This window comes from Acinetobacter sp. LoGeW2-3 (assembly GCF_002688565.1).
GTDB lineage: Bacteria > Pseudomonadota > Gammaproteobacteria > Pseudomonadales > Moraxellaceae > Acinetobacter.
In genome coordinates, this window is sequence record NZ_CP024011.1 from 1,441,788 (window position 1) to 1,499,458 (window position 57,671).

General features: G+C 42.4%; 53 protein-coding genes (2 of these 53 cut by a window edge). 39 read left to right on the forward strand and 14 right to left on the reverse strand.

Features of this window, described 5'->3' with window-relative positions:
* A protein-coding gene (gene gltX, locus BS636_RS06865) for a glutamate--tRNA ligase (protein ID WP_099338109.1) crosses the window boundary here: on the reverse strand, positions 1-1,054 show its 5' portion. It extends 455 nt beyond the left edge of the window; only the first 1,054 of its 1,509 coding nucleotides appear in the window; the start codon lies at positions 1,052-1,054; its stop codon lies beyond the left edge, outside the window.
* A gap of 135 nt (positions 1,055-1,189) precedes the next feature.
* Positions 1,190-1,528, reverse strand: a complete 339-nt coding sequence (locus BS636_RS06870) for a hypothetical protein (RefSeq protein ID WP_099338110.1) — start codon at positions 1,526-1,528, stop codon at positions 1,190-1,192.
* A 389-nt stretch (positions 1,529-1,917) separates the two neighbouring features.
* Between BS636_RS06870 and BS636_RS06875 the strand changes: the two genes are divergently transcribed.
* From BS636_RS06875 to BS636_RS06915, 9 genes are all read left to right on the forward strand, one after another.
* A complete protein-coding gene (locus tag BS636_RS06875; protein WP_099338111.1) occupies positions 1,918-2,919 on the forward strand; it encodes a sulfate ABC transporter substrate-binding protein in 1,002 nt (333 codons plus the stop codon).
* Positions 2,920-3,175: 256 nt separating this feature from the next.
* Positions 3,176-4,195 (forward strand): sulfate ABC transporter substrate-binding protein, encoded by a 1,020-nt coding sequence (locus BS636_RS06880; protein ID WP_099338112.1) that lies wholly within the window; start codon positions 3,176-3,178, stop codon positions 4,193-4,195.
* Positions 4,196-4,385: 190 nt separating this feature from the next.
* Complete coding sequence (gene rsmH, locus BS636_RS06885) at positions 4,386-5,297, forward strand: 16S rRNA (cytosine(1402)-N(4))-methyltransferase RsmH (protein ID WP_099338113.1); 912 nt, start codon at positions 4,386-4,388, stop codon at positions 5,295-5,297.
* A 10-nt stretch (positions 5,298-5,307) separates the two neighbouring features.
* Positions 5,308-5,640, forward strand: a complete 333-nt coding sequence (locus BS636_RS06890) for a cell division protein FtsL (protein ID WP_099338114.1) — start codon at positions 5,308-5,310, stop codon at positions 5,638-5,640.
* Between the two features lie 15 nt (positions 5,641-5,655).
* Entirely contained in the window at positions 5,656-7,479 is a 1,824-nt protein-coding gene (gene ftsI, locus BS636_RS06895) for a penicillin-binding protein PBP3 (RefSeq protein ID WP_099338115.1), read from the forward strand.
* An 11-nt stretch (positions 7,480-7,490) separates the two neighbouring features.
* Positions 7,491-8,987 carry a UDP-N-acetylmuramoyl-L-alanyl-D-glutamate--2,6-diaminopimelate ligase gene (locus BS636_RS06900; protein ID WP_099338116.1) on the forward strand — a complete coding sequence of 499 codons (1,497 nt, stop codon included), beginning with the start codon at positions 7,491-7,493 and terminating at the stop codon, positions 8,985-8,987.
* Between the two features lie 12 nt (positions 8,988-8,999).
* The gene (locus BS636_RS06905) at positions 9,000-10,403 is read left to right on the forward strand and encodes a UDP-N-acetylmuramoyl-tripeptide--D-alanyl-D-alanine ligase (RefSeq protein ID WP_099338117.1); all 1,404 of its coding nucleotides are present in this window, start codon (positions 9,000-9,002) and stop codon (positions 10,401-10,403) included.
* Entirely contained in the window at positions 10,404-11,522 is a 1,119-nt protein-coding gene (gene mraY / locus BS636_RS06910; RefSeq protein WP_099338118.1) for a phospho-N-acetylmuramoyl-pentapeptide-transferase, read from the forward strand.
* A gap of 57 nt (positions 11,523-11,579) precedes the next feature.
* Complete coding sequence (locus BS636_RS06915) at positions 11,580-12,383, forward strand: putative RNA methyltransferase (protein ID WP_099338119.1); 804 nt, start codon at positions 11,580-11,582, stop codon at positions 12,381-12,383.
* Positions 12,384-12,457: 74 nt separating this feature from the next.
* On the opposite strand, the gene ponA is transcribed toward BS636_RS06915, so the two are convergent.
* Positions 12,458-14,983, reverse strand: coding sequence for a penicillin-binding protein PBP1a (gene ponA / locus BS636_RS06920; RefSeq protein WP_099338120.1), 2,526 nt, complete (start codon positions 14,981-14,983; stop codon positions 12,458-12,460).
* Positions 14,984-15,152: 169 nt separating this feature from the next.
* Between ponA and BS636_RS06925 the strand changes: the two genes are divergently transcribed.
* From BS636_RS06925 to BS636_RS06995, 15 genes are all read left to right on the forward strand, one after another.
* Complete coding sequence (locus BS636_RS06925) at positions 15,153-16,211, forward strand: pilus assembly protein PilM (protein ID WP_099338121.1); 1,059 nt, start codon at positions 15,153-15,155, stop codon at positions 16,209-16,211.
* Positions 16,211-16,852: a PilN domain-containing protein gene (locus BS636_RS06930; RefSeq protein WP_099338122.1), complete on the forward strand. Its 642-nt coding sequence runs from the start codon at positions 16,211-16,213 to the stop codon at positions 16,850-16,852. The genes BS636_RS06925 and BS636_RS06930 overlap by 1 nt, the downstream gene beginning before the upstream one ends.
* A complete protein-coding gene (locus BS636_RS06935; protein ID WP_171266066.1) occupies positions 16,846-17,613 on the forward strand; it encodes a type 4a pilus biogenesis protein PilO in 768 nt (255 codons plus the stop codon). The genes BS636_RS06930 and BS636_RS06935 overlap by 7 nt, the downstream gene beginning before the upstream one ends.
* Complete coding sequence (locus BS636_RS06940; protein WP_099338124.1) at positions 17,613-18,140, forward strand: pilus assembly protein PilP; 528 nt, start codon at positions 17,613-17,615, stop codon at positions 18,138-18,140. Before BS636_RS06935 ends, BS636_RS06940 begins: the two co-directional genes overlap by 1 nt.
* A gap of 61 nt (positions 18,141-18,201) precedes the next feature.
* The gene (gene pilQ, locus BS636_RS06945) at positions 18,202-20,337 is read left to right on the forward strand and encodes a type IV pilus secretin PilQ (protein ID WP_416202907.1); all 2,136 of its coding nucleotides are present in this window, start codon (positions 18,202-18,204) and stop codon (positions 20,335-20,337) included.
* Positions 20,338-20,373: 36 nt separating this feature from the next.
* A complete protein-coding gene (gene aroK, locus BS636_RS06950) occupies positions 20,374-20,910 on the forward strand; it encodes a shikimate kinase AroK (RefSeq protein ID WP_099338126.1) in 537 nt (178 codons plus the stop codon).
* A gap of 27 nt (positions 20,911-20,937) precedes the next feature.
* Positions 20,938-22,017 carry a 3-dehydroquinate synthase gene (aroB, locus tag BS636_RS06955; protein ID WP_099338127.1) on the forward strand — a complete coding sequence of 360 codons (1,080 nt, stop codon included), beginning with the start codon at positions 20,938-20,940 and terminating at the stop codon, positions 22,015-22,017.
* A 13-nt stretch (positions 22,018-22,030) separates the two neighbouring features.
* The gene (locus BS636_RS06960; RefSeq protein ID WP_099338128.1) at positions 22,031-22,873 is read left to right on the forward strand and encodes a hypothetical protein; all 843 of its coding nucleotides are present in this window, start codon (positions 22,031-22,033) and stop codon (positions 22,871-22,873) included.
* A 461-nt stretch (positions 22,874-23,334) separates the two neighbouring features.
* Entirely contained in the window at positions 23,335-27,810 is a 4,476-nt protein-coding gene (gene gltB, locus BS636_RS06965; RefSeq protein ID WP_099339618.1) for a glutamate synthase large subunit, read from the forward strand.
* Positions 27,811-27,882: 72 nt separating this feature from the next.
* Entirely contained in the window at positions 27,883-29,304 is a 1,422-nt protein-coding gene (locus BS636_RS06970; protein ID WP_099338129.1) for an FAD-dependent oxidoreductase, read from the forward strand.
* Positions 29,305-29,492: 188 nt separating this feature from the next.
* Positions 29,493-30,083, forward strand: coding sequence for a LemA family protein (locus BS636_RS06975; RefSeq protein ID WP_099338130.1), 591 nt, complete (start codon positions 29,493-29,495; stop codon positions 30,081-30,083).
* 30 nt (positions 30,084-30,113) lie between these two features.
* Positions 30,114-31,175, forward strand: a complete 1,062-nt coding sequence (locus BS636_RS06980; protein ID WP_099338131.1) for a TPM domain-containing protein — start codon at positions 30,114-30,116, stop codon at positions 31,173-31,175.
* Entirely contained in the window at positions 31,169-31,729 is a 561-nt protein-coding gene (locus BS636_RS06985; RefSeq protein WP_099338132.1) for a TPM domain-containing protein, read from the forward strand. The genes BS636_RS06980 and BS636_RS06985 overlap by 7 nt, the downstream gene beginning before the upstream one ends.
* 198 nt (positions 31,730-31,927) lie before the next feature.
* Positions 31,928-32,293, forward strand: a complete 366-nt coding sequence (locus BS636_RS16585; RefSeq protein ID WP_099338133.1) for a prepilin-type N-terminal cleavage/methylation domain-containing protein — start codon at positions 31,928-31,930, stop codon at positions 32,291-32,293.
* 323 nt (positions 32,294-32,616) lie between these two features.
* Positions 32,617-34,254: a PglL family O-oligosaccharyltransferase gene (locus BS636_RS06995; protein ID WP_099338134.1), complete on the forward strand. Its 1,638-nt coding sequence runs from the start codon at positions 32,617-32,619 to the stop codon at positions 34,252-34,254.
* 54 nt (positions 34,255-34,308) lie between these two features.
* Here BS636_RS06995 and bfr read toward each other — a convergent pair whose 3' ends face one another.
* The 6 genes from bfr to gmk all read right to left on the reverse strand — a co-directional run bounded on the left by bfr (position 34,309) and on the right by gmk (position 39,194).
* Entirely contained in the window at positions 34,309-34,773 is a 465-nt protein-coding gene (gene bfr / locus BS636_RS07000; protein WP_099338135.1) for a heteropolymeric bacterioferritin subunit Bfr, read from the reverse strand.
* Positions 34,774-35,019: 246 nt separating this feature from the next.
* On the reverse strand, positions 35,020-35,214 hold the full coding sequence (locus tag BS636_RS07005) for a bacterioferritin-associated ferredoxin (protein ID WP_005223443.1): 195 nt from the start codon (positions 35,212-35,214) through the stop codon (positions 35,020-35,022).
* 220 nt (positions 35,215-35,434) lie between these two features.
* Positions 35,435-35,818: a RidA family protein gene (locus tag BS636_RS07010; protein WP_099338136.1), complete on the reverse strand. Its 384-nt coding sequence runs from the start codon at positions 35,816-35,818 to the stop codon at positions 35,435-35,437.
* A 75-nt stretch (positions 35,819-35,893) separates the two neighbouring features.
* On the reverse strand, positions 35,894-37,999 hold the full coding sequence (locus BS636_RS07015; RefSeq protein ID WP_099338137.1) for a RelA/SpoT family protein: 2,106 nt from the start codon (positions 37,997-37,999) through the stop codon (positions 35,894-35,896).
* A gap of 215 nt (positions 38,000-38,214) precedes the next feature.
* Entirely contained in the window at positions 38,215-38,496 is a 282-nt protein-coding gene (gene rpoZ / locus BS636_RS07020) for a DNA-directed RNA polymerase subunit omega (protein ID WP_004896248.1), read from the reverse strand.
* Positions 38,497-38,570: 74 nt separating this feature from the next.
* Positions 38,571-39,194: a guanylate kinase gene (gmk, locus tag BS636_RS07025; RefSeq protein ID WP_099338138.1), complete on the reverse strand. Its 624-nt coding sequence runs from the start codon at positions 39,192-39,194 to the stop codon at positions 38,571-38,573.
* 134 nt (positions 39,195-39,328) lie between these two features.
* On the opposite strand from gmk, the gene ispH reads away from it, so the two are divergent.
* The 12 genes from ispH (at position 39,329) to rplS (ending at position 49,795) form a co-directional block, all read left to right on the forward strand.
* Entirely contained in the window at positions 39,329-40,279 is a 951-nt protein-coding gene (gene ispH, locus BS636_RS07030; protein WP_099338139.1) for a 4-hydroxy-3-methylbut-2-enyl diphosphate reductase, read from the forward strand.
* Between the two features lie 163 nt (positions 40,280-40,442).
* The gene (locus tag BS636_RS16465; RefSeq protein ID WP_228206938.1) at positions 40,443-40,877 is read left to right on the forward strand and encodes a pilus assembly FimT family protein; all 435 of its coding nucleotides are present in this window, start codon (positions 40,443-40,445) and stop codon (positions 40,875-40,877) included.
* Complete coding sequence (locus BS636_RS07040) at positions 40,878-41,321, forward strand: prepilin-type N-terminal cleavage/methylation domain-containing protein (RefSeq protein ID WP_099338140.1); 444 nt, start codon at positions 40,878-40,880, stop codon at positions 41,319-41,321. It begins immediately after the preceding gene.
* Positions 41,318-42,163, forward strand: coding sequence for a prepilin-type N-terminal cleavage/methylation domain-containing protein (locus BS636_RS07045; RefSeq protein ID WP_099339619.1), 846 nt, complete (start codon positions 41,318-41,320; stop codon positions 42,161-42,163). Before BS636_RS07040 ends, BS636_RS07045 begins: the two co-directional genes overlap by 4 nt.
* Positions 42,160-42,933, forward strand: coding sequence for a PilX N-terminal domain-containing pilus assembly protein (locus BS636_RS07050; protein WP_099338141.1), 774 nt, complete (start codon positions 42,160-42,162; stop codon positions 42,931-42,933). The genes BS636_RS07045 and BS636_RS07050 overlap by 4 nt, the downstream gene beginning before the upstream one ends.
* 11 nt (positions 42,934-42,944) lie before the next feature.
* Positions 42,945-46,649 (forward strand): pilus assembly protein, encoded by a 3,705-nt coding sequence (locus tag BS636_RS07055; protein WP_099338142.1) that lies wholly within the window; start codon positions 42,945-42,947, stop codon positions 46,647-46,649.
* Between the two features lie 8 nt (positions 46,650-46,657).
* On the forward strand, positions 46,658-47,056 hold the full coding sequence (locus BS636_RS16590; RefSeq protein ID WP_416202912.1) for a prepilin-type N-terminal cleavage/methylation domain-containing protein: 399 nt from the start codon (positions 46,658-46,660) through the stop codon (positions 47,054-47,056).
* 9 nt (positions 47,057-47,065) lie between these two features.
* Positions 47,066-47,482 carry a type IV pilin protein gene (locus BS636_RS07065; protein ID WP_099338144.1) on the forward strand — a complete coding sequence of 139 codons (417 nt, stop codon included), beginning with the start codon at positions 47,066-47,068 and terminating at the stop codon, positions 47,480-47,482.
* A gap of 143 nt (positions 47,483-47,625) precedes the next feature.
* On the forward strand, positions 47,626-47,883 hold the full coding sequence (gene rpsP / locus BS636_RS07070) for a 30S ribosomal protein S16 (RefSeq protein WP_099338145.1): 258 nt from the start codon (positions 47,626-47,628) through the stop codon (positions 47,881-47,883).
* A gap of 29 nt (positions 47,884-47,912) precedes the next feature.
* Positions 47,913-48,461, forward strand: coding sequence for a ribosome maturation factor RimM (rimM, locus tag BS636_RS07075; protein WP_004787070.1), 549 nt, complete (start codon positions 47,913-47,915; stop codon positions 48,459-48,461).
* 42 nt (positions 48,462-48,503) lie between these two features.
* A complete protein-coding gene (gene trmD / locus BS636_RS07080) occupies positions 48,504-49,253 on the forward strand; it encodes a tRNA (guanosine(37)-N1)-methyltransferase TrmD (protein ID WP_099338146.1) in 750 nt (249 codons plus the stop codon).
* A gap of 170 nt (positions 49,254-49,423) precedes the next feature.
* Positions 49,424-49,795, forward strand: a complete 372-nt coding sequence (rplS, locus tag BS636_RS07085; protein ID WP_004787066.1) for a 50S ribosomal protein L19 — start codon at positions 49,424-49,426, stop codon at positions 49,793-49,795.
* 61 nt (positions 49,796-49,856) lie between these two features.
* Here the strand turns inward: rplS and BS636_RS07090 are convergent, their stop codons facing one another.
* Complete coding sequence (locus tag BS636_RS07090) at positions 49,857-50,843, reverse strand: esterase/lipase family protein (RefSeq protein WP_099339620.1); 987 nt, start codon at positions 50,841-50,843, stop codon at positions 49,857-49,859.
* A 525-nt stretch (positions 50,844-51,368) separates the two neighbouring features.
* Positions 51,369-52,400: a lipase secretion chaperone gene (locus BS636_RS07095; protein WP_099338147.1), complete on the reverse strand. Its 1,032-nt coding sequence runs from the start codon at positions 52,398-52,400 to the stop codon at positions 51,369-51,371.
* A gap of 155 nt (positions 52,401-52,555) precedes the next feature.
* On the opposite strand from BS636_RS07095, the gene truB reads away from it, so the two are divergent.
* The 3 genes from truB to BS636_RS07110 all read left to right on the forward strand — a co-directional run bounded on the left by truB (position 52,556) and on the right by BS636_RS07110 (position 54,845).
* On the forward strand, positions 52,556-53,461 hold the full coding sequence (gene truB, locus BS636_RS07100) for a tRNA pseudouridine(55) synthase TruB (protein WP_099338148.1): 906 nt from the start codon (positions 52,556-52,558) through the stop codon (positions 53,459-53,461).
* Positions 53,462-53,483: 22 nt separating this feature from the next.
* Positions 53,484-54,251, forward strand: a complete 768-nt coding sequence (locus BS636_RS07105) for a sulfite exporter TauE/SafE family protein (RefSeq protein WP_099338149.1) — start codon at positions 53,484-53,486, stop codon at positions 54,249-54,251.
* 126 nt (positions 54,252-54,377) lie between these two features.
* Positions 54,378-54,845, forward strand: coding sequence for a hemerythrin domain-containing protein (locus BS636_RS07110; RefSeq protein WP_099338150.1), 468 nt, complete (start codon positions 54,378-54,380; stop codon positions 54,843-54,845).
* A gap of 65 nt (positions 54,846-54,910) precedes the next feature.
* Here BS636_RS07110 and BS636_RS07115 read toward each other — a convergent pair whose 3' ends face one another.
* The 3 genes from BS636_RS07115 to serA form a co-directional block, all read right to left on the reverse strand.
* Complete coding sequence (locus tag BS636_RS07115) at positions 54,911-55,789, reverse strand: EamA family transporter (RefSeq protein WP_099338151.1); 879 nt, start codon at positions 55,787-55,789, stop codon at positions 54,911-54,913.
* 252 nt (positions 55,790-56,041) lie between these two features.
* Complete coding sequence (locus tag BS636_RS07120; RefSeq protein ID WP_099338152.1) at positions 56,042-56,917, reverse strand: EamA family transporter; 876 nt, start codon at positions 56,915-56,917, stop codon at positions 56,042-56,044.
* Between the two features lie 134 nt (positions 56,918-57,051).
* Positions 57,052-57,671 carry the 3' portion of a phosphoglycerate dehydrogenase gene (serA, locus tag BS636_RS07125; RefSeq protein ID WP_099338153.1) on the reverse strand. Its footprint extends 613 nt past the window's final position, so the window shows 620 of its 1,233 coding nt (coding positions 614-1,233); its start codon lies beyond the right edge, outside the window — the gene reads right to left on this strand; it ends in the stop codon at positions 57,052-57,054.

A 57,671-nucleotide genomic window follows, 5' to 3' on the forward strand; every position in this document is an offset into this window, starting at 1 on the left:
CAGCGATTTCTTCCAGTTTGGCACGGTCAGCTTTCCAAGCCATTAGGGTATCAAGTAGCTCAGCAGGAGAAAGCGCTTTGATCCACTGACCATTCAGCCAGTTCAATTTCTCTACATCAAAAATTGGACCACCCAAAGAGACACGGTTAATGTCAAAGTGCTCAATCATCTCAGCAAGTGTGAATTTTTCACGCTCATCTGGCATTGACCAGCCCATACGACCCAAGTAATTCAACAATGCTTCTGGCAATACACCGATGTCTTTATAGTAATTAATTGAAGTTGGGTTTTTACGTTTAGATAGTTTAGATTTGTCCGGGTTACGCAGCAGTGGCATATGGCATAGGAGTGGCATGTCCCAACCAAAGTATTTGTACAGCAACTGATGCTTCGGTGCAGATGGAATCCATTCTTCACCACGAATGACGTGGGTAATTTGCATCAGGTGGTCATCGACTACATTTGCCAAGTGATAAGTTGGCAATCCATCAGTTTTCAACAGAATTTGCATGTCGACTTGCGCCCATGGAATTTCCACTTCACCACGAAGCATGTCGTTAAAGGTACATACACCTTCAGCTGGCACTTTCATACGGATCACGTGCGGTTCACCGGCTGCCAGACGACGTGCAACTTCTTCTTTAGAAAGCTTCAAGCCACGACCGTCATAACGTGGTGATTCACCACGTGCCTGCTGTTCAGCACGCATTTCATCAAGTTCTTGTGCAGTTGCAAAGCAGTAGAAGGCATGACCTTTATCTACCAGTTCTTCTGCATATTTTTTATAGATGCTCATACGCTCTGACTGGCGGTATGGCGCATGCGGACCACCCACATCTGGACCTTCAGACCAGTTTAGGCCTAACCAGCGCAATGAATCCAGAATCATTTTCTCAGATTCAGGCGTAGAGCGTAGCTGATCTGTGTCTTCAATACGAAGAATAAATTCACCGCCGTGTTGCTTGGCAAAACACAGGTTGAACAGGGCAATATAGGCAGTTCCTACATGGGGAAAGCCTGTAGGAGAAGGGGCAATACGAGTACGAACAGTCATAGTCGGATGGAATCTAAATATAAATTTCTGGCTATTATAACGAAAAAGCCACATCACTTAATGCTTAATTCAACATTGAATGATATGGCTTTAGATCAAGAGCAAATTTGAACGTTGCGAGCAGTCAGCTATAAATTAAGAATTGCTGCTAAAGAAGAAACTTTGCAGAAAACGGCTAAAACTCTGGTTTTGTTCAGCAAAGAAGTTTTGTGATGGACGTACTTTAATTGCAGTCAAAACTTTTAGGTTTTCTTCAGGATGCAGTTTTTTTTCAGTTTTTTGCTGCTGAATTGCTTTTTCAATTGGGGATGACTTAGTCACAGTAGTCACTGTTACTGCTGGTTTAGACACAGTAGTGGTTAACGGAGCGGTAGTATTTACAAGCTCAGGGTGCGCAACAACAGCGTGGCTGAATTGTGCGATAAATAAAATGGATAGGCTCAGGATGCCGGTCTTGAACGTTGCAAATTTCATGTCCAAACTCCCTCTCTTGTTGTGGTGCTGGATTTATAGTCTTAAGGGTTTTTGTTGTGTTGAACACAATTCAATCACATTTAACCCTTAAAAAGTAGAACCAAGTCACAAAATTTACAAAAAAATTAAATATGACAATGGAAAATCGAAAAAAATCAGAGATCACTTCATAAGGGCGCTATTTTTAGCACAGGACTATGAAGAGACTATGAAGATTATATCCTAAAGTAATCGCTTGATAGGCGATAAGTATAAAAAATGCAGAGATTTGTCATTTCCAAGATATCTAAAAATCAGAAAAACTTTGGAAGTATTGATATAAGCAGCTGATTGTTAAAAATTTTTTAAGTTTATATATTGTTTGTTAGATAAACAAAAGAGCTATTGTAATGAAAAAAATAATTGTATCTGCAATTTTCGCAGTACTTTCGGGGACCACGGCACAGCTGGCAACAGCCAAAGATTTCCTGAATGTCTCCTATGATCCAACGCGTGAGTTCTATCAGGAATATAATGAAGAATTCGGTAAATTCTGGAAGCAGAAAACTGGTCAAGCGGTTAACTTTAAACAGTCGCATGGTGGTTCAGGTAAGCAGGCCCGTTCTGTGGTGGATGGTTTGCAAGCCGATGTAGTCACACTGGCATTGGCTAATGATATTGAAGAAATCGTTAATGCAGGTCTGATTAATAAAGGCTGGCAAAAAGAGTTTCCGAATAACTCTGCACCTTATACTTCTACTATCGTGTTTTTAGTACGTAAGGGTAATCCAAAGCAGATCAAAGACTGGAATGACCTGACCAAACCAGGTGTCGAAATCATTACCCCGAATCCAAAAACTGGTGGTGCGCCACGTTGGATTTATCTGTCGGCTTGGGGTTATGCGCTGAAACAGCCAGGTGGGAATGATGCCAAAGCTAAAGAGCTGGTGAAAAAGTTATACGGCAATGTCAAAGTACTGGATTCAGGTGCGCGTGGCTCTTTAACCACTTTTGCTGAACGTGGCATTGGGGATGTGTTGTTGTCTTGGGAAAATGAAGCCCTGTTGGCAACTCAAGGTTTAGGCAAAGAAAAATACGAAATCGTTTATCCATCGATTTCGATTCTGGCTGAACCATCGGTAGCGATTGTCGATAAAACGGTTGCGAAAAATGGCAATGCCAATCTGGCAAAAGGTTATTTGAACTATTTATATTCACCAAAAGGGCAAGAGCTGGCAGCGAAATACTATTTCCGTCCACGTGATCAAAAGGCTGCTGTGAAATATGCAGCACAGTTCCCGAAAATCCAGACCTTTACCATTGATAAAGTTTTTGGTGGTTGGGCGAAGGCACAGAAAACCCATTTCGTGAATGGTGCAATCTACGATCAGATTTCTGCTGAAAACCGCTGATTTGTTAGTGATTCGCTAAATACTGGATAAACCAAGAAAAACGGATAAGTTTCTTATCCGTTTTTTTCATATATAAAGAATAAAATGCTATAAAAGCTGCAAAGATCTATATTATTGAAATTTTTATTATATAAAACATGAAATTAAAACAAAAAATAACAAGATATTACCCTGTATACACTTTGTTTGCTGAATTGCGAAAAATAACTTTATTTCATATAGTTATATGTATACCAGATAATCTCCCTGTGCTCTCATGAAAACTCAGTTAAAATCAATATTTAGCGCTGCCTTATTGGCAACAGGTTTGACATTTACCGCGACTGCAACTCAAGCAGCTGACCGTGAATTTTTGAACGTATCGTATGATGCAACCCGCGAATTCTATGACGAATTCAACAAATCCTTTGGTGCTTACTGGAAAAACCGTACTGGCATTAATGTGAATTTCAAACAGTCACATGGTGGTTCAGGCAAACAGGCACGTTCAGTGGTTGATGGTCTGAAAGGCGATGTTGTGACTTTGGCTTTGGCAAATGACATCGAAGAAATCGTCAAATCAGGTCAGATCAAAGCGGGCTGGCAAAAAGAGTTCCCATACAACTCTGCACCTTATACCTCAACCATCGTATTTATGGTACGTAAGGGTAACCCTAAAAAAATCAAAGACTGGGCTGATTTGACTAAACCAGGTGTTGAAATCATTACGCCAAACCCGAAAACTGGTGGTCTGCCACGTTGGGTATACTTATCAGCTTGGGGTTATGCAGAAAAACAACCAGGCGGCAGCAAAGCGAAAGCACAAGAATTTGTCGGTAAGCTTTATAAAAACGTAAAAGTAATGGACTCAGCTGCACGTGCATCAATGACCACATTTGCTGAACGTAATATTGGTGATGTATTGCTGACTTGGGAAAATGAAGCTCTAGTAACGCAAAAAACCTTGGGTAAAGACAAGTTTGACATTGTCTATCCATCTTTGACTATTTTAACTGAACCTTCAGTGGCGATTGTCGATCGTACTGTCGAGAAAAATGGTAATAAATGGTTAGCTAAGGGCTATATCAACTATCTATATTCTCCGCTCGGTCAGGAAATGGCAGCTAGACATTACTACCGTCCACGTAATCCGCAAGTTTTAGCGAAATATTCAAAACAGTTCCCGAAAATCAAAACCTTTACGATTGATGAAGTATTCGGTGGCTGGGCCAATGCGCAGAAAACTCACTTCGTGAATGGTGCGATCTTTGATCAGATTTATAACTCAAAACGTTAATTTATTGATTTAAGATTTAATCCTATAAATAAAAAAGCTTCCTCTAAGGAGGCTTTTTTATCGTCTGAGCAAAAATAAAAACGGTTTTCTCTATGGAAAATAATATTTATCTACAAAAAGTCGTTTGGAGCTTTGACCAAACGGAGTGATAATGTGCAGTTAAATTTTTCGCCCTATTGATTGAGTTTTTATGTCCCATATTTCTGTATTGCTTCACGAAACCGTTGATGCCCTAGTGGCTGATCGAAATACGGGAATTTATGTGGATGGAACCTTTGGGCGTGGTGGTCATACCCGTTTGTTATTGTCTAAGTTAGATGAAAATGCCCGTGTTTATGCTTTTGATAAAGACCCACAGGCACTCGAAACAGCCGCGATCCTCGAGCAGGAAGATCCACGTTTTAAAATCATTCATGCCAGCTTTGCTGATTTGAAAGAAGCACTTGCTGAGCACGGGATCGAAAGCGTGGATGGCGTGATGGCGGATTTAGGCGTGTCATCTCCACAGCTGGACCAGGCAGAGCGTGGTTTTAGCTTTATGAAAGATGGTCCACTGGATATGCGTATGGACAATTCACAAGGTCCAACAGCAGCTGAATGGTTGGTAAACATCGAAGAAGAAGCTTTAGCCAATGTCATTTTCCAGTATGGTGAAGAGCGTTATAGCCGCCGTATTGCCAAAGCAATCAAAGCTGCTGGTTATATTGATACCACTGCCAAGCTGGCAGAAATTGTGAAAGTCGCCCATCCAAAATGGGAAAAAAATAAACACGCAGCAACCCGAACTTTCCAGGCCATTCGTATTGCTATTAATAAAGAATTAGAAGATATTGAAGTTTTCCTGCCACAAGCCGTTGAAGTGCTGAAACCTCATGGTCGTTTGGCAGTAATTAGCTTCCATTCTTTGGAAGACCGTTTAATTAAACAATTTATTCAAAAAGAATCTACCTTAGAGGAAGACTCGGGCTGGGGCATGCCGCAACAACGCAAGGATACACGTCGACTGAAAAAAGTATCCCGTATCAAGGCCAGTGATGAGGAAGTCAAAGCCAATCCTCGTTCACGCAGTGCATGGCTCCGAGTTGCAGAACGTTTAGCTTAATAGGCAAATAATGAAAACTGAAGTGGTCGAAAGGAAGTTGAATCAGTCAGGGATGAAGAAAGCCATTACTTACGGCATTCTGTTGCTGATGGTTTTCATCAGCGCTGTATTTGTGGTATTTCAAGTCTTTGAATATCGTCAGGATTATCGGAAAATGAGCAGCTATCTGCGTGAGCGTGATGATCTCAATGCAGAGTGGGGGCGCTTGCTGATTGAGCAGCAAACTTTTGGTGCAACCGCACAAATCGGCACACGTGCCGTGACCCAGCTCAGAATGTATTCTCCTCCTGTTTCACAGACCGTGGTGATTTCATTGCCACAAACTTCAGATGTAAAAAAATAAGGCTAGCGCTCAGACATGGTAGACAAGAAAACCAAGCAAGTGGCACGTAAAAAACAGTCCGTGACTACGAAAAATGCTTTAAGCGTTGATATTAGCCGTTTTTATATTATGTGGGCCGTGGTGCTCATATGCTTCCTAGCGCTGATTGGGCGTGCTTTCTATGTGCAGGTGATTAATAAAGAATTCCTGCAGAACAAAGCCAATGCCAAGATTTTAAGAACTGATAAAATCAAGGCCATGCGTGGTGTGATCTATGACCGCAATGGCGTGCCACTGGCAATCAGTACGCCAATTATGCGCGTGGTGATTGATCCACGTGATTATTTTGATAATAAAAAACTTTATGATGAAACCATTCAGGCTTTGGAAAAAGAGCCGAATAACCGCAAGCTGAAGCGCCAGTTACCAGATAAAAACCTGAACCTGGATGAGCTGGCCGATGCTGTCGGTATGGATCGTGCTGACCTACGCAAAAAAATGGAAGCACGTCCACGTTCCCGTTATCTGATTTTGAAAAAAGAAGTTCCGCCACAACAGGCTGAACTGATCATGAAGCGTAATTTCCAAGGTGTATATACCGAGAAAAACTATAAGCGTTACTATCCGCAGCCTCAGCCAAACTCGCAGATTATTGGCTTGACCAACAGTGAGAGCATGGGTATTGAAGGTCTGGAAATGCAGCTGAATACCCGTCTGTCAGGTGTGGATGGCGAGCAGCAGATCGTGCGTGATAAGAAGGGTAACCGTGTTAAAGACCCGGAAATTATTAAAGAAGTAGAAGCAGGGGAAAATATTACCCTGAGCATTGACTCACGTTTGCAATACATCATGTACCGTGAACTGACTGCTGCTGGTGTTGCCAATAATGCCCGTTCAGCGACAGCGATTGCAGTCGATGTGAAGACGGGTGAAATTCTGGCGATGACTTCATGGCCATCGTATAACCCGAACGACAAAAACAGCATGCTGAATAAGGATGCCATGCGTAACCGCGGTGCAATTGACTCTTTTGAGCCAGGTTCGACCATGAAGCCGATGACAGTAGCGATGGCACTAGAAAGTGGTAAATATAATGCCAATTCTGTAATTAACACTACACCGGGCAGCATGCGTGTTGGTAACCATACTATCCGTGATACGCATAACTATGGTCCACTGACGCTGGGTGGCATTATCCAGAAATCCTCAAACGTGGGTGTGGCCAAAATTGCCCTGTCATTACCGTATGAAACCTTGCCAACCTTTTATAAGCGTTTAGGTTTTGGTCAGCGTTCAGCGGTAAAATTCCCAGGTGAAAGTGGAGGTTTGATCCTGCCACCAAGCAAGTGGAATGTGTCAGAAGTGGCCACCATGTCTTATGGTTATGGTTTGAATGCCACCGTACTTCAGCTTGCAGATGCTTATGCCATGATTGCCAATAAAGGTGTCAAGGTACCGCTGAGTCTGTACAAGCTGGAAGAGCAACCACAGGGTGAGCAAGTAATTGATTCAAAAATTGCAGATCAAGTCTTATTGATGATGGAAGCAGTGACGATGCCAGGTGGTACGGCACGTCAGGCCAATATTCCAGGTTATCGTGTAGCAGGTAAAACCGGTACTGCGCATAAACTGCGTGCCGATCGTAAAGGCTATTCACAAAATGAGTACCGTGCTCTGTTCGCGGGTATTGCACCAGTCAGTGATCCTCGTCTAGCGATGGTGGTTGTGGTGGAAAATCCACAAGGGGCTTATTATGGTGGTACGGTGTCAGCGCCTGTTTTTGCTCGTGTAATGCAAGAATCTTTACGTTTATTAAATGTCCCATTGGACAAACCTTTAGAATCTCCCCAAGTCCAGTAAACAGGTGATCAATGTCGATAACATTTCAAGATCTCTACGCCGTTCAAGATAGCGCTGAATGGATGCGACAATCCTTTCAAGGCTTTGAGCTGGACAGCCGAAAAGTAAAATTAGGACAAATTTTTATTGCCCTGACTAGTCTTTCTCATCCAGAGAAAACTGCGGACTATGCGAACAAAGCACTCTCTCTAGGTGCACTCGCAGTCATTTCTGAACAGGATCTCGGAATTTCTCCTGCAGTGGTAGTCCCAAATGTACGACACTTGATGGGCGAGTGGCAGAAACGATATTTGCAAGCGACCCAGCCAGTACAGGCTGCACGTATTCTGGCGGTTACCGGGACCAATGGCAAAACTACGATTTCTCGTCTGGTTGCTGAACTCTTAATGCTGCAAGGCAAGTCATGTGCGGTAATGGGTACGACGGGTAACGGCATTCTTCCAAATCTGGAAGCCTCTTCACATACCACATTGGATGCGCTGCAACTACAAAATGCGCTACATGGGTATGCGCAAGCAGGTGCTGAGTTCGCTTCGATTGAAGCGAGTTCACATGGTTTGGAACAAGGTCGCTTAAATGGCTGTGATATTGAAATTGCCGCTTATAGCAACCTGAGCCGTGACCATCTGGACTATCACAAAACGCTGGAAGCTTATGCTGAAGCCAAGTCGCGTTTATTCAAGTTTGAATCTCTGAAAGTTGCTGTCATCAATCTGGATGATGCACATGCTCAGGTGATGATGGATGCAGCGAAAGCCAATCCAGCGCAGCCCAAAATTTTAACCTATTCACTGTCACAAGCTGCTGACTATCAGGTACAGGATATTCAATACCGGATCTCTGGCGCAGAATTTAAACTGATCACTGCGCAGGGTATCTTTACGGTACACAGTCCATTATTAGGTCATTTCAATATTGAAAACCTGGTCGCGAGTCTGGTTGTTGCGGAACAGGCAGGTCTGGACTTGCAGCAACTGATCGGAACTGTGCCACAGCTGAAAGGCGCACCGGGCCGTATGCAGGTGATTCGTGATGATGAGCGCCTATTTGTCGTAGATTATGCACATACCCCAGATGCATTAACTCAAGTATTGGTGACTTTAAGACGTCATGTGAATAACAAGATCTGGGCTGTGTTTGGTTGTGGCGGTGACCGTGACCGTGGTAAGCGTCCTTTGATGACACAAGCTGCACTGAATGGTTCAGATATTGCCATTCTGACTTCGGATAATCCACGTACTGAAGATCCGAACCAGATTTTTGCCGACATGAAGCAGGGGATCGATTTCTCGGGTAAGACCTATCAGGAAATTCATGACCGTCGTGAAGCGATCAAGTTTGCAGTGAAACATGCGCAAGCTGGTGATATTGTAGTGATTGCCGGTAAAGGACATGAAAACTATCAGGAAATTGATGGCGTACGTCATTGGTTTGATGATGTTGTCGAAGTACAGGCAGCCATTGATGCGCAGCACTGTAATCCTGATTCCGCATATCCAGCGCAGTAATAGGACAAAATTATGCATACTTCAACTACCAGTACTGTGCCTTTGGTACCTTGGACTGCAGTACAATTACAACAAGCAACTCAAGGTTACTGGCTGAATGACAAACAGCCTGAAGGTACAATCAAGCGTATCCTGATGGACTCACGTGATGCGGAAGCGGGTGATGCTTTTCTGGCACTGAAAGGCGAACGCTTTGATGCACATGATTTTGTAGCTCAAGTCGCTGAAAATGGTTGCCAGATTGTAATTGTTGATCATCCGATTGATGCTGAAATCTGCCAATTGGTTGTGGAAGATACTCGTCAGGCGCTGGGTCGTTTGGGTTCTTTTCGCCGTCAGCAGAATCCACAACTGCAAGTGATTGCGCTGACTGGCAGTAGTGGTAAAACCACCACCAAGGAAATGTTGGGCAGTATCCTGTCGCGTTTGGCTCCGACTCTAGTAACCCGCGGTAACCTGAATAATGATCTGGGTGTGCCGGTGATGTTGCTGGAGCTGCGTCCAGATCATCAGTATGCAGTGATGGAGTTGGGTGCAAGCCATCAGGGTGAAATTGATTACACCTCGGGTCTGGTACAGCCGCATGTGGCAGGTATTATTAATATCGGTACTGCACACCTGGGTGAATTTGGTGGTCGTGATGGTATCTGCCGTGCCAAGTCAGAAATTTATCCCCATATTTCCGAAACATCGATTATCCCTGCTGCAGATGATTATGCTGAGCAGATTCGTGCAGCAGTGAAAACCAAAAAGACCTTAAGTTTTGGTCAGGGTGGTGACGTCTACGCCACTGATGTAGAGCTACATCCACAGTCTGCCACTTTCACCCTGAATACGCCACAAGGCAGCAAGGTAGTGAATCTACCATTTGCTGGTGAGCATAATGTACAGAATGCCACTGCGGCAGCAGCTTTCTCTTTAGCTATCGGTATTAGCTTAGATGATATCGTTGCTGGTTTAGAGCAGGCAGTCGGTGCCAAAGGTCGTTTAAATTTCATCAAGCACAAAGACTTTTTGTTCATTGATGACACCTACAATGCCAATCCAAACTCGATGCGCGCTGCCGCTGATGTTTTAGCACAGCAGGAAGGCATTCGTGTCATGGTGACTGGCGATATTGGTGAGCTAGGTTCATCTGCCGCGATTGAGCATTATAAGCTGGGTCGTGATCTGGTTTCGGTAAAAGGCCTGAACTTTGTGGTGGCAGTGGGTGAGTTTGCCCCAGCTGCACAAGAAGGCGCTCGTAGTACACAATATGGTAAGAAAATGCAGGCTTTCCTGAATCAGGAGCAGGCTTTGCCGTTCTTAATTCGTTTGATTGAAACACATCAACCTCAGCCGATGTCATTCCTGTTTAAAGGGTCGCGTTTTACCCATATGGAAACATTGATGGCTGCATTGATGGAGAAACTTTAAATGCTGTTATGGCTATTTGAACAACTGGCGGGCTATGACAGCACGTTCCAGGTGGTTCGTTATTTAACATTACGTGCTTTGCTCAGTGTCCTGACGGCATTGACCATTGGTCTGGTGCTTGGTCCTGTGATGATTCGCAAATTACAGGCACTGAAGTATGGTCAGGCAGTAAGTTCATTCGCTCCTGAAAACCATGCCAAGAAAATGGGTACACCGACCATGGGGGGTGTACTGATTTTACTCTCTATTGGCATCTCTACCTTACTCTGGGCAGATCTGTCTAATCCTTATGTCTGGATTGTGCTTGCAGTGATGGTGATCTTTGGTGCCGTCGGTTGGGCCGATGACTGGATCAAGATCCGATATAAAGATAACGCCGGTTTACCTGCACGTAAAAAGTTCTTCTGGACTTCTGTGGGTTCAATCGGTGCGGGTATTGCGCTGTATGTCATTGCGCAGCAGCAACCCAATCCGGTGGTGACAGCCAATATGTTGGATGTACTGATTCCTTTCTTTAAGGATCACACAATTCCACTCTCAATTATTCCCCTCGGTATTGGCTTTATCATCTTTACCTATTTCGTGATTAATGGAGCATCAAATGCCGTGAACCTGACGGATGGTCTGGATGGTCTGGCGATTATGCCGATCGTACTGGTCGCTGCGGGTCTTGGTGTATTTGCTTATCTTGCTGGTGATGTACGTTTTGCGACTTACCTGCATATTCCATATGTTAAGTATTCATCAGAACTGGTGGTGATCTGTGCTGCGATGATTGGTGCTGGTTTGGCCTTCCTTTGGTTCAATGCACATCCAGCCCAAGTCTTTATGGGTGATGTTGGTGCTTTATCATTGGGTGCAATGCTCGGTACGATTGCCGTGATGGTTCGTCAAGAAATTGTATTCGCCATTATGGCAGGTGTATTCCTGGTTGAAGCGATTTCAGTATTCCTGCAAATTGGTTCTTTACGGATGCGTAATAAGCGTGTGTTCTTAATGGCACCGCTTCATCACCATTATGAAAAGAAAGGCTGGCGTGAAACTCAGGTGGTAATCCGTTTCTGGATTATTACGATTATGCTGGTAGTTTTGGGGCTAATGACCTTAAAATTGCGTTAAGAAATGCATTTGAAAAAGTCGGCGCATGCCGGCTTTTTTGTTTTGGAGAAATTAATAATGAACCTACTGATGTGTCCTGTTTGTCGTGAGCAGCTCAGATTAAACGAACGCACGTGGCGCTGTGACAATCAGCATAGCTATGATGTAGCAAAACAAGGCTATGTGAATCTGCATGTGGTTCAGCATAAACATAGTAAAAATCCAGGCGATACGCCTGAATCAGTACAGGCCCGCCGTGCATTTTTAAGTGCAGGGCACTACGCACCGTTACAACAAGCAGTGGTTCAAAAGATTCGTGAACTGCGTATTGAGAATCTACTGGATATTGGTTGTGGAGAGGGCTATTACACTAATGCCATGCAACAAGAAGTGCTGCAGTGTGTAGGCGTAGATATTGCCAAAAATGCGATTCAAGTGGCAGCAAAGCTGAATAAAGATGTCACCTGGGTCGTGGGTACGGGGGCAACTTTACCAGTCTTAGATAACTCAATTGATTTATGTACCAGTCTATTTAGTCCGATTCCGAAACAAGAAATCCTGCGTGTGCTGAAGCCAAAATCTTATTTGTTGATTGTGACGCCTGCACCACAGCATTTATATGCAATGCGTGAAGCTTTATTTGAGGAAGTTAAACCGCATGAACCACAGAAATTCGTCGAGCAGTTGCAGGATGCTTTTGATTTAGTGAGCGAACAAGTTGTAGAAGCACCGATGAATTTGCCACAGACGGACCTAAAAAATCTAATTGCCATGACGCCGTATGCTTATAAGGCGAAGCCGGAACGCCGTCTGGCACTCGAGCAGCAGGAACAATTTGAACTGATGGCGCAATATCAGATTTATCTGTTCCAAAAGAAATGATGTATACCATTGCCTAAATAATAAAAAAGCCCCCAATTGAGGGCTTTTTTATTTGGCTATCTAATCACTATAAATTACTGAACCTGTTCAATCAGATTATCAAGAGAATCTGTTTTCTTGGGTTGAAGTGGCTGCTCCTGGCTTCTTGGTGTTTCACCAGGTACATTCAGTTCTTCACCAGGTAGATCTTCAAAATCATTTTGTTCGCGTCTCGGTTTAACGACCGGTGCTGGACGATAGAGTGGTGTAGCCATTGGAGGTGAAGAATGATCATCATGGACTTCTACATCTTGGTTGATCACTTTGGTGCGGTTTACTGGCGCTTTGGCTTTGCGATCTAGACGTACCCAAGCTTCTGGAGTGCCTTTGAGTGCGTTGGCCATAAAGTCAGTCCAGATTGGTAAGGCAGCGACACCACCATACTCACGGCGTCCTAAGGTGGTTGGCTGGTCAAAACCGACCCATGCTACAGTGACTAGCTTGCCATTGAAGCCGGCAAACCAGGCATCTTTAGCATCGTTCGTTGTACCAGTTTTACCACCCAAGTCACTACGACCGATACGTAGCGCTGCACGACCAGTACCATGCTGAATGACATCACGCAGAATATTGGCCATGTCATAAGCCGAGCTGGATTTGAGAATACGCTGTGCCTGACGATAGTTGCTATGCTCAGCCGAAACTTTTGGTGCTGTCGCTTTAGTTTCTAAAGAGCGGTTGTGGATTTCGATCACTTCATCATCTGGCGTCACGACATCAGCAGAAGCGATAGTTTCTTCTTCCTGATCGATACAGGAAATGCAGGCATATTCAGGTTTGGCTTCAAAGATGGTTTTGCCATAAGCATCTTCAATACGGCTGATAAAATGCGGCTGAATACGGTAACCACCATTCGCGAACGTGGCATAACCAGTAGCCATCTGAACTGGCAGTACTTGCGGAGTACCAAGGGCGATGGTGTAGTTACGTGGGATCTGTTTATCTTCCAGACCAAAATCCATCAAAAGCTGACGGGTACGCTCAATGCCAACTGTTTGTAGTAAACGGACAGAAACCGTATTACGTGATAGATACAAGGCACGACGTAAAGGAATCATGCCTAGATAACGGCCATCTGAGTTTCTTGGCGTCCATTTACCAATGGTAATCGGTGCATCATTGACCATGGTATGGGGTGTCATGCCACGTTCCAATGCTAGTGCGTAAACAAAGGGCTTGATGGTAGAACCCGGTTGACGCCAGCCTTGAATAGCACGGTTAAATGTAGACTGATAAAAATTATAGCCACCTACTACGGCTTCAATTGCACCGTTATTAGGATTTAACGCAATAAGTTGACCTTGTGCTTTAGGAATTTGTACTAGTGCCCACGAAGTTTTCTGTTCATTAGGACGTAAGCGCACAATATCTTTAAGCTTAACAATATCCGCCGCACGGTTTGGTGCAGCACCCACACTATTGGCATTGCGATAGCGTCGTGCCCAAGACATGCCAGACCAAGGAACGGTGACTGTCGTGCCATCCTGCATTAAGGCTTCAAAGCTATTTGAGCTTATCTTAGTAACTTGGGCAGGGTAGGTATTGGCAAAAGGCTGGAAATTTTGTAAGGGTTGATCATTTGCTTCAGCACCGCGCCAACCATGACGTCGATCATAGGCTTCCAGACCTTCTTGTACGGACTGCTCAGCATAAGCTTGGCGTTGACTATTAATCGTGGTGTAGACCTTATAGCCTGAGTCGATTGCCTGTTCCCCAAAGTTCTGGATGAGCTCAGCGCGAACCATTTCACCGACATAGGGAAATTTATTACGGGTACTACGATCAGGCATATCCAGATTGACTGGTTCAGCAATTGCCTGCTGATATTGACCCTGATTGATATAGCCCAGTTGTAGCATACGTCCCAGAATCCAGTTACGACGTTCAAGTGCACGTTTAGGATTAGCGACCGGGTTATATTTAGAAGGCGCTTTAGGCAGACCTGAAATCATTGCCATTTGGGCAAGAGATAGCTCTTCTAAGCTTTTATTATAATAAATTTTAGCTGCTGCCGCGATGCCATAGGCATTTTTACCCAAGAAGATTTTATTGACATATAAGGTCAGGATTTCTTCTTTTGTCAGGTTTTGCTCAATTTTACGTGCCAGGAAAATCTCGGTCAGTTTACGCTTCAGTGTGCGTTCTGGACTGAGATAATAGTTTTTTGCTACCTGCATGGTAATAGTCGAGCCGCCGGTCTGCACATCGGAACCAGTCACGCTTTCACTTAATGCACGTCCCAAGCCTTTAAAACTGATGCCGCTATGTTCGAAAAAGCTGGAATCTTCAGCAGCGAGGAAGGCATGGATGAATTCCGGTGGAATTTGATCATATTCCACAGGTACAGAAAGTTTACCGCCATATTCTGCAATCAGCTCTTGATCAGAACTAAATACCTGTAAAGGCTTGAGTAAAGGTGCCTTTTTAAGGATGGACATTTCAGGCAAAGATGGGGCAATATAGAGGTACATGCCGTAAAAACCCATCGGAATTGAGATCATAATTATGATAATGATCAAAAAAAATGGATGAACAAGGCCTGAACTGGATAGCTTTTTCATAACAAGTAAGTTTTAATAAGAGCTAATGGCAAACTAAGTGAGCGGTCAGTATATCCTTTAGATATACATAATGTTAGATGAGTTATTGTATCTAGATAAAATTATTAGACTGATTATACCTAGTAAGCTACTTTATTTTTGGGGATAAAAAAATAATAGGAATGATATTGTGCGCAGGTTATATCGTAAGCCAAACAAGGGGTTAATAGGCGTCGACATCAGTTCGACCTCTGTTAAAGTTTTGGAACTCTCTATGAAAAGCGGACGGTACTGGGTAGAAAGCTATGCTTTGGTCCCATTACCAGAAGGTAGTGTTGTTGAAAAAAACATCTTAAATCCAGAAGCCGTCGGTGATGCTTTGGCTCGTGCTATTAACTTAGCCAATACCCAATCCAACCAGGCTGCATTTGCGATTCCTACTTCTATGGCGATCACCAAAACGATCGAAATGGATGCAGATATGACGAGTGATGAACGGGAAGTTCAGATTCGTGAAGATGCCGAACAATACATTCCATTCCCGCTCGATGAAGCAAGCATTGACTTTGAAGTCTTGCCGGACCGTTTATCTAATCCGAACCATGTCAACGTTCTGTTGGTCGCAACCCGTATTGAAAATGTCGAAGCACGTTCTGAAGTGCTGCAAATTGCAGGGGTTACACCTAAGATTGCAGATGTAGAAAGCTTTGCGTTGGAAAATGCGTTCAGGGTTTTTGCGGACACATTGCCAATGGGTGTAAATACGGTTGGTATTCTGGATATTGGTCATAGCATGACGACTTTATCGGTTATGCAGAATAATAAGATTATCTATACTCGTGAGCAGGTGTTTGGGGGGAAACAGCTGACTCAGGAAATCCAGAATCGTTATGGTCTGTCTTTTGAGGAAGCGGGTCGTGCTAAGAAAACACGTGCACTACCAGATGACTATGATATTGAAGTGCTTGAGCCGTTCCTGGATGCAGTCGTGCAACAGGCAGCTCGCTCATTACAGTTCTTCTTTTCATCGTCTCAATTTAATGAAATTGACCATATCTTATTGGCAGGGGGGAATGCCAATATCCCGGGCTTAGCAAAACTATTGCAGCAAAAACTCGGTTACCGTGTCACGATCGCGAATCCATTTTTACAGATGGGCTTTTCTCCTCAAATTGATATTAAAAAAATTGAAAATGACGCGTCCTCACTCATGGTTGCATGTGGTTTGGCATTGAGGAGTTTTGATTAATGGCAAAAATTAACTTACTCCCTTGGCGTGATGAGCTCAGGGTTAAAAGAAATAACGAATTTGTCGCATATTGTGTTGGGGCGTTGTTGCTAGGGGTAACAGCAGCTGGGGGAAGCTGGTTCTATTACGATCAAAAATTACAAGATCAGGAACAAGCTAACCAACTCATCATCAGTACCAATCAGAATCTGGATGTACAGCTAAAATCTTTAGAAGGTTTACAGGAACAGCGTGATGCAATTGTTGAGCGCATGAAGCTGATTCAAGGCCTGCAAACCCAGCGTCCAATTGCCGTACATCTCATTGATGAAATTGTACGTGTTACACCAAGCGATATGTATATCACCAGGTTTGTCCGTAGCGGTGATAAGTTCATTATCGAAGGTAAAGCAGCAAGTCCAAATACGGTTGCGGAGTTACTGCGTAATCTGGAGGCTTCTTCCTGGTATCGAAATGCCTTCATGAATGCATTCTTGGTTGCAGAAGAGAAAAAGGATAAAGCACCAAGCTCTGTAATTCCACGTGTTGAAGAATCTTATGGCACATTCACAGTTACCGTGGATCTCGACCAGATTGCTCAACCGGTGCTTTCAGAACAACAGTCCCAAGCGGCTGCAACAACAGGAGGGGCGACATCATGAACGAACAATTCGATGAATTAGGTCAGGAAGCTGTTGTTGCACCGAAAAATAAAATGACGGTAGAAAAATTCTTTCAACAGTTTAATACCTTGGATCCAAATAACTACGGTAGTTGGCCACTGGCTGTAAAGATTACCTGCTGGATCTTTATTGTGTTCCTGGTTTTAATGCTGGCTTACTTTGGTTTGATTCGAGGAAAAATTGAATCGATTACTCAAGCCAATGCTCAAGAACAGAATCTGTTAAATGAATTTCGTGAGAAAGATTCCAAGTTGCGTAATTTGCAACAGTACCAACAACAACTTCAGGATATGGAAGCAAGCTTTAACCAACAGCTTGAACAGTTGCCGAAGGAAACTGAAATTCCGGGTCTGGTTGAAGATATTAACTTGAGTGGTGTCAATGCAGGACTGAAGTTCAAGAATATTCGTCTTGAACCTGAGGTGAAGCAAGAGTTCTTTATTGAACAGCCCATCTCTATTGAAGCAACCGGTGATTATCATGCCTTTGGTTCATTTGTCAGCGGGATTGCGGGATTGTCTCGTATTGTGACGCTACACGACTTTACAATTACGGGTACTGAAAATAAAGAGAAGAAAACAGATATTCCAGTTATTGATTACACCTTGAAGGCGAAAACCTATCGTTATGTGGGAGCTCAAGACAGATCTCAGATGGATCAACAATCTGATGTAGATAAAAGCGGTGATAAGAAAAATAGTAAAAAAGTAAGTAAAGCTAAAAATGGAGGGAAAAAGTAATGAAGAAATTAAAAATTACTTTAACTGTCCTGGCTGTTACAGTGCTAGTAGGCTGTGAATCACGCATTGATGTTGTAAATCAGGAAATGGCAAATATCCGGAATCAGCCAGCTTTACCAATTGAACCAGCTCCCGATTTTACTCAGGTTGAAACTTTTAGTTATGCTGCGCATCAGTTAAAAAGTCCATTCTTGCCAAGCTCATTGGCAGCAGAACTGAAAATTATGGCAGGTAAGCGGGTATATCCTAACCTGTCACGACAGCTACAGCCACTAGAAAGCTACCCGCTTGAGACTTTGACCATGAAAGGAAGTCTTAAAAATCAGGCCGGACAGATTATGGCTTTGATTAATACACCGGATGGGGAAATTGAGCGTGTACAGCGCGGCAGTTATATGGGACTCAATCATGGTCGAGTGGTCAATATTACACCGACACAAATTGATTTAATCGAGATTATTCCAGATGGACGTGAAGGTTATGTGGAGCGCCCTCGCAGCATGGTCTTGATTGGGCCTGCGCCATAAGTTAAAGGGAATAACAATGAATAAAAGTTTTAAAGAATTTATTTTTGGGGATGCTAATACAATGAATCATGTGTTTCGTCAGTTTTCAATGGGGGCAGTTGCCATCGCAGTTATGCAGGCGGCAAGTGCACAGGTTTCGATGACCAATGTGGTACCAATGCAAATTCCAGGGCAAGGGACTGAAATTCGCGTGATGTTTAATGGCTTGCCACCTCAGCCACAGGCTTATCAGTTAGAATCGCCCTCACGCCTGATTCTGGATTTTGATAAAGCTCAGCAAAATTTAAAACAAAATAATATTGCTGTGGCAACAAAAGAAGCGAGTTCTGTAGATGTGACTTCAGATGCGCAGCGTGCACGTTTAACGGTGAATCTTGCAGATGCGGGTGCATTTACCACGCGTGTTGAAGGCAATACCTTTATTCTCAAGATTAACCCTACTAATCCTGTTGTCCCTGTACAGCCAATCGTGCAACAAAATACCCAAGGCATTACCAATATCGGGTTCCAGCGCGGGGCTAAAGGTGAAGGTCAGGTTGTGATTGATCTGGCGAGTGGTAATACACCAGTTGATGTTCAACAACAGGGAACTAAAGTTATTGTACGAGCTTTAGGTTCTAAGATTTCGACACATCTGACTCGTCGTTTGAATGTTAATGACTTTGCTACGCCAGTCTCGACAGTAGATGCAGTGAACCAGAATGGTTCAGGCGTGATTACCATTCAAACTTCAGATAGCTATGAGTACATGGCTTATCAAACCGATAACAAACTGACAATTAGCTTAAAACGTCCAGAAGAGAAAAATCCGCTAAAACCTAAAGCAGCACATCATTATACCGGCAAGAAAATTTCTTTGGATTTCCAAGATATTGAAGTACGTAGAGTATTGCAGTTACTAGCAGATTTTACTGATATTAATATGGTTGCGGCAGATAGCGTACAAGGAAATATTACTTTACGCTTGAAAGAGGTACCTTGGGATCAGGCCTTAGATATCGTTCTAAAAACCAAGAATCTAGATAAGCGCCGTAATGGAAATGTCATCTGGATTGCCCCTGTTTCTGAGCTAATTAAAGCTGAAGAAGAAGAAGCAAAAGCTTTAAAACAAAGTACTAAATTAGCTCCAATCCAAACAGAATATATGCAACTCAGTTATGCAAAAGCTGCAGATATTGAAAAACTGATTACACAAAATAAATCAGCCCAAAATTCTACTAACTCCTCTAATACTTCTTCCAATAATTCTAATGATGAAGATAAAGAGAGTTTATTGAGTAACCGAGGTTCAGTATCAATTGATGTGCGTACCAATACTCTGATTGTTAATGATACTCAACCATTTATTGATAAAATCCGTAATATGGTGGATTTGCTTGATGTACAGGTAAAACAGGTGATGGTTGAGGCCCGGATTGTTCGAGCATCCACAGAGTTTACTAAAGAAATGGGTGTTAAATGGGGGATTTTATCTCAGGGTGTTACTAATAATAATCACCTGTTAGTCGGTGGAAGTGATACAACCCTTTGGGATCTTAGAACGCCAGAGCTTGATGAGGAACTTGGTGGTTGGAAATATGAAATTGAACGTCCGCAAAACTTAAACGTCGACCTAGGTGTAGCCAATGCGGCAGGTAAAATTGCCTTTGGTTTAATCAGCCTTTCTGATTTTATGTTAGATCTAGAACTCTCTGCATTACAGGCAGATGGATATGGTGAGGTGATTTCTACGCCAAAAGTACTGACCGCAGATAAGCAAAAGGCAACAGTAGAATCGGGTGTCGAGGTTCCATATCAATCAACTGAGGGGAGTGGGGCAAGTGCAACGGCGACTACGGAGTTTAAGGATGTGGTACTTAAACTTGATGTAACCCCAAGTATTACACCAGATGGTAAAGTGCAAATGGCGTTAGATATTTCTAGTGACAGTATTGCTGGGACAACCCCAATGGGTGAGTATTACTTAAACAAAAATCGATTAAATACGAATGTACTTGTTGAAAATGGCGAGACTGTAGTGCTCGGTGGGATTTTTGAGCAAGAGACACTGAATGGTCAAACTAAAGTACCATTCTTAGGTGATATTCCATATTTAGGCCGTTTGTTCCGTAAGGATACAAAAACTGACAATAAACGTGAGCTCCTGATTTTTGTTACACCTCGAATTGTTAATGACAGTGTTTCAAGAAATCATTAATATATTTTGAAATTAACAAAATGAATAGGTGACTCCTTGCCAAGCAAAGAGTTTGAATCCCTACCAAATATCTATTTGGTAGGGCCGATGGGGGCGGGAAAGACAACAGTAGGACGACATTTAGCAGAATTGTTAGGACGAGAATTTCTGGACAGTGATCATGAAATTGAGCGTAAAACAGGTGCGACGATTCCCTGGATCTTTGAAAAAGAGGGTGAACAGGGCTTTCGTAGTCGTGAAACGGTTGTCATCAATGAGTTAACCTCACGACCACAGTTGGTTCTAGCCACAGGTGGTGGTGCGGTGACTCAGGCACCCAATCGTGAATATCTTAAAAACCGCGGTATCGTGGTTTATCTTTATACTCCTGTTGAAATACAGCTTCAGCGAACCTATCGCGACAAAAACCGTCCTTTATTACAAGTTGAAAACCCTGAGCAGAAACTCAAAGAGCTGCTAGCAATTCGGGATCCATTGTATCGGGAAGTCGCCCATCATATTATTGAGACCAATCAGGGGGCTGCACGGGATCTGGCGCAGCGTATTCTGAATCTCATCCTTCCGAAGAATTAAGCTCAGTTGAAAAGTGGTTACCCCATCATGCAAACCTTACATGTCGAACTCGGTGAACGTCGTTACCCAATTTTTATTGGCAGTGGCTTAAATCCTCAAGAACTGCTTGAGCCTTATATTCATGGCAAACAAGTGATGATTGTCAGTAATGACACGGTGGCACCACTATATCTAGAACATTATAAAACGGCTTTAGAAGACCTAGGTAAAACAGTTGAGACCTGTATTCTGCCTGATGGTGAGAAATTCAAAAATGTCGAACATCTGAATCTGATTTTTGATGCATTACTTGAAGCCGGTTTTAATCGTGATTGTACGGTTTTGGCACTGGGCGGCGGTGTGATTGGTGATATGGCTGGCTTTGCCTCAGCCTGTTTTCAGCGTGGGGTTTACTTTATACAAGTACCTACGACCTTACTTTCACAAGTGGATTCCAGTGTTGGCGGTAAAACTGGGATTAACCATCCACTGGGAAAAAACATGATTGGTGCTTTCCAGCAGCCACAAGTGGTGCTGGCAGATATGTCTCAGTTATCAACCTTGCCTGACCGTGAACTATCAGCTGGTCTTGCGGAAGTCATTAAATATGCCTTACTTGGTGATGAAGATTTTCTGGTTTGGCTGGAAGCCAATATGAAAGGTTTGATTGGACGGAGTGAGCAGTTACTTGCTGAAGCCGTCTATCGTTCATGTGCACATAAAGCCCGTATTGTAGCGAATGATGAGAAAGAGCAGGGTGAGCGTGCGTTATTGAATCTCGGTCATACTTTTGGTCATGCCATCGAATCTTATCTGGGCTATGGTGAATGGCTGCATGGTGAAGCAGTTGCGACCGGTATGGTCATGGCAGCCGATCTGTCACAACGCATGGGCTGGATTTTGGAAGCCGATGTTGAGCGTACAAAAAAAATCATTTCTCGTGCCAAACTCCCGATAGTTTGTCCTAAAATTCCTCTGGATGATTTCCTGGGCTATATGGCGCATGATAAAAAAGTCCTGAATGGACAGTTGCGTCTGGTTTTATTAAAGAAATTAGGCCAGGCCATTATCACCCGAGACTTTGATGTAGAATTGATGAAACAGGCCATTTTGGCCAATCAGGTATAGGTAATTTTAGAAAATGACAGCACTCCACACGCCATGGCAAAAGATTCAGCATTATTTTTGGCTGGTCAGTGCGGTAGGCTGTCTTTTTATTGCGCTCATTTTTTGGGCAATTACCGATAAAGATGAAGTCATTCCAGTAGAAAAAAAACCTGAAACTGAGGTTGAACTACTGATCCAACCTGAAAAAGTGGCTTCAATGACCCATCTTGGTGCATTAAATGATGAGGTTCATCCGCTTGATATGACGACACGCACCATTGTGAATGCAAACCATGAAGCTGAATTTCGTGGTACCAAGTATGTCACTCAGTTTAAAAATCAGTATGCGATTGAGCTATTTCGGGTTTCTGATGAAATCATCATCAAAAATTTCTTAAGAAAACAGGTAGACCGTAATAAATTCATTTATTTACGTCTATCTGGCGAAAATATGCCAGAGCAATATGTATTGCTCTATGGTGCTTATAAATCAGCGAATGAAGCGAAGCAGGCACTGGATCATCTGAATATGGGTTTACCAAAATCAGTTAAACCAGCGGTGCAGCAAATTCAGGATTATCAACCTTATGTGAATAACATGGGTTCTGATGAACTGACCTCTAATCAGAAGCTATATGAGGTACGCTTGAAAAATGTGCCTTTACCTAAAGTGGAAGAATCAGTTGCTCCTAAACCACAGACCCAGTCATCCTTGAATACGCAAAGTACCACCAGTACCACCATTGTTCGTCGTGATTCGGAAGGGAATGTGGTAGATGTGCAGAAGTCTGAAAGTGCCTTACCATCAGCACCACGTAATCCACAGAATGGTCAGCAACGCACTGAAGAACAAGAGATCAGTGATCCTTTTAACTAAGGCAAATTTGGGTGCGGGCTAAAATAGCGCACCCTTTATAAGAAAATGCCATAAATGAGCGCTTTTGGTGCAAAAAATACACAATAAAAAAGATGCCTCTGTTTCTAAAATTTGCTAAATCTTTGTCATTGGTATTGTTTTTGTCTTGGTGCATCAAGTTGGCATGTTATTTGCTTAATTGGTGCATGAATTGAATTAATCTCCCTGTTTTGGCGCGAAAATGATTCGATGATTATGCGTAAGTGTCACATTTAGTCGTTATTTTTATGTGATTTCTGAGTCTCTTAAACTTTATTTTTCATGCATATCAACCTGAAAAGGTTTATCTTCAAAGTGTGAAGAAGAGTTTTGCTCTGCTGATAGAAATTTCCTCGAAAGTGAATTGGACGCCATCGCAAAGACGGATTTAGATTGTTTAACAGCCCGCCAGGGCTTTGTGATAAGAAGGGTACGCTATGCACATGCCATCGCCTAATAATGTAGCTCCCGCTCAAGGTTTATACCAACCGGATGAGTTTAAAGATAACTGTGGTTTCGGTTTGATCGCCCATATGCAGGGTGATGCAAGCCATGATCTCGTCAAGACCGCAATTCATAGTTTAAGTTGTATGACCCACCGTGGTGGTATTGCCGCAGATGGTAAGACCGGTGATGGATGTGGTTTGCTACTGGCTATGCCAAAAGAATTCTTCCGCGAAGAAGCAAAACGTTTAAGTGATATTACCTTAAGCGAAATTTTTGCTGTGGGTACAATCTTCCTGAATCTGGATCCAGCACTTGCGGCACATGCAAAACAAGTATTGACCAAAGAAATTGAAGAAGAAGGTTGCCGTGTTATTGCATGGCGTGTGGTACCTACTAATAATGATGCACTGGGTGAGATTGCAATGCAGTCTCTGCCTGCTTTTGAGCAGATCATCGTGAACTGCCCAATTGGTGTAACTGAAGTTGAATTCAACCGTAAGTTATTCCTAGCGCGTCGTCGTGCCGAGCAGAAACTGACAAACGATCCATACTTCTATGTGACAACTTTATGCTCAACTGTGATTAGCTATAAAGGTTTGATGATGCCAGCAGCGATTGCTGACTTCTATACGGATCTGGCTGATGAGCGTCTGGCTTCACATATTGTGGTCTTCCACCAACGTTTCTCTACCAATACATTGCCACGCTGGCCATTGGCGCAGCCATTCCGTTACCTGGCACACAATGGTGAAATTAATACCATTACGGCTAACCGTAACTGGGCGATGGCGCGTACACCTAAATTTGAAAACCCGTTACTGCCAGGTTTGACTGAGCTGAATCCAATCGTGAACCGTACAGGTTCGGATTCTTCTAGTCTCGACAATATGCTGGAAATCCTGGTAGGTGGTGGTATGGACCTGTTCCGTGCGCTACGTATGTTGGTTCCACCCGCTTGGCAAAACGTTGAAACTTTAGATGCTGACTTACGTGCTTTCTACGAGTTCAACTCAAAACACATGGAAGCATGGGATGGCCCTGCAGGCTTGGTAATTCAGGATGGTCGTCATGCGATCTGTATGCTGGATCGTAATGGTCTGCGTCCAGCGCGTTGGGTAGTCACTAAAAATGGTTACATCACTCTTGCATCTGAAATCGGTGTATGGGGCTATGAACCTGAAGATGTCGTATCTAAAGGTCGTGTTGGTCCAGGTCAGATTCTGGTTGTAGATACCTTAACTGGTAAAGTGCTGGATACTCAGGATGTGAACCATCACCTGAAACGTATGCGTCCATACCGTGAATGGCTGCGTGAAAACTCAGTACGTCTACAAGGTAGCCCTGAACTTGAAGAATATCTGTGCGATCAAGGCTTGAAAGGCGATAACCTGAAAGCAGCACAGAAAATGTTCATGGTGACTTTTGAAGAACGTGACCAATTATTGCGTCCAATCGCAGAAAGCGGCCAGGAAGCTGTTGGTTCAATGGGTGATGATACGCCAATGGCTGTGCTATCACGTCAGGTACGTCACGTATCCGATTACTTCCGTCAACAGTTTGCGCAGGTAACTAATCCGCCAATCGATCCATTACGTGAATCGATCGTGATGTCACTGGAAACCTGTTTTGGTCGTGAACAGAATGTATTTGAGCAAAGCCCAGAACATGCAGACCGCTTGATTGTATCAAGTCCTGTATTGTCTAACTCAAAAATGCATCAGATCCGTACCATCGGCCGTAAAGGCTACGAAATTGCGGACATTGACCTGAACTACCCAGAATCTGAAGGTCTTGAGGCAGCGATTGCACGTATCTGTGAAGAATCGGCACAAGCAATCCGTGAAGGTAAAACTTTATTGGTGCTTTCAGACAAGAAAATCCGTGAAGGTTATCTGCCAGCAAATGCCGTGATGGTCACTGGTGCTGTACACCATCATCTGATCAATACTGGTCTGCGTACAGATGCCAACCTGATTATCGAAACTGGTTTTGCTCGTGATCCCCACCAATTTGCAGTACTTCTTGGCTTTGGCGCGACAGCGATCTATCCATACCTAGCGTATGACGTGATCAGTGACCTGGTAGCGAAAGGTGAATTACTGGGTGATCCGGTCTATGCACAAAACAATTTCCGTAAGGGTATTGAAAAAGGCTTGTTGAAAGTCCTGTCTAAGATGGGTATTTCAACGGTTGCTTCTTATCGTGGCGGTCAGCTGTTTGAAGCTGTCGGTTTATCTAATGAAGTGGTAAATAAATGCTTCGTTGGCGTACCAAGCCGTATTCAAGGTGCAACATTTGTAGATCTGGAAAATGACCAGAAACAATTGGCAGATATTGCGTGGAAAAACCGTAAGCCGATTGATCAAGGTGGCTTGCTGAAATTCGTATTCGGCAAGGAATATCATGCATTTAATCCGGACGTGATCAACTCGCTGCACAAAGCGGTTCGTTCTGGTAATTATGCTGACTTTAAAGAATATGCAGAACTTGTGAATAATCGTCCGATCGCCACCATCCGTGACTTATTCAAACTGAAAACAGACAATTCGATTGCACTGGATCAAGTGGAATCTGTGGAAGAGATCCTGCCTCGCTTTGACTCTGCGGGTATGTCTTTAGGTGCATTGTCACCTGAAGCACACGAAGCGATTGCGATTGCCATGAACACCATTGGCGGTCGTTCAAACTCAGGTGAGGGCGGTGAAGATCCAGCGCGTTACGGTACCATCCGTAACTCGAAAATCAAACAAATTGCATCGGGCCGTTTTGGTGTGACTCCTGCTTATTTAACTTCAGCAGAAGTCCTTCAAATTAAAGTCGCGCAAGGTGCAAAACCAGGTGAAGGTGGCCAGTTGCCGGGCGGTAAAGTAAACGGTCTGATTGCTCGTTTACGTTACTCTGTACCAGGTGTAACCCTCATTTCGCCACCACCGCATCATGACATCTATTCAATTGAAGATTTATCACAGTTGATCTTCGATTTAAAACAAGTTAACCCACAGGCGATGGTGTCAGTTAAGCTTGTTTCTGAACCAGGTGTTGGTACGATTGCGGCAGGTGTAGCGAAAGCCTATGCTGACTTCATTACCATTTCTGGTTATGACGGCGGTACAGCGGCTTCTCCACTTTCCTCTATTCACCATGCAGGTTCACCTTGGGAACTTGGTCTAAGTGAAGCGCATCAAGCACTTCGTGTAAATGACCTGCGTGGCAAAGTGCGTGTACAGACAGATGGTGGTCTGAAAACTGGTCTGGACGTTGTGAAAGCAGCAATTCTAGGTGCAGAAAGCTTCGGCTTCGGTTCTACACCGATGATCGCTTTAGGTTGTAAATACCTGCGTATCTGTCACTTGAACAACTGTGCAACTGGTGTAGCAACTCAGCAAGATCACTTGCGTCAAGAACACTACATCGGCGAACCAGAAATGCTGATCAACTTCTTCACCTTCATTGCTGAAGAAACACGTGAATGGTTGGCAGCGTTGGGTGTATCAAGTCTGAAAGATTTGATTGGTCGTACCGACTTGCTTGAAGTTTTACCAGGCGAAACTGATAAGCACGCACATCTAGACTTAAGTAAATTATTTGAGTCACATCCAGCTGCTGAAGGTAAAGCGCAGTACTGTGAAGTTCAGGGTAATGCACCGTTTGACAAAGGTATCCTTGCTGAGAAAATGGTAGAAGAAATTCTGCCAGTGATTGAGGCAGGTACAGGCGGTGAATATAGCTATACCATTGGTAACTGTGACCGTTCGATTGGTGCGCGTCTGTCAGGTGAGATTGCTAAACGTTATGGCAACCTCAGCATGGAAGCACATCCAGTTAAAGTGAACTTGCTGGGTACAGCGGGTCAATCACTGGGTGTATGGAATGCCGGTGGTCTGCATATCAGCCTTGAAGGCGATGCGAATGACTACGTGGGTAAAGGTATGGCAGGTGGTCGTATCTCGATCTTCCCGCCAAAAGGTTCGCCATTCCAGACTCAAAACACTGCGATCATTGGTAACACCTGTCTGTATGGCGCAACTGGCGGTAAGCTGTTTGCAGCAGGTACAGCAGGTGAGCGTTTCGCAGTACGTAACTCAGGTGCCTTTGCAGTGATTGAAGGTGCGGGCGACCACTGCTGTGAATATATGACTGGCGGTATCGTGACTGTACTTGGTAAGGTAGGTCATAACTTCGGTGCAGGTATGACCGGTGGGTTTGCCTACGTACTTGATCTGGATAATGACTTCGTTGACCATTACAACCATGAACTGATTGAGCTGAATCGTATTTCTACTGAAGCGATGGAAGAGCACAAAGCGTTCTTGGGTCGTATCCTGGATGAACATATTAAAGAAACAGGTAGTGCTTGGGCGTACAAGATCCGCCACGAGTTTGACTTCTACAGCCGTAAGTTCTGGTTGGTAAAACCAAAAGCTGCCAACTTGCAAACGCTGTTGAAAACAACTCAAGCTGATCCACAATAATTCCACTACTGCAGAAATGAAGGCAGATGCAAGGCAACTGTGAACCCCTTGCATTTACCCACGGAGAGAGACATGGCAGAACGCCTAAGTAATGACTTTCAATTCCTGGATGTAGCACGCCAAGATCCAGAGAAAAAAGAGATTGACGTCCGCAAAGCAGAATTTGTGGAAATTTATAAACCGTTTACTGCAGAAGTTGCGGCAAACCAGGCCCATCGCTGTCTAGGCTGTGGTAACCCGTACTGTGAATGGAAATGTCCGGTACATAACTACATTCCGAACTGGTTGAAACTGGTGTCTGAAGGCCGTCTGTTCCAGGCAGCAGAATTGTGTCACCAGACCAATACCTTGCCAGAAGTTTGTGGTCGTGTATGTCCGCAAGACCGTCTATGTGAAGGGGCATGTACCCTGAATGATGGTTTCGGTGCGGTAACCATTGGTAATGCTGAAAAATATATCAATGACACTGCCTTTGCATTGGGCTGGCGTCCAGATATGTCTTCCGTGAAATGGACCGATAAAAAAGTTGCCATTATTGGTGCTGGTCCTGCCGGTCTAGGCTGTGCTGATATTCTGGTGCGTAATGGTGTGAAACCAGTTGTCTTTGATAAACGTCCTGAGATCGGTGGCTTGCTGACTTTCGGTATTCCAGAATTTAAAATGGAAAAAGACGTCATGAAACGCCGTCGTGAAATCTTCACAGGCATGGGTGTTGAATTCCGTCTGAATACTGAAATTGGTACAGATGTCACTATTGACCAGTTACTGGCTGACTACGATGCTGTATTCATGGGTATGGGTACATACACTTACATGAAAGGTGGCTTTGCGGGCGAAGATTTGGATGGTGTTTATGATGCGCTTGATTTCCTGATTGCCAACGTGAACCGTTGCCAAGGCTGGGAAAAAGATCCATCTGAATACATCAGCGTTGAAGGTAAGAAAGTGATTGTTCTTGGTGGTGGTGATACCGCGATGGACTGTAACCGTACCTCGATCCGCCAAGGTGCTGAGTCAGTGATCTGTGCTTACCGTCGTGACGAAGAAAACATGCCTGGTTCACGCCGTGAAGTAAAAAATGCGCGTGAAGAAGGTGTTGAATTCCAGTTTAACCGTCAGCCAATCGAAATCGTCGGTGAAAATGGCAAAGTAACTGGTGTGAAATTCGTGACTACTCAACTGAGTGAGCCAGATAGCCGTGGTCGTCGCAGTCCAGAACCAATTCCAGGGTCTGAAGAAATTTTGCCAGCAGATGCAGTACTACTTGCATTTGGTTTCCGTACCAGCCCAGCAGATTGGTTTGCTGATGTCAGTATCAACCTGGATGGTTCAGGTCGTGTGGTTGCAGCTGAACAGCAGCAATACAAGTTCCAGACTTCAAATCCGAAAATCTTTGCCGGTGGCGATATGGTTCGTGGTTCTGACCTGGTTGTGACTGCAATCTGGGAAGGTCGTCAGGCTGCTGAAGGCATCTTAGATTATCTGGATGTTTAATACCCTTTAGATAAACCTCTAAAAACCCGCATCATTGCGGGTTTTTTTATATCTGCATTTTTAAATAATTGAGCTGATTAGCCTAAAATCTGAATATATAAATTTATAAAAAATAACAAAACCGTTAGAAAATATGTTTAAAATCAAATTAATTATAGAAATAAAATCAAAGAATTGAGGAAGAAATGATGAATGCTTTACGAAAATCATTGTCAATTTTAATACTTGCCGGGAGTTTATCTTTAACAGGTTGTGGTTATAACACCTTACAGGTCAAGGATGAGGCGGTGACTGCGGCTTGGTCAGAAGTACAGAACCAGTATCAGCGCCGTGCTGATCTTGTGCCAAATCTAGTCAATGTGGTGAAAGGCTATGCCGCACATGAAGAGCAGGTACTGACTGAAGTGACTCAGGCACGTGCCAATGTGGCTGGTCTCAAAGTAGATAAAGAAGTGCTAGAAGATCCCGAATTGTTCCAGCGCTATCAGGAAGCTCAGTCTCAGATGACCAGTGCTTTGTCACGTTTATTAGCTGTAACTGAAAATTATCCAGACTTAAAAGCCAATGAACAGTTCCGTGATTTACAGGTACAGCTGGAAGGGACGGAAAACCGGATTGCTGTGGCACGTAACCGTTACATCACCACTGTTCAGGACTTTAACTCTTACGCACGTCAGTTCCCGCAAGTGATGACAGCAAAAGTCATTGGTATGGATACCAAGCCAAACTTTAGTGCCGAGCAAAGTGCCCAGACTGCACCTACCGTTTCTTTTGAATAAAGACTAGATTCTAAAAACAGGTAAAGAACGATGCTAAAAATACTGCTGAAATCTATGGCGCTGTTGGTGCTCATGCTGGGCATGGGCGTGACACTGCCTGTTTCAGCAGAAACCGCGACAGCGACAGATCAGGAAACTGAAGAGATCGTTGTTGCGCGGGAAGTTTTGCAAAGACAAAATCAGGCCAGTTCATCGTCATCTACATCTACATCTGCTGCTGAAACTGAGAATGAAGTTACTTCGCCACAGATTACCAATGATATGGCCGAAGGGCAGTTGCAGCGTGATTTGCCCAGTATGAATGAGCCTGTCATTGACCAGGCCAACTTGCTCAGTCCGGCGGAAAAGCAGCAGCTAAGCCAGCGTATCCTGAAGCTTTATAATGAAGGTAAAGGTCAGATTGGGGTGGTGATTGTACCGACTACCGACCAGGAAGATATCTTTAGCTATTCTATGCGTGTCGCTGAGGCCTGGCAGCTGGGTTCAGCCAAACGTGATAATGGTTTATTGATGACTATTGCCATTAATGACCGCCGTATTCAGATCCTAACGGGTTATGGTTTGGAAGGCGTGCTACCGGATATTGTGACTGGACGTATTATTAATGACAAAATCACGCCATATTTTAAGCAGGGACAGTATGCTCAGGGCATTGATGCCGGACTGGCAGAAATCGAGCGTATTTTAAATCTGGATCCTGAAATTGCAGCCCAAGCTGCAGATGAAATTAAAGAACGTCATGAACAGGCTTATAAAGCTCAGCAAGCTTCACAAGCAACTTTTGGTGCTGTCATCTTTATTATCATTGCCGGCGTGGTTGCTTCGATGATTTTTGGTAGAAAGTTAAGTGCTGCTACCGCTGCCGTAGCTGGTACTGCAGCTGGGCTAGTCAATGGTTTAGGATTGATCGCCAGTCTATTGATTGGTGTAGGTGTATTTTTTGTTTTGATCACTTCGCTTGCACAGCTGGTCTTACATGCCTTTATGGCAGGCGCAGGCCGTGGCGGTAGCGGCCGCGGTGGTTTTGGTGGTGGCGGCTTCGGCGGAGGCGGCGGTGGTTTTGGTGGGGGAGGTGCTTCAGGCTCATGGTAACAACTACAGATACAACAGACATCGTCACACAGCCTAAGCTGGAAGAGCATGCACAGCCAAGCTTTAAACGCTGGCTGAAACATTTCTTTTATATGCCGGCAACCAAGCGGTTTTTCTCCAGACAAGATCAGCATGCGATTGCACTCGCAGTCGAAGAGGCCGAGCATGGGCATGTGGGGGAAATACAGGTGGTGATCGAAGGCTGTTTACCTTCACGATCGGCCTATTATCAGGATACGCTTTGTCGTGCCCGCCAGTTGTTTGCTGAACTGGGCGTTTGGGATACCGAATATAATAGCGGTGTACTGCTATATTTAAACCTGTGTGAACATAAAGTTGAGATTGTGATTGATCGTGGAATTAAGCAAGCAACCACTCAAGATGTCTGGGATAAAATTTGTCAGCGTATCGTTCAATTATTAAGGCAAAAGCAGTTTAAGCAGGGTGTGATTGCAGGGGTTAAGCAGATTGGAGAGGTTTTGGATCAGTATTATGATCGTCAAATAGAGGATAAAGATAATGAATTGGGGAATAAGCCGATAATTTTGGGTTAAAATAAGATAGAAAGTGACATTTTTTGTCACTTACTTACACAAAAGTATACATAATAGATACAAATAAAAAAATATTTCCTTAAACTACTGTTTTTGATGTTAATTTTTATATAATAAAACTTGGCACACTTGCTGCTATATATAAACAAATGCTGATCTCAGCGTTATAAATAAACAAAAACATTTGTGGAGAATGTTATGAATACAGTACAAAAGGGTTTTACCCTTATTGAATTAATGATCGTTGTTGCAATTATCGGTATTTTGGCTGCGATTGCGATTCCTGCATATTCTAACTATACGGCTAAATCGCAGATTAATGCATGTAAAGGAGAAGCTAAGGGCTATGCGAATGCTATTTTGATTGCACTGAGTGAAAATCCAGATTTGACTGACGATGACGCACCTCAAGCTCCTGCTAACGGTGCTTGTTCTGATCTTACACCAGACCTAACTGCTGATGTGACAGATCAATCGGCTGTACTTGTTACTGCTAGTGCTAAAGATAAGGATACAACAGGGATCGAGTGTACGGTTGAGGGTATTTGTACTGCAACGGAATAATATCTAAAAATAAAAAAAATGCGCTCTTATGAGCGCATTTTTAACTTAAAATTCTCAAACAGTAGTCAACCCGTCTGTTCTAATAATTTTTTCTTTGCTGTGGGGCATTTTAAAAAAACTCTTTGATCCTTTACTTGTTGGATTTTGAATTTAGAAAGGCTATTTTATTTGCTGATTCCCTAGATAATTTTTATTTCTTTTGAGATAAAAATTATTGATTAATTTCACTTTATATGAAAACTTCAATTATAAGATAGAAGCAGATTACCCTTTAATCTGCTTTTTGTTTATCATGTGCCAAACTTCAACTGCCTGATATTTCCATGAAATTCACGCTCGTCCTGATCGCGGCAATTTTCATCTCCCTTGCATGGATGATTCCTGTGCACTATCGTCCATGGGTAACCTATACGGGCGAACTTTATGCATTTTTTGCATTATTTGCCCTTACAGCCATTTTTTTAAAAGAAAAACTCAAAATTCCAGCAATCAGTCTCCCGTTGCTGTTACTGGCCTGTATTCCTTTAGCCCAATTTCTTCTGGGACAAGTATTTTTCTTTAGTACTGCCATGATGGCAGCGATTTATGTGTTTAGTTTCTGGTTCGCCAGTGTCTTGGGCTATAACTTGTGTATAGGAAACAATAACCGAGAAGAAACCTTTACCCATTTAAGCTATGTATTCTTGGTGTCAGGCACCATTACAGGCTTAATTGCCTTGTGTCAGTGGACCAATCTGGATTCAGTCTTACCAGGTATGGTCAATATCAACGGTAATCAGCGTCCTTATGCCAATTTCGCCCAGCCAAATAATATGGCGACTTTTTTGGTCATGGCATTGATGAGTTGCCTATATCTTTACGAAAAGAAAAAAATCCCGACCAAATGGTTATTTGCCTGCGCTGCTGTGATTGTCATGGGGGTGGCTTTAAGTCAATCCCGTACTGCGTGGGTGACTGCAATCGCGATCATGTTGTATTTGGCGTTCTACCAATATAAAGGGATTATTCGCCTGAAATGGTATTGCAGCACAGCGTGGTTCATCCTTTTTATTTCTTGTATTGTCGCTTTTCCAATGCTGAGTCAACTGGCAACACAGATTATGGATGCACAAGTGGTGCAAAGCCGCGATGTTGTCTCCCGTGCTACAGGCGATATGTCACGACTCGCTATTTGGCAGCAAATGTTGGCAGCCATTCAGGCACAACCTTGGTTTGGTTATGGCTGGTATCAAACCAGTGTCGCCTTTGTCTCGATTACCGATACGGTACAAGGTCCAGTCTGGATCCGTAGTGCACATAATTTTCTGATTGATTTCCTGATCTGGAACGGGGCAGTAATCGGTGTACCTTTCCTGGCTTATTTCGGCTGTTTGGGCTATCAGTTACAGCGCTGGGTGAATACGCCAGAGTCTGTTGTCGGAATCTTGATGATCGGTGCATTTGTCACGCATGCAATGTTTGAGTTTCCACAGCACTATGCCTACTTCCTGTTACCTGTGGGTTTCATTATCGGCACTGTACTGGCACAACGAGCTGATATGGCTAAGCAACTTGTTATGCCATCGTGGCTGATAAAAACCATCTTTACAGTTGGTGTTATTTTGCTGGCAGTGATTTATCGGGATTATGATACCGCTGTGCCGAAACTTGGTCAGAGTATTCGTTATGAATTTGAACCAGAAAAAATTACCAATCAAAAGCCGATTTTCCTATTAACAGAATTTAGTCATCGTATTGAATGGATCCGGGTAAATCCCTATACCAAGATGAGTCAGGAAGAAATACATCAACATGAAAAATTAGTCGTAAGTTATCCAACCAAATATAATTTATTAAAATATATACGCTTACTTGCTTATAACGGGTATATTGAAGAAGCTCATCATCAGCTCTGGTGTTTGAATACCATTCAAAAGGCGCAATTCAATTATGAGGATGTGGTCAAAGATATGCCACGTTAAGATCAGCTCAATAAAAAAGCCATCAAGTTGATGGCTTTTTTATATCTTTTGAAATCAAAGCTGGCTTTGAATATAGTTTTCAATGCTGACACTTTGAATCAGATCCAGCTGGGTCGTTGTCCAATCCAAGTATTCTTCTTCTTTTTCCAGAATTTCCTGAACCAGATCACGGGTCACATAATCCATTTGAGTTTCGGCCAAAGAAACTGCCTGCTGAATGGTCTCAATGTTCTCTTTAACCTTACGCACATCACATTGTAGTACTTCTTGAGTATGCTGACCAATATAGAGCTTGCCTAAGTGTTGTAAATTCGGCAGGCCTTCTAAAAATAAAACCCGTTCAATAATTTTATCTGCATGCTTCATCTGAACGATGGATTCTTTGTATTCGGCTGAACCTAGCTTTTCAATACCCCAGTCATTAAACATGCGTGAATGCAGGAAATACTGGTTAATCGCAGTAAGGTGGTGATACAGCACCTGATTCAGCTGATTAATTACATCACGATTGCCTTTCATTGTATCACTCCGTATAGCCTGATGACCCATTTATGATGATGGGGTTTTATATCAAGTTATCTTAAGTCATATGGCTTGGCAATGGCGAGTAATTTATTGAACTGCAAATGAAAATCGCAATCAAATAGTCTCAAATGAAATTTAAAGCAATAAAAACCCGCCAGAGTCGAGGGCGGGGGAGGAGTAATGATCAGAGACGATTATTTTATTATTATGTTTATAGGGTATATATCTTCAATATAGTATTTAGGCTGCAACTGCTAATCGTGCAGCAATCTGGGAAACTTCGTCACTGATGATCATACGAGCTTCAGGTGCGCAGCGACCACAGCAAGTTCCCAGGTCGAGCATTTCGCGCACTTCACGATAGCTTTCAGCTCCATTAGCAACAGCTTCTTTAATGTCTTGATCAGTAATGCCACGGCACAGACAAACATACATGTCAGCAAACCACAGTAATTAAATAAGATAAGTAATATTATTGATAATTATTATCGTTTGTCAATAAAAATCATTTGAAAATGCGTTCAAAATAATTGGGGATTTAGATAAAAAAATACTACCTGAGCGGAAATCCAAGTGCTGCTCGGATTTCTGCGCAAGAGCGATTTATAATTTAGAATTAAATATTGCAGACGAGTAATTCAGTAAATTTTATAACTTATTGATTAATAATAACTACGCCATCCATTTCAACCAGTGCACCTTTAGGCAGGCTTGCCACACCCAAAGCCGCACGTGCAGGATAAGGCTGGGCAAAATATTCACCCATAATCTGGTTAACCAGCTGGAAGTGAGAAAGGTCAGTCAGGTAAATATTGAGTTTGGCAATGTCTGCCAGAGAACCACCAGCTGCTTCACAGACTGCTTTCAGGTTATCAAATACACGACGAATCTGAGCCTCGATGCCTTCTACCAGTTCCATGCTGTATGGATCTAGACCAATTTGACCTGAAAGATACAAGGTATTGCCAACAAGAATCGCTTGCGAATAAGTACCGATCGCAGCAGGGGCATTTTCAGTATGGATCACTTGGCGGGACATCAATTTCTCCTTTTATCATCAACATACATCATATTAGATCATTGCCATTGGCAAAAGCATTATCGTTTTAAATGATTAACTCGCCTTCGATGTGGTTTCTGAAATGCTAATTGGCTGGGGCAGACGGATAATTCGCGGGAAGCCGTAATGCATGCGCAGGTCTCGAATGAGCTGGGCGATCTGCTTACGGTTATGTACCACCACGTTGACATAAGTCTTTCCTTCGTAGCTACGGACTGACTCTACCCCGGATTTGGCTTTACGGCATTCATAGATCAGTTCGGAAATCTGTTCATCATCCATGGACAAGTCAATACAAAGATAAGCGGTAAAGCTGATATCTTCATTGTCTTCAGAGGTCCACTGCAATGGCATCATATTTTCTGGATGCAAATTTTGTTCGTGTAGCAAGTTATGGCAGCGTGCACGATGGACGATCAGACCACGGCGGGTCAGATGACCTTGAATAGGATCACCGAGTACCGGATTACAGCAGTGCGCATATTTGACATCTACACCTTCTGTGCCCTGAATTAAACGGTTCGAGTTGGAGCCAGTTTCTGCATCCTGAGCAAAGAGGTGATTGGCGACTAATTGTGGCAATAGGTCACCGACTGCAATCTGCTCATATAGGCGTTCCTGAGTCGGAATGTGACGCCATTGCAAGATATTGGCCCAGTCTGCTTCAGTTAAATCCTGAATAGAGCGATTAAATAATTTCAGAGCACGATTTAAAGCCTGTTCACCGACCATGCGCTGCTCGTCAATATCTTGATCACGTAGAATGTTTTGAATGGCACGACGGGCTTTTTGGGTATTGATAAAGCTCAACCAGTCTGGGTTTGGTGAAGCGAGTACGTCGGTAATCACTTCAATCACCTGTCCACTACTTAATGGCGTAGACAGAGGCTTGGTATCGCCGTTAATTTTAGCGCCAACTGCATGGTTACCCAGGAATAGACTGGCTGAATAAGCAAAGTCCACCACGGTCGCACCTTGTGGTAATTCATGTAGTTGACCATGCGGGGTATACACCCAAATCTTTTCCTGATGCAGATAATCCAGTAATTCATTAAAGGTAGTCTTGGCACAATCCCCATCCACCAAGACATTCAGATTCTGCATGGAAGCCTGAATGGCAGAACGGCAGGCTTGAGGTGCATTTTCCCCAAGTACCACACCAAAACGTGCTGCTTTACGCATCAGTTCAGTTTGTATTGTCAGAGAGAGGGTGGTCTTTTCACCCTTAATACGCATACTCAATGACTGGTTACCACCCGGTAGTGGGCGGCGGATATGATCTTCAAAACTTAAAACCTGGAAACTGTCTTCTAATAGTTCAGCAAAGCGGTCACAGTCAGCAATGCTTTGCAAAATAATTTCAAAAGCATGACTATGAGTCAATTCCTGCAAATTAATATCGTTTTTAACGAAGTGACGCAGTAATTCAATATTGTTATTTTTCTTTTTAATTCGGCCCTGGATATTATATTGATTTAATAATTCATTCAGTTTTCTTTCCCAGATCGCCTGATATTCACAGCGTTTTGATTTGGTTTGCTGTAAGGCTGTTTGAACATTGTTATACATGTCCAAATCCAGGTTTTGATAACAAAGATGTTCCAGATTATCTGCCATTTCATTCATACCAACCAGACGGGCCATCGGTACAAAAATTTCAAAGGTTTCTCTGGCAATACGCGCACGTTTATCTGGACGTAAGGCATCTAAGGTCGTCATATTGTGATAGCGGTCGGCCAGTTTCACAATAATGACACGTGGATCCTGTAAGGTAGCCTGCAGAATTTTCCGGAAAGACGCAGCTTTATTGTATTCCTTATCACTGGATTGGCTGAGTTTGGTTACGCCATCCACCAGTTCAGCAACAGTCTTACCAAATTTTTCAGTAATATCGTCTTTGTTGAAATCGGTATCTTCAATCACATCATGCAGCAAGGCTGCCATAAGTGTTTCGGCGTCCAGACGCATATGCGCCAGAATACTGCTCACTGCTATTGGATGCAGGATGTAAGGTTCGCCACTTTTACGGGTAATGCCATCATGGGCAATATCCGCATAATCACAGGCGGCAAGCACACGCTCGACTTCACTGGCACTTAAATAAGCGTCGATGATGATATTAAGCTGTTGCTTGGCTTGACTGACCTGTGGGCCTGGCATAAAACACCTTTAAAACTGAATTTTTTACAAAAATGCGCGAATACTTTAATGAAAAGCAAATCGCAAAGTTTGTCAATTTATTCCGCTGCTATTCACGGAAAAACCACATAAACTTGATGACTCGACCTTATGTTATAACCGTTCTCAACAGAATATAAAAGTCACAACACAAAAAAAGCCTAGTTATAAACTAGGCTTTTTATAGGAAGGGTTTCTTATTGGAAAGAAAAACCGTCCAGATTTAGATTATTTGCTGAAAGTGCAAGGTCTAGACTAGAAGTCTGGTAGTCTTGATCGCGTTGTTTCAGGATGTCTTTAGATACATGACCGACTGCAATTTCACGTAGAGCAACAACGGTTGGCTTGTCATTGTCCCATTCTACAGTTGGTTCAATGCCTTGACGTGCCAATTGACGCGCGCGTTTGCTTGCCACTAGTACAAGCTCAAAGCGGTTGTCCACATGGTCTAAACAATCTTCAACGGTTACGCGTGCCATAAGAATTCTCGTTTGAGTAATATTTTAACAGACTGCGAAGTATAAAATGCTTTGCCTGTAGACTCAAGTTTTAATCACTCTTCGCTTGGAGTAATTAAGGCCTGAATCAGTTTTTCGTGACGCTGTGCTTGTTGAGAAAGTACTAAACGATTAGCAATAATTACAGCTTCGAGATCATGCAGGGCCTTATTAAAGTCATCATTGATAATCACATAATCAAAGTTGCTATATTGCTGCATATCTTCAACTGCACAGCTCAAGCGATGCTCAATCACTTCAACAGAGTCTGTACCACGGTTAGACAGGCGTTGACGCAAATCAAACTGGCTTGGTGGCAAGATGAAAATTTGTTTGGATTCAGGAAAAAGGCGGCGAACCTGTTCAGCACCTTGCCAGTCAATTTCAAGTAAAACATCATGACCTTTAGCCAGTTGCTGTTTTACAGTGGCTTGTGCAGTACCGTAGTAATTACCAAAGACTTCAGCATATTCAATAAAACCGCCTTCATTCACCAGGTTTAAGAAGTCTTCTTTGGTTGCAAAATGATAGTGAACACCATCAAGTTCGCCAGGTCGTTGACCACGTGTCGTATGTGAAACAGAGACATGAAGATTATTCACACGTTCAAGTAGTGCTTTAACGAGGGATGTTTTGCCTGTTCCAGACGCAGCAGAAACGACAAACAAGAGACCCGACATGATATTTTTCCTGATATGATAAAATATCTTCTCTATTTTAGAGTAGACCGACTTTAAACTAAATAGTTGTACGTCGATTGTTTTACATTTATTTCAATTGTAGTGCTATACATTGACTGAGTATTGAGGATTCTATGGAAATTGTGTTAGCCAACCCGCGTGGTTTCTGTGCCGGTGTGGATCGTGCCATTGCGATTGTGAACCGTGCCTTAGAATGCTTTAATCCACCAATTTATGTGCGTCATGAAGTGGTACATAACAAATTTGTGGTAGATGACTTGCGCCAACGTGGTGCAATCTTTGTCGATGAACTGGATGAAGTGCCAGATGACAATATCGTCATTTTTAGTGCCCATGGTGTATCTAAAGCAGTACAGCAAGAAGCGGAACGCCGTGGCTTAAAAGTCTTTGATGCTACTTGTCCTCTAGTCACTAAAGTACATATTGAAGTCACCAAATATGCCCGAGAAGGGGTGGAAGCTATTCTCATCGGTCACGAAGGTCATCCTGAAGTTGAAGGCACCATGGGGCAGTATGACAAGAAAAATGGTGGTGACATTTATCTGGTTGAAGATGAAGATGATGTAGCAGCATTAGCCGTTCGTAATCCAGATCGTGTAGCCTTTGTAACTCAAACCACTTTGTCGATTGATGATACAGCTAAAGTCATTGATGCGCTTCGCAAAAAATTCCCTTTAATTCAAGGTCCGCGTAAAGATGATATCTGTTATGCCACACAAAACCGTCAGGATGCTGTACGTGACCTTGCAAATCGTTGTGATGTGGTATTGGTAGTCGGTTCACCAAATTCTTCAAACTCAAACCGTTTACGTGAATTGGCTGAACGTATGGGGAAATCTGCTTATCTGGTGGATAATGCTGATGAGCTAAAACAGGAATGGTTTATGGGGCAAACTCAGGTGGGTGTAACTGCCGGAGCATCAGCACCTGAAATCTTGATCAAGCAGGTTATTCAACGATTACAGGATTGGGGGGCGGCAGTGCCAAACGAACTTGAAGGTCGAGAAGAAAATATTACTTTCAGTTTGCCGAAAGAATTAAGAATACCGGTAACTCAAGCATAAAAAGCGTGAGTTAGTTAAAATTCTAATTTCATTTATATAAAGACAGATAATTAATTCGATAGTTATCTGTTTTTTTATGCCACTTATCCTGATTTGTGTTAGTTGTGTAATTTAATTAGATATTATATTTAATGCGGTAAAGTTTTGTTGCTTTGGGGATGAGATGCAGAAAAATAAAGGATTTACGCTTATAGAGCTCATGGTAACAATTGGGGTGCTTGCGATCATTGCATCTATTGCTGCTCCTTCAATGAATGATTTTAGAAAAAATCAACAGATAAAAGAGCAGGAAAATAAGCTGAGATTGGCGCTGACCGAGGCGCGTACAGAAGCTCGCCTGCAAAATAAACCTATGACAGTTAAGTTTAGTTCTGCGACATCAGGGGCTTCTAATACGATTTTTATTGATATTGACGATTCTAAATTTGATTTTAATATGAAAAATAAAAAAATTGTCTTTTACAGTAATGGTTTGGCTGATATTTCTGATGGAGCATGTTTGAGTATTTCTGAGCTTGATGGTGAGCATACTAGAGCAATAAAAATAGATAAATTGGGAATACTTTCAAATACTAGCAGTTGTCCTGGAGGGGTGTGAATGATAAATAATCAAAAAGGTGTGGGCTTAATTGAGATTATTGCTTCATTGGTCATTCTTGCAGTCGCAGTTATGGGATTTATTGCTTTGCAATATAGGACTCTGGAAGCTGCTTCCGAGTCGTTAAACCGGGTTGAAGCGGTCAATATTGCCAGAAATCTTGCAGAACGTATGTATGTGAGTCGAGCTTCCTATAAGGACTGTCTAAAATCCTCATGTTCTGGAACTACATTTGCTGGTAAGGATTGGAGTGAGGTGAATGCTTTGGCGAGTCAAAGAGGGATGAATGTCGGTGTGTTTACCTGTCCTGATACGCAGAATGGTCGTCAATGTATTTATGTTGCATGGGGAGAAACGGATGCTAATCCAGGTTCCTGCACCGAAACTAATAAGTTTTCATATAAATCTGACGCTAAGTGTGTAGTTGTGGAGGCTTACCAATGAATAAGCAACATGGTTTTACACTGATTGAACTTATGGTTTCTCTTGTACTTGGTCTCATTATAGTGGGTGCTGCATTTCAAATGCTTATTTCAGGCCAGCGAAGTTTGGCATTTCAAGAATCAATTCAAGGATTGCAAGATAATGCAAACATAGGCATTAACTATGTTGCGGATGATATTAAGCTCACAAACCTTAATTTGCCATTTTCTGAAATTAAACCGGCTCATGTATCTGGATTAATTGTAAATACAAGCAATTATATGGCTGGAGCTGGGAGTGCACCTGTTTCAGGAGATGGGAGCGGATCTGGCTTTATAACTGCTAAAAGTGATGTCTTAGTTATTCAATATAAGCCTGATCAGACTAAAGAATATGATTGTGAAGGTAATAGTATTGGTGCTGCTGATGTTGTTGTTCAACGTTACTTTATAAGAAAAGATGATAATGGTGGTGCCAATGATTATGTGTTGGCATGTGATGCAGGGCAATATAAAGAAGGTACTGCACTAACGGGTTTAAATGGAACCGGACAGATTATTATGAAAGGCGTTGACTTGTTCAAAGTTCGGGTCGGGGTAAGAGATAGTGCGAATAATATGTCATATAAAACATTGGCTGAATTTAAAGCACTTTCTAACACATCTAAAGCTGTTTCTTTACAAATTGGCATCTTAGCGCGTTCCTTAAATGGTGTTACTGATAATTCAGTAGAAAAATTAGAGCAAAATATATTTGGTAGCAAATACTCAATAACAAAACCAACTGCCGAAAAGAAAAAATATGTATGGATTCCTGTTGAACGGACAATTGCTTTGCGCAATGGATTGGGAGAGGAGCTATGAACAAAGCAAGTCAAAAAGGTTCAACAATTGTTGTGGTGATGGTGGTCGTGATATTGCTTACGATTATTGGGGCAATGGCCATGAGAGGGAGTGTTTTTGGTCTTAAGATTGCTACTAACAGCCAAGCAAACAACATCATGGATCAAAATAATGATGCTTCATTTTATTATATTGAAAATTTAGCTTTTATTAAGAGTCAATTGGTTGGAACAGGGTTATTTGGTTTTCCTAAAATGGCTGATAACCGTAATAAAGAACTAGTACTTTGTTATCGTGGTGGTTCTACGAAATTCTATCAACTTGGTAAGGTGAGTTTAGTCTATTCAGAACTCGAAGGTGGTTCAGAAAAACTAAAAAAAGAGCATATCGGTGGCTCTTCAAATATGGGATTTTGCCAAGTTAATAATTCAAAATCTGATTTTGTAAGTGGACGGGGAGCGGCCATGACGCAAATTTCCGTTCGTGTAGCTGGTATGTCTGATGATGAGCCATTTTCCCATTATCAGATTGGTACAGATGCTGAAACAGGAAAGCTAGAGGACACATTACGTGTAGTTGTAACCTCAACCACAGTTATGCCTGTACTCAGTTCTGCAACGAATAAAACCATAAATGATTGTATGCAAAATTTAAGTTATATCGATGATCCGGATTCAGATTTACCGACTGTCTCTGAGTGTTTGAGTGGTGAAAGTATTCCATTTAAAACACAGGTCGCTGAATACAATCTAGGTCAGTTTATTAAAAAATATGAATCCACAGGTTCATAGGGGGAGCCGTTATGAAAATTAGCACACAGATGAAAACAAAATGGATGCAATTTAAAGTATCGGCTTTATCTGCATCTGTGACAGCATTAATTGTAAGTGGTATTCCTACCCAAATTTCAGCGTCTGATATTGATATTTATCAGGCTGGGGGTACAGGTGGTGTAAATATTTACTTCATGCTAGATGCATCAGCTAGTATGGAGTCTATGAGCTTAAATAGTGACTACGGACATTCAACTCAGCGAGTACAAAAATGTGCTCCTGAAGAAAAATCTCGAAATGTAATTATATATGTTCATACCACTTCTAGTAATGGTAATCGTATCTATTATAAGAAAGAGAGTGGAGGAGCGTATACTTTTAATTCCTCTACTTCAAGGTTAACCTATGTAGGTGCTGGAAACGGAACACATAACGTGAAAAGTACATTCAGCACAGGTTGGACACGAACTGACAATAATAATAAATACGAGAGTAAAAATATTATTGAAAAATATACAGAAAATGTATGTACAACTGTCGCAAGTAAAAATATTTGTCCGAGCAATAATTATAATAAACTTACTAGTAACTTAACATATAGTGAATATATATATGCAGAGAAAGGTGATTCATATTGTCGTGTTAATCTTAATGATTTAACTGATCATGCCTTAGATGTTACATATGGTAATAAAATTAAAAAAATCTGCGAACAGGAGTCTACAGGATCCACTTTTTATAGGTGTTTGACGCGTTTGTCTATCTTGAAAAAAGGGCTTTACTCTGTGATTTTTAATCCAGATCTTAATGAAGATATTTATTTTGCGCTAGGAACATATAAGGGTTCCTCAGCTACTACGCATCCAAAGTTCCTAGACGACTCGGGTAAAGTGAAATTTAGAAGCATGGATGATGATGGTAAAGAAATTTTAGCCAAAGCAATTCAAGATATAAGCACCGGTAATGGAACTCCAATTGCAGAAGGTTTTAATGAAGCAGCTTTATCTCACTATAATAAAGTTAACTTTAGTTCTAAAGGCAATATTTCACCAGAATGTAGTGGAAATGGAGTTTATTTGCTTACAGATGGTGTGCCACAAAGTTCAGGTGGTAGTTACTTGCGAGATAATGAAGCAACCCCATTTAAACTGAAAATATATAATGATAGAGGTGTTTTAGTAGAAACAAAGACAGCAAGTGAGATACCCCAAGGAAATAATCCTCAAGGATTAAAAAAATATTGGAGGTACTTGGGAGGGAGTGTCAATTATGTTGCTGCAGATAAAGCTAAAAATATTAAAACAGCAACAGTCGGTTTTGGGGGTATGTATTATAAAAATTTTGATGAGGCCCAATTAAAAGTGAACTCCAAAGGCAATTTTGACTGTACTTTGCTTACTGGAGAAAGTGGAGATTTACAATCTTTATGCTATTTAGGTGAAAAGAGATCCAATTATGGTAAAGGTGGATTCTATACTGCACAATCTACAGATGATTTGGTTGATAGTATTCAGCAATTTGTAAGTGATGTGTCGGTAGAAATTGAAGGCTCTACTATGGGAACTAATACCATTCCTGTAGATGCCTTGAATCCAACGCAATTGCAAAACTATTCTTATTTCCCAATGTTTAAGCCTATTGTGGGTGGTGATGAACAATTATGGGCAGGAAACCTAAAGAAGTTTGCAGTCAAAACGAGTTCTGGCACAATCGTAGATCAGTCAGATAAACCTGTATTTAAAGCTGGTAAAATTCAAGAAAAATTAAGTGATTATTGGTATGACAGTGCTGGTAGTTCGGATGATGATGTCTATATGGCATGGGGTGGTTTATTAAGTAAACTGAAAGTGAATAAAAACCCTTTAGACAGCTCAGGTAATATAAGTTTTAAACGTAAAATTTACTTAGATCAGAATGGTGATTTACAGCTTATTATTCATGATAGCTTGGATGATGATGAAATACTTGAGAACAAAAAACACTATTTATTTGGTTTGCTCGGCTATTCTAAACTCACTCAAACAGATTTTAATGAGCTCGAAGGTAAATCGTTTGCTGATCAATTAAATTATCTTGAAACTAAAAACAGCGCTCAAGATTTTCAAATGGGTTCTGTCATTCACTCGACACCAATTATGCTGACCCAAAGAGGTGTATTTGAGGAACAAGATGGTGAATATGGCATTACGGAACGAGAAGATTATATTTTGGCGGGTACTACCCAGGGTTTAGTACAAGTCGTAGATGCAGATTCTGGTGAAGAAGTATTTAGTTTCTTACCAAGTGAGTTTTTAACACGGACTAATAATAGCCAAGAAAAAGGCTTTGCAGAATCACTTGCTATGTCGCGATTTACGACTACTGATACAGATAATTTCTTCTATGGTGTAGATGGTCCATGGGTTGCTCATACTGAGTATGAATATGCCTTCGAAGGAGATAAAGAAATTATGACTGCCAAAAAGCAATATGCTTATGGTGGCCTTCGTATGGGTGGCAGAAGTTATTATGCATTGGATTTAACAGATTTAGGCAAAACCTCTAGCAAACCAAAACTCCTCTTTGCTATTAAACCAGATAATCATATTTCTGGAGCTTTATCTTATATGGGAGAAAGTTGGTCAAAACCAGTCGTCACTTATATTCCTTGGAAAGGCCATAAGAAGTTAGCCATGATTGTAGGTGGGGGATATGACCGTAAGTATGAGAGTCAAGATGTAACCGGAACCGTTAAAGGAAATGGGATCTATATCTTTGCTGCTGAAGACTATGATACTAATACAAAAGCAGGTTCTTTGTTGTGGTGGGGAAGTAGTAATGCTACCAATAGTACTTCTTCAACGAAGATTGATACTATGACACATAGTATTCCATCACGTGTTAAAGCAGTTGACCGAAACGGTGATGGGATTACAGACCACTTATATGTCGGTGATTTGGGAGGACAGGTCTTCCGTGTTGATTTTAATTCTAAATTAGGTGTAAGCGCTGTTAATACACCATTAGTTCAGCAGGCAGTAAAAATTGCAGACCTAAATACTGATGGGAAAAACCCAAGACGTTTTTATGAGGCTCCTACATTCACGATTCATAAAGATGATAAAGGTGAACGCTTTGCTATGGTTACACTTGCTTCAGGGGATCGTAGTAGTCCGTTAGTTACCGAGACCAATTATCCAACAGATTATATTGTCGCGATTAAGGATGATACAGTTACTCAGACAACGGTCACTGCTCCTACAGTAATCACTTTAAATTCTATGCTCGATATAAGTAGTACCTCTACTTTTAATAAAGGAACTCATAAAGGCTGGTTCTATCCGATGCCTAAGTCAGATGGGAAACAATTACGTGGTATAGAGGAAGGAATTGCAATCGATAATGATCTGTATTATTCAGTGTTCAATCCAGATGCGAGTACAGCGAAAGAAGAGGGTGGAGCAGATGATTGTACGGGTGGTGTAACAGGAAAAAGTATCGCATATAAATTCTGTCTGCCATACGGTGATAAAACTTGTTTTGGAACCACTTCAACAAGTAATCCGGAAAAAATTGCTGAATTGGGGGCTGGTATTGTTGGTTTGACATTTGGTGCAGGTCGGACTCAGGCGAATCATAGAACTCTTATTTTCAATAAAGATGTTAGTCCAGCCCCTCCAGAATATGCAGTGTTGGATAAATTGGTACCAAAACGTTGGTTTGAATATTTACCATTTAATTCTGGTGGTGAATAGTTATGAAAATAAACACAGGCTTTACTCTGATAGAGTTAATGATTGTAGTTATTATTCTAGCAATCTTGGCAGCCATTGCGCTGCCAAGTTATCAGGCTCAGGTTCGTAGAGGTAATGAAAAGCTTGCTTTGCAACAGATCGCTGATTTGAGTATGGAGCTTGAAAAAGAAAAGACCCGTAATTTTAGTTATGAGGGTTTAAATGGAAAAAGCTTGTTAGCAAAAGCAGGAACTAAAACTGTCTATACAACTACAGTTTCTGCTGAGTTGAGAAAATGGTCTATTAAATCTTGTGTAAACCAAACATTAGATGATGCAAGTTTATACAAAAATTTTGCTTCAAATAGCCAAGGTGCGACATGTGAATGGTCTGATACTACATGTACAGTCCCATCACAATGTCAATGAGGTGAAAAAATGAAGTCATATTTTAATAACGGTTTTACACTCATTGAGTTAATGATTGTTGTGGTGATCTTGGGGATTTTGGCTGCAATTGCTTATCCAAGTTATACAGGTTATCAGGCACGTACCAAGAGAGTTGAAGCACAAACGACCATGCTGGAGATAGCGAATCAGCTATCTGCTTATAAAGTGGCTTATGGCGATTATACAAATGCTGCATCAGCTCCATTTATGGTAGCTAAAATTCCAAATAGTGGAACAGAAAATTATGGTTTACAGTTAACGGTGTCAGCGGATAAACATTCTTGGACTTTAAAAGCTACACCTGCAAATTCTATGGCAAATACCGGTGCTATTACATTAAATAGTTCAGGTCAGCAATGCTGGGAAAAAATCTCAGGGGCATGTGAGCCGTGGGACGGTCGCTAACCCAAATTCAAAATTGTAGCCAACCAATTTTTGATCTTTCATTCAGGGCAAACTTCGCGTAAAATATTGCCCTCTATGAAAGGGGTTTGAAGTGTTCCGGTGGTCGGTACATGAATAATCCGTAAAAACTATAAGGTTCTATCATGGTTGTTATTCGTCTTGCACGCGGTGGTGCTAAAAAACGTCCGTTCTATCAAATCATTGTGACTGATAGCCGTAATGCACGTGACGGTCGTTTCATCGAACGTATCGGTTTCTTCAACCCTACAGCTCAAGGTAAAGCAGAAAAACTTCGTTTAGATGCTGACCGTTTTGCTCACTGGGTTTCTCAAGGTGCACAACCTTCGGAACGTGTTGCTTCTTTAGCTGCTCAAGCTAAGAAAGCTGCAGTTGCTGCATAATTTTTTATAAATTAGGTAGTAATTTGCCCATGACACCAACACAGAATGTTCCCGAAGATCGTATTCAGATTGGACAGTTACGTTCAGCATATGGATTAAATGGGTGGCTCTGGGTCTATTCCAATACAGAACCTATGAGCAATATATTTGACTACCTTCCTTGGTACATTGAGACCAAAGCAGGTTGGCAAATTGTCGATGTAAAACGTTGGAAACCACATGGCAAAGGTCTGGTTGTTTCGCTGAAGGGTGTGAGTGATCGCACTGCAGCAGACGGTCTGGTTGGTGCTAATGTCTGGATCTCTAAATCGCAACTGCCTCAACCCGGCGTGGATGAGTATTACTGGTCTGATTTGAAAGGTCTAACTGTGTTAGGTCTGGATGAAGAAGAACAGGAAGTGAATCTCGGCCAAATCCATGAAATGTTTGAAACAGGTGCCAATGATGTGATGGTAGTTCGCGCTACTGCTGACAGCGTCGATGGCGAAGAGCGAATGATTCCATGGCATAAAGATGTGGTACAGCGTGTTGATCTGGAAGCTGGTCGTATCTACGTGAATTGGGGCGTAGATTATTAATCCTTAATAGGATTAACGCAGCAGGAAAATGAGGAGTCTGCGGTGTTCTTTGCAGTCATTACGCTTTTTCCTGAAATGTTTGAAGCGATTACAGCCTACGGTATTAGCGGGCGCGCAGTAAAACGTGATTTGATGCAAATTCATTGCATTAATCCACGCGAATTTGCTGAAGGGAACTACAAACGGGTGGATGAACGTCCATTTGGTGGTGGTCCCGGTATGGTGATGATGGCTGAGCCATTAGCGAAAGCAATTCACCGTGCTAAAGAGCTTGCAGCGCAAGCGGGTGCAGTTCATGTTCCAGTGGTGTATATGTCACCGCAAGGAAAAACCTTAAATGAAGCTGCAGTACAGGACTTCGTTAAATATGACGGACTGATTGTATTGTGTGGACGTTATGAAGGTGTCGATGAACGTTTGATCCAGAAATATGTTGATCAGGAATGGTCGATTGGAGATTACGTCTTATCGGGTGGAGAGCTCCCCGCGATGGTTTTATTGGACAGTATTATCCGGAGACTTCCGGGTGCTATGTCGGATGAACAATCACACGTGCAAGACTCATTTGTGGATGGTCTGCTAGATTGCCCACAATATACCAAGCCAGACCATTTTGAAGGTATGGATGTGCCAGACATTTTAAAATCGGGACATCATGCCAATATTGAGAAATGGCGGTTTTTGCAGCGATATCAGCGCACTTTGGAACGCCGACCTGAGTTGGTGGAAAAAGTTGAACTGACCAAGCAGCAAAAGAAATGGCTAAAAGATTTGCAAAGTGGCAACAACTAAACCTGTTGTCCAAATCTGTATTTAAGCAATGTTGTTTAAATATTTAAAATAGGCTCTTTATGCATTGAAGCGGTCAAGCATAAAGGGAAAGTCAATCGGGTCTATGCGCTTTAGCCTCTAGCCCCAGTGGAATCAGACCTCTTCTGACCCACACATATTGGAGATACCCCATGAGCGGTAAGCATCCTTTAGTACAAGCTGTTGAAAATGCTCAGCTTAAACAAGACATCCCAGCTTTTGCACCAGGTGACACAGTAGTTGTCCAAGTAAAAGTAAAAGAAGGCGACCGTGAACGTCTACAAGCGTTCGAAGGCGTTGTAATCGCTAAGAAAAACCGTGGTCTGAACTCTGCGTTCACAGTACGTAAAATTTCTAGCGGTGTGGGTGTTGAGCGTGTGTTCCAAACTCACTCTCCAATCGTTGCTAAAATCGAAGTGAAACGTCGTGGTGACGTTCGTCGTGCTAAACTTTACTACCTACGCGAATTGTCTGGTAAAGCTGCACGTATTCGTGAAAAATTGCCAGCTCGTAAACAAGGTTAATTTTAGCCTTGCTTTCAAGCAAAAAAATGCGCCTTTGGGCGCATTTTTTTATGTTTGAATTTTATAGACCTTGTAGCTTTAATCGGTTGGCATGCTGACGGTAAACATCCACCGGATCTGGTGCGAATATATTTTTCAATCCAAGTACCTGGTTAACTTCATCCAGATGATTCCAGTTGTAGTTATCTCGAATAGTTTTACCAAACTTGGCACTACAGCGTGGTACAAGTCCATCGTTATCTCGACCACCATCAATTAATAGGCTGGTTGCTTTTAAGACGGAGTCTATATCGAGTAAATTAGTGACTGTACCGACCCCAGTAAATGAATAATTGTAAATCTCATTTCCATCATACTTTGCTTTATAAGCACCTTCACCACAGGCAGTAGTTGGCATACCCAACGGATACTGTTGAGCAAACTTTGCCGAACCTTGAACACTTAAGCTGTTGGCACTTGCTAAAGAATCATGAGGAAAACTATTCGGATCTAATCCTTGTGCCCATGTAATGGTTTTAGACAGGACATTAACCACAGAGGTAACCGGGGTTTCTAGTACAGGTGCAATATCACGGATAGTTAGAATGAGATCAGACACTGGTGAGCCTTTATTGGTAGCACCCACAGCGGTTAATGAGGCTACCAAGTCAGATCGAGTACGTGCTACATAACGAATTGTTGGCCCACCATGTGAGTGGCCAATCAGGTTTACTTTTTTAGCGCCAGTAATTGCCGCGATTTCTTCTACTTGATGTCGAAGTTGCTCGCCACGAATTTCAGTCGAGTTAAATGGGGAAACACGAGTTGCCCAGACATTTGCGCCGTTACGTGCCAGATCTGGCAGAATCTGGTACCAGTAATCTAAGCCAAACTGATCTGTACCGACTCGGATAAAGCCCGCCATGCCATGTACAAACACGATTGGGTATTTAGTTTTTGCATAGCTGGAACTGGCTTTTGCAGTAACTTGACTGGCCTGAGTTGCAGCCTGTGCGTTAAAGCAGGCACTTGCCAAAACAAGACCCGCTGTGAATAGTCCAATTTTCATCATTATGACCTCTATTGTTGTTTTCTAAAGGCTGTCCTTGCCATTTTTAACCTCGTCAATCTAGAGAGGTGGTATGAGCAGAAAGCACTATCCTCATGACGCTATGATTATTTATGTTTCTAATGTTTTCCTTAAGTACTTATCCTGATTTATTACTGAAGTCCGAAGTTAAAAATATGGTCTTCATCTTCAATCGCTTAGGGAAATTATGCTTTTAAGCAGGCGTATTTTTTCATTCTGATCAGTGAATGCCATGTCATTTAAGGTCATAGACAGGCTTTCGAATCAGATAAGTGGGAAATGCTTTAGTAGATTAATTGTTTTGAATATAAGTTATTGAAATAAATTAACTTTAATTATTTTTCAATTATCGGTTTGAGATAATAAAATTGTAATTAATAGTAAATTCTCCCTAAGAAGATCAAGTCAGATCTTAATAAATAAGCTCAAGGTAAGGAGATCAGATTTCAAAAATAATAAAAAGGCCATAACTTGATTGGTTATAGCCTAAAAGTTTTTTAAAGGTTAATCAGCAAAAGGAAGTTTGCCTCCTTTGTCATGTACCTGTTCAAAGGTTTCTACACGCAGTCGCTCTTCCGGTTTTTTGAAATGCTGCGCACGTAATTCCTGAACGGCTTTCTGCTTGGCATTGTCATTTAAGCCGCTTTTCATGATGTTATCGCGCTCATTTAAATAGCTGGTCACACTCGATTTCCAGCTAGCACGTTCACTATCCAGACTTTCAAGACGTTGGGTGGCTTCTGGACCTACCAGATTTAAACGCATCTGACGAATTTCCTCAGCAGAACCACTGCGTGCTTTAATGTCGGCAGTGAGTTTGCGCAAATCTTCCAGCTTATTCAGTTGCTCCAGATTTTCTTGCCAGTCTTCTGGTAACTGTTGAAACAGTTCTTTCAGTTTCTGTGCTTTTTCAGCTTCGCTTAAGTTCTTATCCGCCATGACTGCCATGCGGTCCAAAGTATATTCATGATAGGTATCTTCAGTGCCAAACAGTCCTTCAATTTCATAATTGGAAAAGAAGCGCTTACGCTGATTTTGGGTACTGGTATAGATGCTACGGTAATAAGCCGGATCTTCCTGATTTAGACCAGCTGGTGGCGTTATTTCACCGAGACTTTGACGATACTGTAAATAGCGATCCCATAGATCCAGAATCTGCGACAGGGCAGGTTCTTTGTGATTCTGGGAAATATAGGTTTTGAAATCCTGCTGAATCTGTTCAATAGTTTTCTCACCATACTGGGTAATGAAATATTCAAAACAGTTACGGGTCTGCTCATTCACGATTAGGCGATTACTGCTGTCCAGCTGCATCTGACAGTTGATCTCGGTATCTTGCTGGCTGGGGCTGGAAAAAAAAGTATTATTCTGCGCACTGACATTCACAGCATTGGATTCACTATTTAGCATCGCTGCCTGAGCTCCACCTGACCCATTCTCAGTTTGCTTTTCATCCTGAGGGGAAAGCCACAAGAGCAGCGTGATCAGACATAGAATCACCAGCACAGCAATGATCCAGATTTTATATTTCTGCATGTCCTATGCACCTTTATTTTGTTTTTCTTCAATTATTATTAAAAATGAATTGGCTCAATATGCCATAAATGCAAATTGAATCGCATAGATAAGTTGTAAATCATTGATCAGGGTTTTACCATTGCGCCAACTTAAAAATTGTCTGATTTTTTGCCATGAAATCTTCATCTCCTAAAATTCAGCGTCGTCATATCAGCGGTGTGTTTCTGTTAAATAAGCCTTTAGGCATCAGCTCCAATGCTGCGCTGCAAAAAGTACGCTGGCTGTATCGTGCGCAAAAAGCCGGACATACAGGTGCGCTAGATCCTTTGGCATCTGGCTTATTGCCGATCTGTCTGGGAGAGGCGACCAAATTTTCACATTATTTGCTGGATTCAACCAAGCGTTATCAAACTACGGTTTTTCTAGGCCATAGCACGACTACTGGTGACGTCGAAGGTGAGGTTCTACTCGAGCAAGCCGTTCCTGAATTAAATGAACAGCTGATCAAGGATACGCTTGCCAAATTTATCGGTGAGATCCAGCAGGTCCCGCCGATGTATTCTGCCTTGAAGAAAGAGGGCCGTCCGCTGTATGAGTTGGCACGTCAAGGGATTGAGATTGAACGTGAGGCACGGCCAATTACCATTTATGCCATCGAGCTTTTATCTTTTACTGAAAATAGTATTACGCTAGATGTGACCTGTTCTAAAGGCACGTATATTCGAGTATTGGGTGAGGATATTGCCAAGGCACTGGGTACCTATGGTCATCTGACTTATTTGCACCGCACGCAGACTGGTCATTTTGACATTATTCCTACTTATACCATTGAATATCTGGAAAGCCTGAGCGAAGAAGAGCGTGAAGCTTTATTGTTACCAGCTTATGCGCCAGTACAACATTTCCCGCAGGTTCAGGCACCAGAGGGCCGTGCGGAATACTTTAGTCGTGGTATGGAAAGTAATATCGATCATCCGGCAGAGCCACAAGTGTTGGTCTTTGATGGTGAAAAATGCTTAGGCTTGGCTGAAATTACCGATAAAAAACGCTTAGTTCCAAAACGCGTTTTAAATCTCTAAAAAATACTAAGAGAAAATTGATATGGAAATCGAGATCATCATCAGCCTGATTGGCTTTGCCTTTATGGCAGGAGCAATTGATGCCGCCGTCGGTGGTGGTGGTCTGATCCAGATTCCGGCGATTATGAGTAGTTTGCCGCATCTACCGCCAGCGACGGTGTTCGGCACCAATAAGCTGGCTTCTATTTGTGGGACGGCTTCTGCGGCACTTTCCTATTTGCGTCAGGTGAAATTGCCGTGGGCTTTACTTGGCGTGATTGCGCTGTGTAGCTATATCAGTTCTTTTACTGGCGCGGCCAGTGTCACGCTGATTCCAGTGGAAATTCTGAGGCCTTTTGTGCTGGTCATGCTGATCGTTATTGCGATCTACACCTTCATGAAAAAGCAGTTTGGTCGGGTGCATGTCGAGCAGAAGCTGACCCGAAAAATGCTGATACTCGCTGCCATTGGCAGCTTGATGATCGGGTTTTATGATGGGATTTTTGGCCCTGGCACTGGTAGTTTCTTTATTTTTTTCTTTATCCGTTATTTGAGTGTGGATTTTTTGCATGCTTCGGCACTCTCGAAAATCGCCAATTTCACCACCAATCTGGCTGCATTAAGCTTCTTTATTCCCACTGGGCATGTACTGTTTATGATCGGTGCCATGATGGCAGTAGCGAATATCGCAGGTTCAATCGTTGGGGTGAAACTTGCCTTTAAATATGGTAGTGGTTTTATCCGGATTCTGTTTCTGATACTGGTCAGTTTGCTAATTTGCCGCATGGCCTATCAGATGTTTCTAATTTAAGAATAGATGTAAACTATTCTCAATATTAAAGTTTTTCATACAATTTCTACTTATAAAACCTCCTGAACCCTTGTCATTTTCTTTCTATGATGCAGAAAGCCATGACAAAAACAGGAGAAAAATTACATGACCACCATTTTTGAAGCACTTAGGGAAAGTCATGAAATTCAGCGTGATCTTGCTGAAAAATTATTACAAACTTCCGGGGACACACCAGAACGCCGTGAACTGTTCAAGCAACTCAAAAATGAACTGTTTGCCCATGAAACAGCGGAAGATCGCTATTTCTATATTCCATTGATGATGACCGATTCGGGGCTGAATATTACCCGTCATGCTTTAGCCGAACATCATGAAATGGATGAGATGATTGAGGAGCTGACAGCTACCGAATTTAGTAATCCAGGCTGGATTGCGACTGCCAAAAGACTTTCAGAAAAGGTTCATCACCATTTGAAAGAAGAGGAGCATGGCTTCTTCCAGCAGGCAGGTAAAATTCTCGTCGAAGAGCAGAAAACCGCTTTAGCAGTGCAATATAAGAATGAATACCAGCGTTATAAAGACATGAAAAAAGATATGCTGGTCCAAAGCTAAATTTTGAATTTAAAATTTATAATGCAAAAAAAGATGGCTGAATGGCCATCTTTTTTATAAGCGCTTTAAGCAGCTTTTGCTTTTCTAGCCTGACGTGCAGCACGCAAGGTGACCCCAACTGAAGCCAGCATAATACAAGCTAGGGCAATCCATTGAAGTAACCCGATACGTTCACCGAGCAGTATAAAGCCGGTTAAGGCTGCTAATGCAGGAGAGAGGCTGGACAGCGTGCCATAACTCATCTTATTGAGTTGTTTAAGCGCTTTCAGATCTAGCGCATAAGGAATTGCTGTTGCCAGAATCGCAATAGTGATCGCCTTACCCCAATGCTGAGTATCGAGCACTGCTGCTGCATTGTTATATAAGCCAAATGGTAGCAAACACAATGCAGAAATACTGATGGCAATGGTCAGCGCATGCATACCCATATTTTGCTGCACTACGCGCTGACCAAAGAAAATATAGAAGGCCCAACATAGACCTGCGCCTAATGCACATGCAGCACCAAATAGGTCAAACTGATGATTGGCGGCTTGTCCCCAGGGCACCATCAATGCGATCCCTAAAATTGCTAAGATCACCCAGATGTAGTCGCTGCGGTTTTTAATTGATAGAAGTGCCAAACCCAGTGGTCCAACAAATTCCAGACCGACTGCAATTCCTTGAGGCAGCTTACCCAGTGACATATAGAACAGGATATTCATCAGCCCCAGTGCCGCGCTATAGCAAAGCAGATCTTTCCATTTGAGATACGGTAGGCGTGAGATGATTTTCCAGGAACGGAACATCACGCAGACAATAATTGCGGCAAAACATAGACGCAAAATGGTCACCGTCAGTGGATCCAGCACGGTAAAGAGTTGCTTCGCGAAGGATGCACTGATCTGGTATGAAGTCATGGATAAAACCATGTACAACACAGCAAGGAGTTGGGCGTTTGGCATGGGAAGGTAATGCACCAGGAACGGCGCAGAATTCAAGTCAGGGAGAAAGGCAGATTATAGCAAACTGGTTAATTTTTGATGAGTAAGGCGGAAGAATATTTTGTGAACATTAGCCTTAAATTTACTGCAAATGAATTTAAATTTTTAAGCGAAATAGGGGATCTGAAAATTTTAAATTCAAAGTATAAAAACCACTCTACAAAACTTTAAATTTAAAAATACCTGAATCGAAAAAATGCTAATTATTTAAATTTAAATAGTTTGATTCTTACGTTTTTGCATCGTCACTGTACAGCCGATTGAAGCGGTGATGATGGTGCTCAGTGCTAGCCATTGGGTCCATAATAAAGACTCACCTAGAAAGACAAAACCAGAGAGTGCTGCGACTGCAGGTTCCAGACTCATCAATGTACCAAAACTCAAAGCAGTTAAATTTCTGAGCGCAATCATTTCCAGAGTGAAGGGAAGTGCACTTGCCAAGACTGCCAGCGCTAAGAAGTACATCAGGCTGATTGGTTCAAAAGTATGTGCAGGCATTCCTGCGAATAGCGCAATCGGCATCAGCATCAGCATGCCAACAAACATGCCCAGACACACAGTATGATTGCCGGAAACTCCCGAAGGCTTTTGACCTGCAACGATATAGAGCGCCCAGCAGCTACCAGCTCCTAAGGCAAATAGGATACCAAGCGGATCGAGTGGTTGTGCGGCTTGATCAAAAGGAAACAACAGAACCAGACCTAGAATTGCCAATCCTACCCAGATAAAATCAAATTTCTGTCGGGCATGAAACAGCGCCACGCTGAGCGGGCCAATAAATTCAAAAGAAACTGCAATGCCGAGCGGCAAACGGTCAATTGCGAGATAAAACAGCATATTCATGCCAGCCAAGGCAATCCCATAACTAATAATGGCTGACCATTTGACTTGGCGGAAATTGATCTGCCATATTTTAAAAATCAGCGCCAACACAGCTGCACCTAGTAGCAGGCGCATCGCGGAAACCGTCAGGATCGGGAACTGGCCGAACAGATATTTTGCAAAGGAGCCACTACTTTGCATGCTGATCATGGCGATCAACAGAATCAGTGGTGCTTGCACGACTGGTGCAATTTTAAAAGCAGACATGGACTAAATTCGGTTCGAGCATTCGAACAGCGGGAGAGCAGCACAAGCTGTAAATTTTATATTGAGCAAAAAAACTTTGCCCTGAAAAATAAAAAAACCACAGTCCGAAGACTGTGGTTTTTTAAAAACCTGAATTAGAACAATACGCGAACGCGGATTGTACCTTCAAGGTGGTGTAGGGTATCTAGTGCTTCTTGAGATGCAGTTGCATCTACGTCCATAACCAAGTAACCCACATCGCCTTTGGTCATTAATGTCTGACCAGAGATGTTGATGCCGTGTTCAGCAAACAGGTTGTTGATCTTAGACAGCACACCTGGGATGTTTTTGTGGATATGAAGCAGACGGTGTTTGCCTTCAGTCAATGGAAGCGCGATTTCTGGGAAGTTCACCGCAGAAAGTGTCATACCTTTATCAGAATAAGCCACGAATTTCTCGCCTACTTCCAGACCGATGTTTGCCTGAGCTTCCATGGTAGAACCGCCCACGTGTGGAGTTAAAATCACGTTTGGAAGGTTACGTAGTGGAGAAATGAATTCTTCACCATTTGCTTTAGGCTCTTTCGGGAATACGTCAACCGCAGCACCTGCAAGGTGACCAGATTTCAATGCCTCAGCCAGATCTTCGATCACAACACATGTACCACGTGCTGCGTTGATGAAGATTGAACCTTCTTTCATTTGCGCGAATTGTTCTTTAGTCATGAAGTTACGTGTAGACGGAACATCAGGAACATGGATAGAAACAACATCAG

Bases quoted from the DNA above. Each gene is read 5' to 3' on its own strand.
- BS636_RS06870 (WP_099338110.1), bottom strand. From the start codon at position 1,528: ATGAAATTTGCAACGTTCAAGACCGGCATCCTGAGCCTATCCATTTTA.
- BS636_RS06875 (WP_099338111.1), top strand. From the start codon at position 1,918: ATGAAAAAAATAATTGTATCTGCAATTTTCGCAGTACTTTCGGGGACC.
- BS636_RS06880 (WP_099338112.1), top strand. From the start codon at position 3,176: ATGAAAACTCAGTTAAAATCAATATTTAGCGCTGCCTTATTGGCAACA.
- rsmH (WP_099338113.1), top strand. From the start codon at position 4,386: ATGTCCCATATTTCTGTATTGCTTCACGAAACCGTTGATGCCCTAGTG.
- BS636_RS06890 (WP_099338114.1), top strand. From the start codon at position 5,308: ATGAAAACTGAAGTGGTCGAAAGGAAGTTGAATCAGTCAGGGATGAAG.
- ftsI (WP_099338115.1), top strand. From the start codon at position 5,656: ATGGTAGACAAGAAAACCAAGCAAGTGGCACGTAAAAAACAGTCCGTG.
- BS636_RS06900 (WP_099338116.1), top strand. From the start codon at position 7,491: ATGTCGATAACATTTCAAGATCTCTACGCCGTTCAAGATAGCGCTGAA.
- BS636_RS06905 (WP_099338117.1), top strand. From the start codon at position 9,000: ATGCATACTTCAACTACCAGTACTGTGCCTTTGGTACCTTGGACTGCA.
- mraY (WP_099338118.1), top strand. From the start codon at position 10,404: ATGCTGTTATGGCTATTTGAACAACTGGCGGGCTATGACAGCACGTTC.
- BS636_RS06915 (WP_099338119.1), top strand. From the start codon at position 11,580: ATGAACCTACTGATGTGTCCTGTTTGTCGTGAGCAGCTCAGATTAAAC.
- ponA (WP_099338120.1), bottom strand. From the start codon at position 14,983: ATGAAAAAGCTATCCAGTTCAGGCCTTGTTCATCCATTTTTTTTGATC.
- BS636_RS06930 (WP_099338122.1), top strand. From the start codon at position 16,211: ATGGCAAAAATTAACTTACTCCCTTGGCGTGATGAGCTCAGGGTTAAA.
- BS636_RS06940 (WP_099338124.1), top strand. From the start codon at position 17,613: ATGAAGAAATTAAAAATTACTTTAACTGTCCTGGCTGTTACAGTGCTA.
- pilQ (WP_416202907.1), top strand. From the start codon at position 18,202: ATGAATCATGTGTTTCGTCAGTTTTCAATGGGGGCAGTTGCCATCGCA.
- aroB (WP_099338127.1), top strand. From the start codon at position 20,938: ATGCAAACCTTACATGTCGAACTCGGTGAACGTCGTTACCCAATTTTT.
- BS636_RS06960 (WP_099338128.1), top strand. From the start codon at position 22,031: ATGACAGCACTCCACACGCCATGGCAAAAGATTCAGCATTATTTTTGG.
- gltB (WP_099339618.1), top strand. From the start codon at position 23,335: ATGCCATCGCCTAATAATGTAGCTCCCGCTCAAGGTTTATACCAACCG.
- BS636_RS06970 (WP_099338129.1), top strand. From the start codon at position 27,883: ATGGCAGAACGCCTAAGTAATGACTTTCAATTCCTGGATGTAGCACGC.
- BS636_RS06975 (WP_099338130.1), top strand. From the start codon at position 29,493: ATGAATGCTTTACGAAAATCATTGTCAATTTTAATACTTGCCGGGAGT.
- BS636_RS06980 (WP_099338131.1), top strand. From the start codon at position 30,114: ATGCTAAAAATACTGCTGAAATCTATGGCGCTGTTGGTGCTCATGCTG.
- BS636_RS06985 (WP_099338132.1), top strand. From the start codon at position 31,169: ATGGTAACAACTACAGATACAACAGACATCGTCACACAGCCTAAGCTG.
- BS636_RS16585 (WP_099338133.1), top strand. From the start codon at position 31,928: ATGAATACAGTACAAAAGGGTTTTACCCTTATTGAATTAATGATCGTT.
- BS636_RS06995 (WP_099338134.1), top strand. From the start codon at position 32,617: ATGAAATTCACGCTCGTCCTGATCGCGGCAATTTTCATCTCCCTTGCA.
- bfr (WP_099338135.1), bottom strand. From the start codon at position 34,773: ATGAAAGGCAATCGTGATGTAATTAATCAGCTGAATCAGGTGCTGTAT.
- BS636_RS07005 (WP_005223443.1), bottom strand. From the start codon at position 35,214: ATGTATGTTTGTCTGTGCCGTGGCATTACTGATCAAGACATTAAAGAA.
- BS636_RS07010 (WP_099338136.1), bottom strand. From the start codon at position 35,818: ATGTCCCGCCAAGTGATCCATACTGAAAATGCCCCTGCTGCGATCGGT.
- BS636_RS07015 (WP_099338137.1), bottom strand. From the start codon at position 37,999: ATGCCAGGCCCACAGGTCAGTCAAGCCAAGCAACAGCTTAATATCATC.
- rpoZ (WP_004896248.1), bottom strand. From the start codon at position 38,496: ATGGCACGCGTAACCGTTGAAGATTGTTTAGACCATGTGGACAACCGC.
- gmk (WP_099338138.1), bottom strand. From the start codon at position 39,194: ATGTCGGGTCTCTTGTTTGTCGTTTCTGCTGCGTCTGGAACAGGCAAA.
- ispH (WP_099338139.1), top strand. From the start codon at position 39,329: ATGGAAATTGTGTTAGCCAACCCGCGTGGTTTCTGTGCCGGTGTGGAT.
- BS636_RS16465 (WP_228206938.1), top strand. From the start codon at position 40,443: ATGCAGAAAAATAAAGGATTTACGCTTATAGAGCTCATGGTAACAATT.
- BS636_RS07040 (WP_099338140.1), top strand. From the start codon at position 40,878: ATGATAAATAATCAAAAAGGTGTGGGCTTAATTGAGATTATTGCTTCA.
- BS636_RS07045 (WP_099339619.1), top strand. From the start codon at position 41,318: ATGAATAAGCAACATGGTTTTACACTGATTGAACTTATGGTTTCTCTT.
- BS636_RS07050 (WP_099338141.1), top strand. From the start codon at position 42,160: ATGAACAAAGCAAGTCAAAAAGGTTCAACAATTGTTGTGGTGATGGTG.
- BS636_RS07055 (WP_099338142.1), top strand. From the start codon at position 42,945: ATGAAAATTAGCACACAGATGAAAACAAAATGGATGCAATTTAAAGTA.
- BS636_RS07065 (WP_099338144.1), top strand. From the start codon at position 47,066: ATGAAGTCATATTTTAATAACGGTTTTACACTCATTGAGTTAATGATT.
- rpsP (WP_099338145.1), top strand. From the start codon at position 47,626: ATGGTTGTTATTCGTCTTGCACGCGGTGGTGCTAAAAAACGTCCGTTC.
- rimM (WP_004787070.1), top strand. From the start codon at position 47,913: ATGACACCAACACAGAATGTTCCCGAAGATCGTATTCAGATTGGACAG.
- rplS (WP_004787066.1), top strand. From the start codon at position 49,424: ATGAGCGGTAAGCATCCTTTAGTACAAGCTGTTGAAAATGCTCAGCTT.
- BS636_RS07090 (WP_099339620.1), bottom strand. From the start codon at position 50,843: ATGAAAATTGGACTATTCACAGCGGGTCTTGTTTTGGCAAGTGCCTGC.
- BS636_RS07095 (WP_099338147.1), bottom strand. From the start codon at position 52,400: ATGCAGAAATATAAAATCTGGATCATTGCTGTGCTGGTGATTCTATGT.
- truB (WP_099338148.1), top strand. From the start codon at position 52,556: ATGAAATCTTCATCTCCTAAAATTCAGCGTCGTCATATCAGCGGTGTG.
- BS636_RS07105 (WP_099338149.1), top strand. From the start codon at position 53,484: ATGGAAATCGAGATCATCATCAGCCTGATTGGCTTTGCCTTTATGGCA.
- BS636_RS07110 (WP_099338150.1), top strand. From the start codon at position 54,378: ATGACCACCATTTTTGAAGCACTTAGGGAAAGTCATGAAATTCAGCGT.
- BS636_RS07115 (WP_099338151.1), bottom strand. From the start codon at position 55,789: ATGCCAAACGCCCAACTCCTTGCTGTGTTGTACATGGTTTTATCCATG.
- BS636_RS07120 (WP_099338152.1), bottom strand. From the start codon at position 56,917: ATGTCTGCTTTTAAAATTGCACCAGTCGTGCAAGCACCACTGATTCTG.